The sequence below is a fragment of the Pseudomonas sp. B21-041 genome (genome assembly GCF_024748675.1).
Taxonomy (GTDB): Bacteria; Pseudomonadota; Gammaproteobacteria; order Pseudomonadales; family Pseudomonadaceae; genus Aquipseudomonas; species Aquipseudomonas neuropathica.
The window spans coordinates 4,034,058-4,091,468 of the sequence record NZ_CP087175.1; the positions used below are offsets into that span (position 1 = coordinate 4,034,058).

The window sequence follows — 57,411 nt, forward strand, 5'->3', positions numbered from 1 at the left end:
TGCCGATCGCCGCGCGGTGCACTTCGTCCGGGCCGTCGGCCAGGCGCAGGGTGCGTTGCATGGCGTACATGTAGGCCAGCGGGAAATCGTTCGACACCCCGGCCCCCCCATGCATCTGAATCGCTCGGTCGATCACCCGCAGTGCAACGTTCGGCGCAACGACTTTGATCTGCGCGATCTCGCTTTTCGCCACTTTGTTACCGACGGTGTCCATCATGTACGCCGCCTTCAGCGTCAGCAGACGTGCCATGTCGATTTCCATTCGCGAGTCGGCGATCTTGTCGACGTTACCGCCCAGACGCGCCAGCGGTTTGCCGAATGCAGTGCGGCTTACCGCACGTTTGCACATCAATTCCAGAGCCCGTTCAGCCATGCCGATCGAGCGCATGCAGTGGTGAATCCGGCCTGGGCCAAGGCGACCTTGCGCAATTTCAAAGCCGCGGCCTTCACCGAGCAAAACGTTTTCGAACGGCACACGCACGTTGTCGAACAGCACTTCGGCGTGGCCGTGCGGAGCGTCGTCGTAGCCAAACACCGGCAACGGACGGACGATTTTCACCCCGGGAGTGTCGACCGGTACAAGGATCATCGAGTGCTGGGCGTGGCGCGGCGCATCGGGATTGCTCAGGCCCATGAAGATCAGGATCTTGCAGCGCGGGTCGCAGGCGCCGGAGGTCCACCATTTTTTGCCGTTGATCACCCACTCGTCACCATCACGCACGGCGCGGGCAGCCATGTTGGTCGCGTCCGAAGAGGCAACGTCCGGTTCGGTCATGGCGAATGCCGAGCGGATTTCACCGCGCAACAGCGGTTCGAGCCAGCGCTGTTTCTGTTCTTCGTTGGCGTAGCGCACCAGCACTTCCATGTTGCCGGTGTCCGGTGCCGAGCAGTTGAACGGTTCCGGCCCGAGCAGCGAACGGCCCATGATTTCCGCCAATGGTGCGTATTCGAGGTTGGTCAGGCCGGCACCGAGTTCCGACTCAGGCAGAAACAAATTCCACAGACCCTCGGCCTTGGCCTTGGCTTTGAGCTCTTCCATGATCGCCGTCGGCTGCCAGCGATCGCCTTCGGCAACCTGGCGTTCGAACACCGCCTCGGCCGGGTAAACGTAAGTGTCCATGAACGCGGTCACGCGCTCACGCAGTTCTTGCACCTTGGGCGAATAAGCGAAATCCATGATCAATTACCTTCTTGGGCAGAGGTTGTTTAAGTCATGCAATCGATGCTAGAACAGCGCTGATAATTTACCTAGCCTATTCTCGGCGTGTATAAACATTCATCACCGATATATGATCGGCTGATTACCAGCCCTTAAATCACCGCCCTTAATAACAAGAGAAGCCGCGTTATGAATCTGAGTAAGGTCGACCTCAACCTTTTCATCGTCTTCGACGCGATCTATACCGAAGCCAACCTGACCCGCGCCGGGCAGATTGTCGGCATCACCCAGCCGGCGGTGTCCAACGCCTTGGCCCGGTTGCGCGAAACCTTTAATGATCCACTGTTCGTGCGCACGGCTCAGGGCATGGTGCCGACGCCAATGGCGCAGAACATCATCGGCCCGGTACGCAACGCTCTGTCGCTGCTGCGTGTGTCGGTTCAGGAAAGCCGCATTTTCAACCCGGCGCAGGCGGTCAAGACCTACCGCATCAGCATGACCGACCTCACCGAAGCGGTAATTCTGCCGCCGCTGTTCCAGCGCCTGCGCCGTCTGGCGCCGACCGTGATTATCGAAAGCTTTCTGTCCAAGCGCCGCGAGACCACCAAGGAACTGGCCGCCGGGCGTCTGGATTTCGCCGTGGATGCGCCGCTCAACACCGACCCGCAGGTGCGCCACGTCAAGCTGATGGAAGACCGCTACGTGTGTGCGATGCGCAAGGGGCATCCGATGGCAGGCAAGGAAAAGCTCTCGCTGGATGATTACCTGTCGCTGACCCATATCCATATTTCCAGCCGTCGCAGTGGTCTGGGTTATGTCGATCTGGCGCTGGGCAAAATGGGCATTCAGCGCAAAATTGCCCTGCGCTCGCAGCACTATCTGATGGCGTCGCAAGTGATGCAGCAGACCGACATGGTCATGACGGTGCCGGAGCGCTTTGCCCGTCGGCATGAGCTGCAGGCGTTTAATCTGCCGGTGAATGATGTGCCGCCAGTGGAGACGCATCTGTATTGGCATGAAAGCACTGACCAGGATCCGGCGAATCGCTGGATGCGCGAGCAGATGATCGAGTTGTGCCAGCAGGTGACGGCGCAGGAGAAGAAGCTGGATAAGGTGTAGGGCTTTTTACCGCGGCGCTGCCATCGCGAGCAGGCTCACTCCTACAATTGGTTGCATTTCTTCAGATGAAACACGGTCAACTGTAGGAGTGAGCCTGCTCGCGATGAGGCCAGCATGAACACCACAGATCATCCTTCTTGACGTAAACGTCAACCTGCCATTAGCTTAGCGCCAAGACCTTTTTTCGAGCGCTTCCATGAGCAGCCAGACTTACAGCATCTCCGACCTCGCCCGCGAGCTGGACATCACCACCCGGGCGATCCGCTTTTACGAAGAGCAAGGCCTGCTCAGCCCTGAGCGCCGTGGCCAAGAACGTATCTATTCGCCACGCGACAAGGTCAGCCTGAAGCTGATCCTGCGCGGCAAGCGCATCGGTTTCTCGCTGGCCGAATGCCGTGAACTGATAGAGCTTTACGACCCTTCCAGCGGTAACACCAAACAACTCAACAGCATGCTGGCGAAAATCAGCGAGCGCCGGGAACAATTGGAGCAGCAGTTGCTCGACATTGAGCAGATGAAGCTGGAGCTCGATACCGCCGAAGAGCGCTGCGTGCAGGCACTGGAGCAGACGCTGAAGAGCCAGCAGGCCATTCAGTAACAACCCCATTCCCTGTGGGAGCGAGCCTGCTCGCGAATGCAATTTGTCATTCGACATCTATGGTGATTGACCCGGCGCATTCGCGAGCAGGCTCGCTCCCACAGGGGGATATCCGCAGACTTCAGATAACTACAACAGGTCAACCGTCATGTCCCTCCCCTCCCAAGTACGCCTGATCGAAGTCGGCCCGCGCGATGGCCTACAGAATGAAGCCCAACCGATCAGCGTGGCCGACAAGGTGCAACTAGTCGATGCACTCAGCGCTGCCGGCCTTGGCTATATAGAAGTCGGAAGTTTCGTTTCACCGAAATGGGTCCCGCAGATGGCGGGTTCGGCCGAAGTGTTTGCACAGATCCAGCGCAAGCCGGGCGTGACCTACGGCGCACTGGCGCCGAACCTGCGTGGCTTCGAAGATGCCATCGCCGCAGGGGTCAAGGAAGTCGCCGTGTTCGCGGCCGCGTCTGAGGCGTTCTCGCAGCGCAACATCAACTGCTCGATCAGCGAAAGCCTGGCGCGCTTCGCACCGATCATGGAAGCGGCGCAACAGCACGGCGTTACCGTGCGCGGTTACGTGTCCTGTGTGCTCGGTTGCCCATATGAAGGCACGGTCGCGCCGGAACAAGTGGCGATGGTCGCGCGCGAGCTGTATGCGATGGGCTGCTACGAAGTTTCGCTGGGCGACACTATTGGCACCGGCACCGCTGGCGCGACTCGCCGCTTGTTCGAAGTGGTGTCGGCGCAGGTTCCGCGCGACAAGCTCGCCGGGCACTTCCATGACACCTATGGTCAGGCCATGGCCAATATCTACGCCAGCCTGCTCGAGGGCATCTCGGTGTTCGACAGCTCTATCGCGGGCCTCGGCGGCTGCCCGTACGCCAAAGGCGCGAGCGGTAACGTTGCTACCGAAGACGTGGTGTACCTGCTCAACGGCTTGGGTATCGAGACCGGTATCGACCTGGACGCCTTGATTGCTGCGGGTCAGCAGATCAGCGCGGTGCTCGGCCGCCCGAGCGGTTCGCGCGTGGCCAAGGCTCGTAGCGCGCAGTGAGGGGGGAAGGTGTTACCGCTGTGTCCGGAATGTGGGTTCAAGCGAGTAACACGGAAACAAATTGTCTGGTTTCGTCGGAGTGAAAAATCTATGAAATTTTCAAACTATTGATTTATAAGGATTTTTAAAAGTTGGCACGGCTTCTGCTATCTCTATGGCATAACAAGAATAAAAAGCAGCAAACCAATAAAAATAAGACGTACCGACTCTGACATAACAAAAACAACACGGCAGAGACGCAGCTAACAGATTTTTTTGGAGAAGGTGTGCTTTTCAGGGTGCTCTCAGGAGTGACCCGCAACCGGGCAGAGAACAATAAAACTACCTTCAGGTAGCTCCCGAATCGGTTGGATCGCTTAGCGAGAAAGTAGATCAGCGCTCAAAAAAATACGTTTGCTCTTGACCCCGGATGGGGGTCGCCAAAAACAGCGGTAAAGGGCCACGGTTGCCAAAAACAACAACAGACCGACCCTCAATAATAAAAAAGAGCACGCGACGACAAAATTAAAGGGGAGCTTCGGCTCCCCTTTGTGCTTTCTATAATTCCTCAATCCCCCCAAATCCCTGTGGGAGCTGGCTTGCCAGCGATTGCGGTAGATCATTCAACATTGATGCTGGCTGATCCGACGCCATCGCTGGCAAGCCAGCTCCCACAGTGTTTGTGTTCACCGCTCGATTGTTTTCAGTTCTTCGATACTGATCTCACGCATCCTGAATTTCTGGATCTTGCCCGTCACCGTCATCGGAAACTCTTCAACGAACTTGAAATGCCGTGGCGTCTTGAAATGCGCGATACGCTCCTTGCACCAGGTTTGCAGCTCCAGCTCCGAGGCGCTGTGGCCGGGGTGGAATTTGATCCAGGCAACAATCTCCTCACCGTAACGCGAGCACGGAATGCCGATCACCTGCACATCCGCCACGGCCGGATGGGTGAAGAAAAACTCCTCAAGCTCACGCGGGTAAATATTCTCGCCGCCACGAATGATCATGTCCTTGTTGCGCCCGGCAATGTTGACGTAGCCCTCCTCGTTCATGCTCGCCAGGTCGCCGGTGTGCATCCAGCCCGCGTCATCGATGGCTTCGGCGGTGGCTTGCGGATTGTTCCAGTAACCGAGCATCACGCTGTAGCCACGGGTGCACAGTTCGCCGATGGTGCCGCGCGTCACGAGGTTGCCGGCTTCGTCGATGATCTTGCTCTCCAGCTGTGGCTGGGTGCGGCCGACGGTGGTCACGCGCAATTCCAGCTCATCGGTCGGGCCGGTTTGCAGCGACACCGGGCTGGTTTCGGTCATGCCGTAAGCGATCTGCACTTCGCTCATGTGCATCTCGCTGATCACCCGACGCATCACTTCGATCGGGCACGTCGCGCCCGCCATGATTCCGGTGCGCAGGCTCGACAGATCGAATTCGCCGCGTTGCGGCTGGTCGAGCATGGCGATGAACATGGTCGGTACGCCATAAAGACCGGTGGCTTTTTCTTCGGCGACGGTTTGCAGGGTCAGCAACGGATCGAAGGCATCGCTGGGGTAAATCATCGTGCTGCCGTGGGTGATGCAACCGAGGTTGCCCATGACCATGCCGAAGCAGTGGTAGAGCGGCACCGGGATCACCAGACGATCGCGCGGGGTCAAGCCGATGCTTTCACCGACCATGTAGCCGTTATTGAGGATGTTGTAGTGGCTGAGGGTTGCGCCTTTGGGGAAACCGGTAGTGCCGGAGGTGTACTGGATGTTCACCGGTTGATCAAAGTGCAGGCTGTCGCTGCGTTCGCGCAGTTGATCGGGAGAGATGCTGGTGGCCAGATCGGCCAGTTGCGACCACGGCAGAAAACCTGACGGTGGTTGCGCGTCAAGGCTGATTACCCCACGCAGTGCGGGGAGGCGTTCGCTGCGCCATTGGCCGATGGGTTGCTCGGCCAGTTCCGGCACCAACCCTTGCAACATGGCGTGGTAGTTGGAGGACTTGAACGCCCCGGCGCAGACCAGCCATTGGCAGCCGGATTGCTTGAGCACGTATTCGAGTTCGGAGCTGCGATAGGCCGGGTTGATGTTGACCAGGATCACGCCGATTTTTGCCGTAGCAACTTGGGTGACGCACCACTGCGCGCAGTTCGGCGCCCAGATACCGAGGCGATCGCCGGCCTGCAAACCCAGGGCGAGCAGCGCTCTGGCGTGCAGGTCCACCGCATCGGCCAGTTGTCGCCAGGAGTAACGCAGCTGCTGATGGCGCACGACGAGCGCTTCGCCGTCAGGGTATTGCGCGGCGGTGTGATCGAACTTCTGCCCGATGGTCATCGCCAGCAAGGCTTTGTCCTGAGATCCACGGGTATAGCTGCGCTGCGGGTTTGCACTGGGTTGATCCATGACGACCCCTATTGTCTTTATTTATGGGTTGCCGACGGTCACTTGTAGGAGTGAGCCTGCTCGCGATCTCGATCCAACTGTCAACATTTACGTCGACTGACACGACGCCATCGCGAGCAGGCTCACTCCTACAAAAACCAATCAGCTTTCAATCTTGAACTGCCCTTACTCTCGCTCAAGTTGACGTTAACGTAAAGGGTGATTGACAGCCATCCATCGCAGGCTTACGTTAACGTAAAGGTGAGAGCTGAGTGACCGCCCTCCCCACCCTACAAAAAAGCCAAAAGGTGACCCATGAGCTATCCATCCCTGAACTTCGCCCTCGGTGAAACCATCGACATGTTGCGCGATCAGGTTCAGTCCTTTGTCGCCAAGGAGATCGCCCCGCGCGCGGCGCAGATCGACAGCGACAACCTGTTCCCCGCCGATATGTGGCGCAAATTCGGCGACATGGGCCTGCTCGGCATCACCGTGCCGGAAGAGTACGGCGGCGCTGGCCTGGGTTACCTGGCGCACGTGGTGGCGATGGAAGAAATCAGCCGTGGCTCGGCTTCGGTCGCACTGTCCTATGGCGCGCATTCCAACCTTTGCGTCAACCAGATCAACCGCAACGGCAACCACGAACAGAAAAGCAAATACCTGCCGAAGCTGATCAGTGGCGAACACGTCGGCGCGCTGGCGATGAGCGAACCGAATGCCGGTTCCGACGTGGTCTCGATGAAACTGCGCGCCGACAAACGCGGTGACCGCTTCGTCCTCAACGGCAGCAAGACCTGGATCACCAACGGCCCCGACGCCAACACTTACGTGATCTACGCCAAGACCGATCTGGAAAAAGGCCCACACGGCATCACCGCATTCATCGTCGAACGCGACTGGAAAGGCTTCACCCGCAGCAATAAATTCGACAAGCTCGGCATGCGCGGCTCCAACACCTGCGAGCTGTTTTTCGATGACGTCGAAGTGCCGGAAGAAAACATCCTCGGCGTGCTCAACGGCGGCGTCAAAGTGTTGATGAGCGGCCTCGATTACGAACGCGTCGTGCTCTCCGGCGGCCCGACCGGGATCATGCAGTCGTGCATGGACCTGATCGTTCCATACATCCACGACCGCAAACAGTTCGGCCAGAGCATCGGCGAGTTCCAGCTGATCCAGGGCAAAGTGGCCGACATGTACACCCAGCTCAACGCCAGTCGCGCCTACCTCTACGCCGTGGCCCAGGCCTGCGAGCGCGGCGAAACCACCCGCAAGGATGCCGCCGGGGTGATCCTCTACACCGCCGAGCGCGCCACGCAAATGGCCCTCGACGCGATCCAGATTCTCGGCGGTAACGGTTACATCAACGAATTCCCGGCGGGCCGCTTGCTGCGTGACGCCAAGCTGTACGAAATCGGCGCCGGCACCAGTGAGATCCGTCGCATGCTGATCGGCCGCGAACTGTTCAACGAAACCCGCTAACGGAGCTGACCATGGCTACCCTGCACACTCAGCTCAACCCCCGCTCGCCGGAGTTCGCCGCCAACAGCGCGGCGATGCTCAAACAGGTCGACGCCCTGCACACCCTGCTCGCCCAAGTGGCGCAGGGCGGCGGCGCGAAAGCCCAGGAACGCCACACCTCACGCGGCAAACTGTTGCCTCGTGAACGCATCAACCGCTTGCTTGATCCGGGTTCGCCATTTCTGGAGATCAGCCAACTGGCCGCCCACGCTGTGTATGGCGAAGACGTGCCGGCCGCTGGTGTGATTGCCGGGATCGGCCGGGTTGAAGGCGTCGAATGCATGATCGTCGCCAACGATGCGACGGTGAAGGGCGGTTCGTACTACCCGCTGACCGTGAAAAAACATCTACGCGCACAAACCATCGCGCAACAGAATCGTCTGCCGTGTATCTATCTGGTCGATTCGGGCGGCGCCAATCTGCCGCGTCAGGACGAAGTGTTTCCGGATCGTGAGCACTTCGGGCGGATCTTCTTCAACCAGGCCAACATGAGCGCGATGGGCATTCCGCAGATCGCCGTGGTCATGGGCTCGTGCACTGCCGGCGGCGCCTATGTGCCGGCGATGGCGGACGAAGCGATCATGGTGCGCAATCAGGCGACGATTTTCCTCGCCGGCCCGCCACTGGTGAAGGCCGCGACCGGTGAAGTGGTCAGCGCCGAAGACTTGGGCGGTGCCGATGTGCACTGCAAGATTTCCGGGGTCGCCGACCATTACGCCGAGAGCGACGAACACGCCCTCGCCCTCGCCCGCCGCAGCGTTGCCAACCTTAACTGGCGCAAACTCGGTGACGTGCAGCAACGCGCGCCGATTGCGCCGCTGTACGCCAGCAATGAGTTGTACGGCGTGGTCTCGGCTGACGCCAAGCAGCCGTTCGACGTGCGCGAAGTGATTGCGCGACTGGTCGACGGTTCGGTGTTCGATGAATTCAAGGCTTTGTTCGGCACCACGCTGGTGTGTGGCTTTGCGCATCTGCACGGCTACCCGATCGCGATTCTGGCGAACAACGGCATCCTTTTCGCCGAGGCCGCGCAGAAAGGCGCGCACTTCATCGAACTGGCCTGCCAACGCGGCATTCCGCTGCTGTTTTTGCAGAACATCACCGGTTTCATGGTCGGTCAGAAATACGAGGCCGGCGGCATCGCCAAACATGGCGCGAAACTGGTAACGGCCGTGGCTTGCGCGAAAGTGCCGAAATTCACCGTGATCATCGGCGGCAGCTTCGGCGCCGGTAACTACGGCATGTGCGGGCGCGCTTACGATCCGCGCTTCCTGTGGATGTGGCCGAACGCGCGGATCGGCGTGATGGGCGCCGAGCAGGCGGCGGGCGTGTTGGTGCAGGTCAAGCGTGAACAGGCTGAACGCAGTGGCCAGGCCTTCAGTGCCGAGCAGGAAGCCGAGATCAAGCAACCGATCCTCGACCAGTATGAAGAGCAGGGTCACCCCTACTATTCCAGCGCACGGCTGTGGGACGACGGCGTCATCGACCCGGCGCAGACCCGCGATGTGCTGGCCCTGGCCTTGTCCGCGTCGCTGAACGCGCCAATCGAACCGAGCCGCTTCGGCGTGTTCCGGATGTGATTTTTTGTGGGAGCGAGCCTGCTCGCGAATACGGTTTGTCAGGTAGCGGAAATGTCGACTGATACAACGCGTTCGCGAGCAAGCTCGCTCCCACAGGAACCGTGGAGACGGATGAATATGAGTGACTTCAACACCCTCGAACTGCACAGCGACCCACGTGGCTTCGCGACGCTGTGGCTCAATCGCGCGGAAAAGAACAACGCCTTCAACGCCGAGATGATCCGCGAGCTGATCCTCGCGCTGGACAAAGTCGCCAGCGACGCCAGCCTGCGTTTCCTGCTGGTGCGTGGTCGTGGCAAGCACTTCAGTGCCGGCGCTGATCTGGCGTGGATGCAGCAATCGGCCGAGCTCGATTACCACACCAATCTCGACGACGCTCGCGAATTGGCGGAGCTGATGTACAACCTCGCCAAGCTGAAGATCCCCACAGTGGCCGTGGTGCAAGGCGCGGCGTTCGGTGGCGCGCTGGGGCTGATCAGTTGCTGTGACATGGCGATTGGCGCCGATGACGCGCAGTTCTGCCTGTCGGAAGTGCGCATCGGTCTGGCGCCGGCGGTGATCAGTCCGTTCGTGGTGCAGGCCATCGGCGAACGCGCTGCGCGTCGATATGCCCTGACCGCCGAGCGTTTCGGCGGACAACGTGCACGGGAAATCGGTTTGTTGTCCGAGAGCTATCCTGCTGCCGAACTTGATCAGCAAGTCGAACAGTGGATCAACAATTTACTGCTCAACAGCCCCGCCGCCATGCGCGCCAGCAAGGATCTGTTGCGTGAAGTCGGTAACGGCGCGCTGACCCCGGCGCTGCGCCGCTACACCGAAAATGCCATCGCCCGTATCCGCGTCAGCCCTGAAGGTCAGGAAGGCTTGCGCGCCTTTCTGCAAAAACGTCCGCCGAGCTGGCAAGCCGCAACCACCACCAAGGAGCCGCGTTGATGAGCGTACCTGTTCTCACCACCCTGCTGGTGGCCAACCGTGGCGAAATCGCCTGCCGCGTGATGCGCACTGCCAAAGCCTTGGGCCTGACCACGGTTGCCGTGCACAGCGCCACCGACCGTGAGGCGAGGCACAGCCGGGAAGCGGATATTCGCGTGGACCTGGGCGGCAGCAAAGCCGCCGACAGTTATCTGCAGATCGACAAGCTGATCGCAGCGGCCAAGGCCAGTGGCGCGCAGGCGATTCATCCGGGTTACGGGTTTCTCTCGGAAAACGCCGGGTTCGCTCGTGCCATCGAAGCGGCCGGGCTGATTTTCCTCGGCCCGCCCGCCTCGGCCATCGATGCCATGGGCAGCAAATCCGCCGCCAAAGCACTGATGGAAACTGCCGGTGTGCCACTGGTGCCGGGTTATCACGGCGAAGCGCAGGATCTCGACACCTTCCGCGATGCCTGCGAACGCATCGGTTATCCAGTGCTGCTCAAAGCCACGGCCGGCGGTGGTGGCAAAGGCATGAAAGTGGTCGAGGACGTCAGCCAGTTGGCCGAAGCCCTCGCCTCGGCTCAGCGTGAAGCGCAGTCGTCGTTCGGCGATTCGCGCATGCTGGTGGAGAAATACCTGCTCAAGCCACGTCACGTGGAAATCCAGGTGTTCGCCGATCAGCATGGCAACTGCCTGTACCTCAATGAACGGGATTGCTCGATTCAACGCCGCCATCAGAAAGTCGTCGAAGAAGCGCCGGCACCCGGTCTGTCCACGCAACTGCGGCGGGCGATGGGTGAAGCAGCGGTGCGTTCGGCACAGGCGATCGGTTACGTCGGCGCCGGTACGGTGGAGTTCCTGCTGGATGCGCGCGGTGAATTCTTCTTTATGGAGATGAACACGCGGTTGCAGGTCGAGCACCCGGTGACGGAAGCGATTACCGGTCTTGATCTGGTCGCCTGGCAAATCCGCGTTGCCCGTGGTGAAGCACTGCCGATCACTCAGGAACAAGTGCCGTTGAACGGCCATGCGATTGAAGTTCGCTTGTACGCCGAGGATCCTGCAAATGACTTCCTGCCGGCGACCGGACGTCTGGCGTTGTATCGCGAATCGGCCGAAGGGCCAGGGCGCCGGGTGGATAGCGGGGTTGAAGTAGGCGATGAAATTTCGCCGTTCTACGACCCGATGCTCGGCAAGCTGATTGCCTGGGGCGAGGATCGCGAACAGGCTCGGTTGCGCTTGTTGAGCATGCTCGACGAGTTTGCGATTGGCGGTTTGAAAACCAACATCAACTTCTTGCGGCGGATCATTGCGCACCCGGCGTTCGCGGCGGCGGAACTGGATACCGGGTTTATTCCGCGTTACCAGGAGCAATTGCTGCCTGCACCGGGCACGCTGAGCGATGCGTTCTGGGCGGCGGCGGCTCAAGCGGTGGCGCAGAGCCTGCCACAACTCGCACGCCAGGATGACCCTGCTTCGCCTTGGTCACTCAATAGCGGTTTGCGTGCGGGGCTGCCGCCGGAAATCACCCTGCATTTGAGTTGCGAGGGGCAGGATCGCGCCTTGACGCTGAATGCTGCCGACCACGCCAGACTGTCCGGCGAAGCACTTATCGTCGAGCACGAGGGCGTTCGTCGTACGTTGCGTGCGATTCGCCAGGACGATGCGTTGTACCTGCAATGGGAAGGCGAGTTGCGCCGTATCGAGACGTACGATCCGATCAGCGCCGTCGAAGCCCGCCACAGCCATCAGGGCGGCCTGACCGCGCCGATGAACGGCAGCATTGTCCGTGTGCTGGTCGAGGCCGGGCAATCGGTTGAGGCCGGTGCGCAACTGGTGGTGCTGGAAGCGATGAAGATGGAACACAGCATCCGTGCGCCGCATGCCGGGGTGATCAAAGCGCTGTATTGCCAGGAAGGTGAAATGGTTGGCGAAGGCAGCGCTTTGGTTGAGCTGGAAGAAGTGTGAACGGGAGGATCGATCCTACGCCTGGCGAGGATCGATCTGACTAGTAACGCGCCGTTGCCTGCACCACAACACCGATGATTCGACACTCATCGGTCAGCAGGGCTTTCGGCCACGTCGGATTGAGCGGCACCAGGTAACGCTGGCCGCCCTCTTCGTCGAGTTTGCGAAAAATCGCCTCCGTACTGTCGGGCCACTGGGCGATCACCAGTTTACCGGGCAGCGCTTCGGCGGCCGGGTCGACCAGAATCAGCATGCCTTCGGCAATGCTCTGGCCACTCGGTGCGGTCATTGAATCTCCCGTCACCGTCAACCAGAACGCCGGGCCGCGCGCGTGGTAATCCGTCAGCTCGAAGCGCTGTTTGCCGGACGCCTTGCCGTAGGACGCCGGATCGCTTTCACGCACTTCGCACGTCGTCTGCCAATCGCTGACCGGGTAACGGAAGTACGGGTTGTACTTCTGCGCCAGCGGCATCTCGTCTTCGGACGTGGGTTGCGGTTCACGGATCACCAGCACCACTTCGAGGAAATCCATGCCCAGCGCTTGCAGCACCCGGTTCATTTCAGTGATACCGGGTTCGCGACGCTTGTTCAGCCAATGGCCGATCCCGCCCTGGGACATGCCGACGCGCTCTCCGAGCTCTGTTTGAGTGATTTTGAGTTCACTCATCTTGGCCTTGACCAACTCAATCCATTTATCCATGTGCAGCACCTTACGTGGACGCCTTCGGCCAGCAAAACACATATTGTAGTATTTAAATTCTCGTCACAACTACACAGAGTACTATTCTGAAGGCACGGATTTTCAATCGACCAAGGAGTGCCCCCTCATCATGAATATCAGCAGCAAAGACTTGCCCGATCTGCAAATGGACACCACCTTCACCTCGCCCCAAGGCAATGCGGCGGCGCAACGCGCGCTGGACTATTACTTGAAACCAGCTGTGTCAGAACCTGAGGTCGACGAGCGTTTTTTCGATGTCAGGCGCCATCTCAGTGGCGAGGAAGCCCTGGTGCATGCCTCGGACCTGTTGCGCTGCGCAGCAGCCACGGCGTTCAAGGCAGCCGAAAACCTGCAAGGCGCGAGTCGCGATCTGGCATTTTCAGTGGTGCATATGGTGGATATGGCGCGGGCGATGGTCGACCATTCACTCGATGGCGATGAAGCCTGAGAAACGGAAGTGCAGGCGGACGGGAAAGAATTTTCCAATCGCGCAGGTAAAAACATTTGACTTGCAAATGATAATGATTATTATTGCAAGCAGCTGGTCGCGAGATCAGTCGATGGACCAGAGACCTTAGGTCGGTCTTCTGGACTATCTCCTCATCAGGCTAATCACGGTTTTTGACCCGGCTTTTTGCCGGGTCTTTTTTTGCCCGTTTTTCAGGCTTATGGCTTCAGGCTAATGAAGTCTTTAGGTGCTGCAAATTCGATGGCGCGGATAATATCAAAAGAATATTGGTTGGCAAGCGAAGCCCGGCCACATTGGGGCAAACTAATGCCAATTAGCACTTGAGAATCAATCGCACAGTCTCTAAGCTGCTTGCGCGTCATGGAGGACGCCCCCCGCCACACACCGCAATTCCCCTCGGTTTCAGCCCTGCCTGCGTGTACAGTAACGGCCATAAAAATCATATTCAGGAATCGATTATGACCGTGGCCAAATCTTCGTTCGACATCAGTGCCAACTTCGACAGCGGCAACATCCAAGTCATCGACATCAGCAATCCGCTCAATCCGGTTCTGGCCATTCGTCCGGATACTCGCAGCGCGCATTTCCAGTGGTTTCACTTCAAGGCCAGCGGCCTGCATGTCGGTCAGGAACACTGGTTCCGCCTGAACAACGCCAGCCAATCCACGTACAGCAAGGGCTGGCCCGGTTATCAAGCCGTAGCGTCCTACGATCACGTCAACTGGTTCCGCGTGCCGACTATTTACGAGGGCGACTGCCTGCGCTTTTGCCTCGAGGCCACGCAGACCCACGCCTGGTTCGCCTACTTCGAACCCTATAGCCGTGGCCGTCACGACTGGCTGATCGAGCAGGCGCTGAGCAAGGCCGGCACCGAATTACTGGCGACCGGTAAAAGTGTCGAAGGTCGCGACATTCAATTGCTGCGCAAAGGCACTGGCGCCGAAGGCCAGCGCAAAATCTGGATCATCGCTCAGCAACATCCCGGCGAGCACATGGCCGAATGGTTCATGGAAGGCGTGATCGAGCGCCTGGAAAGGCACGATGATCCGGTGCTGAACAAGCTGCTCGCCAGTGCCGATCTGTACCTGGTACCGAACATGAATCCGGACGGCGCGTTCCATGGCCATCTGCGCACCAACGCCATGGGCCAGGATTTGAACCGGGCCTGGCAGAACGCCAGCCAGGAGATCAGTCCCGAGGTGCTCTTCGTCCAGCAGCAAATGGAAAAGTACGGCGTCGATCTGTTCCTGGACGCCCATGGCGATGAAACCATTCCTCACGTATTCACCGCCGGCTGCGAAGGCAATCCGGGCTACACGCCGCGTATCGAGAAGCTCGAAGAGCATTTCCGCAATCACCTGAAACACACCACCAAAGATTTCCAGACCAAGTACGGCTACACCCGCGACGAACCGGGTCAGGCCAACATGACCCTGGCGTGCAACAGCGTCGGCCAGAAATACGACTGCCTGTCGCTGACGCTGGAAATGCCGTTCAAGGATCACGACGACCATCCCGACAAGGTCACCGGCTGGTCGGGTAAACGCTCCAAACAGTTGGGTAAAGACGTGCTGACGACCATCGCTGACATGGTTGATACCTTGCGCTGATCCCCTCCTCCGTTCTGTAAAAGATCGCAGCTTGTCTGCGATCTTTTGCTTTCCGCCATTCACCATCTCGCGCAAACAGGTTGCAAAATAAAACCCGAATCAATACCGTACTAAAGGTTTTATTTTGAAACCTAAAAGGATGCGGGAAATGAAACCTCTCAAGAGCGATGCCGTTTTGCTTTTCTCCGTGGCCTGCGGTCTGGCCGTGGGCAATGTGTATTACGCCCAGCCATTGCTGGACGCGATGGCCGAGGCGTTTGCGATGTCGCCGGCAACCATCGGCATCGTCATCACCCTGACGCAAATCGGCTACGGCATCGGACTGGTGCTATTAGTCCCTCTCGGTGATCTGCTCAATCGGCGCCGATTGATCGTTACTCAAACCCTGCTGTCGGCAGCGGCGCTGTTGATGATCGCGCTGGCGCCCGACAGTACGTGGCTGCTGCTTGGCATGACCTTGACAGGGCTGCTCGCGGTAGTGACGCAGGTCTTGGTAGCTTATGCCGCGACGCTGGCAATCCCGGCACAACGCGGGCGCGTGGTCGGGGTGGTCACCAGCGGCATCGTCGTCGGCATCTTGCTGGCACGCACGGTTGCCGGCGGTATGGCCGATTTGGCCGGGTGGCGAGCGATTTACTTGCTGTCAGCCGGGCTGACACTGTTGATGGCGTTGCTGCTGTTGCGTGTTCTGCCGAAGGATGAGGTCTCGCAACCGACTACGACTTACGCCGCCCTGATCGCCTCAGTATTCAGCCTGTTCAAAGAAGAACCGGTACTGCGCCAACGCGCGATCCTCGCATTGCTGACTTTCGCCAGTGCGATGGTGCTGTGGACGCCGATGGTGCTGCCACTAGCCGCGCCGCCACTGTCCCTGTCGCACAGTGAAATCGGGCTGTTCGGACTCGCCGGTGCTGCGGGTGCACTGGCAGCCGCACGGGCCGGGCATCTGGCTGATCGCGGACTCGGACAATGGGTCAGCGGTCTTTCGCTGTTGCTGATGCTCGCCTCATGGTTGCCGATCGCCCTGACTCAATCCTCGCTGTGGGCATTGCTGCTCGGCGTAATCACCCTGGACTTGGGTCTGCAAGCCGTGCACGTCACCAGCCAGAGCATGATCTACAGCGTGCGCCCCGAAGCGCAAAGCCGTCTCACTGCCGGTTACATGCTGTTCTACTCGATCGGCAGCGCGCTCGGTTCCATCGGCTCGACCGCGATGTACGCGTGGGCCGGCTGGATCGGCGTGTGCCTGCTCGGCGCCGGCATCAACGCCGTGGCGCTGGCGTACTGGTGGCTGACCCTGAAACGTGGCGCATCGCTACGATGCGCCACACAAACGGGTTAGCTGCGATCGCGACCACGCAACATGCTGTCGAGCACCTCGTCGCGGCGGACCCAGCCATGAAACAGCGCCGCCGCCAGGTGCAGCAGCACCGTCAGGAACAGCAGATAGGCCAGATACCCGTGAGCCTTGCGCAGAAACGCGAACAACTGCGCGTCGGCCGGAACGATCGCTGGCAACTGCAACGTTGTGCTGAGCATCACCGGTTCACCAGAAGCGCTGATCATCGCCCAACCGAGCAGCGGCAACACCAGCATCAACGCGTAAAGCAGCAGATGGGACGCCTTGGCCGCCAGTACTTGCCAGCCCGGCAGATCGGCGGGCAACGGTGGCTGGCGCGTGGTGAGCCGCACCAGCAAACGCACGATCACCAGCGCCAGAATCGCAATGCCCAACGGTTTGTGCAGATGGATCAGCCATTCATGCCGCTCGGACACCGAGGTGACCATGCCGGCGCCGATAAACAGCATGGCGATGATCATCAGCGCCATCAGCCAGTGCAGCAGCCGCGCCAACAGGGCGAAATGCGTCGGTTGAGTGCTCATGGACGAGCCTCCTGTTTGGCGGCGGGCAACTGACTGACTTCGCTGGTGCGACGCAAGTAGGAATTGGCGTAACCGGCGGAACGGGCGGCGAGCAACGGGTCGCCGGAACCTTGAATACCGGCGGGCAGCACCAGCGGGTCATAGTTGATGTCCCGGCATTCGCCGCTCAATTGCGGCTGGGTCCTTTCCAGCACCAGCGTACCGGCGTTCAACACTTTGCGCCCCTCGGGCCAGGTCTTGCTGGCGTCGTTCACCGGATCCTCGGGATTGGCCAGAGTGATATTCAATTGAAAACGCAGCGGTGCAGACGACAACCGTTGCACCAGATCTTTCTCGAGAAAATCGCCGCCCTCAGGCGCACTGGCGCCCGCAGCATCGCGCGCCAACGGTGTCATGCTCCAGCGCACGGCCTGTTTTTTACCGCTGGCGTCGACCAGATAAAACGCGTTGACGCTGTTATAGGTTTCGGTGGCATAACTGGCCGACGGTTTGGCCGTCTTCACCCAGGTCAAAAACGGCACGGTTTCCGGGTGCGCGGCGAAGAACGCCGGAACCTTCGCCGGATCAGGTTTACCGGTGGCCGGATCTGGCGATTGCGCCTGTTGCAATTGATAAAACGCCTCAGGCGTACCGACCGGGAACACCGGCATGCTGTTCATCCCGGTGCGCCACTGCTGCCCGTTAGCCTGGGTGAACCGCAACGCCAGACTGCGAATCGGCACGCTGCTGTCCGGTGCATAGGGATTGCCCGCCGGCAGCGCAAAACGCCCGACCACTGGAGTCTGCGGCTCGTTGAACACCTGCGCGGTGGAGAATACCCGTGCCTCACCACTGCTTTCGAAATGCCCGATCACGCACACGCCTTTGGCGTGATTACGACGAAACCCAGGATGCACGCCATTGTTCTTCTCCAGCACATCGACCAGCGCCTTTGGCGTCAGGCGTTGTGGGTCGAAGTTACCGTGAACGTAGGCAAACACCCCGGCCACCGCGGCGACTACCACGGCAATGCCGCCCAGACGCAATATCAGGCTCGCGGGACTCAGTGGCGGGCGCTGCGGCCCGCCGGGCGGTGAAGCGTTGGGTGAGGTGCGATCAACCATGAAGGACTCCAGGGCCAATGGCCACAAGTAGGAAGAATCAGCAAGACGCGCCTCGTCCGGGTTTATTCCACACAACGGTATTTATTTTTCCGAACGTGGAATAACCTCCAACGGCGGGCGTCTCCCTAGTCCACAGCGTAGTGACTAGCAGAATTTCATGAGCGAATTCGACGAACAGTTGAGAGAAATCATTCCCAGATTGCGCCGCTTTGCCGTGTCGTTGACGCGCAACAGCAGTAGTGCTGACGATCTGGTGCAGGCCTGTCTGGAGCGTGCCCTGTCGAGTTGGGGCGACAAACGCGCCGACGGCGACTTGCGTGCCTGGCTGTTCGCGATCCTCTATCGGCAGTTTCTCGACGCCCACCGGCGCTCCCGGCGTTATGCGCGAATGCTCGAATTCTTCACCGGTCGCGACGATGCCGAACCGTCGGTGGAGCGTACCGTTATTGCTCAGTCGACCCTGCAAGCCTTCGACCGACTGCCCAGCGAACAGCGCGCGCTGTTGCTCATGGTTTCAGTGGAAGGCCTTTCCTATAAAGAGGTCGCCGAGATTCTCGGCGCCCCGATCGGCACCGTGATGTCGCGCCTGTCCCGCGCCCGCCAGGCCTTGCGCCAACTCAGCGACGGCGAAATCAGCAGCCCTTCTTTGCGGATACTTAAATGATCAGCCTGCCTCCCAACGAGCGTGACCTGCACGCCTATGTCGACCACCAACTCAGCGACACCGACCGGCGTGTGCTGGAAACCTGGCTGGCCAGTCACCCGGACGAAGCGGCGCAGGTTCGCGCCTGGCAACAGGATGCCCAGCAACTACGCGCGGCACTCAGCGGCGCGTTGCAGCAACCGGCTAACCCGGCGCTTGACCCGGCGATGATTCGCCAGCGCCGTCAGCGCCAGTCGCGTCGTCATCTGGCCAGTGCTGCGGTGTTGCTGATCGCGGTCAGCCTCGGCGGATTCAGTGGCTGGCAGGCGCGGGAAATGACCCTCGTGCGCCCGGCCATGTTGCCGATGACCGACGCCTTGCAGGCCTATCGCTTGATTGCCCAGCAAGGCATGTTGCCCGCCGATTACCAGGTCGAGAGTGCCGACGACATGCAGCGCTGGCTCGACCGCTATTTCACCCGGGCCAGTCGCTTGCCCGACCTGAAGGCGGCCGGGTTTGAACCGGTCAGCGGACGCTTGCTCAGCACTGATGAAGGTCCGGCGGCGATGGTGGTGTATGAGGATGGCAGCGGCCACAAAGTGAGTTTCTACGTGCGCCCGCCGGGGCCGAAGAACACCTTTTTGCCCCGTGGCAGCCGCAGTGATGGCGACTTGCAGGCCGAGTACTGGTCGGGCGGCGGGTACAACTACGCGATGGTCAGCCCGGTCGATACACCGGCGGCGCAACAGCTCAAGCAATCACTGCAATTCTGAAAACACCGCTGTTCTATGTAGGAGCTGCGGCACGCTGCGATCTTTTGACCTTGTTCTTAAGGGCAAGATCAAAAGATCGCAGCCTCGTTTCACTCGACAGCTCCTACAAAGGATCGTGTCAGCTCAGAAACCTACGTCCAAAACCACATTGTCCAGATAAGTACCCGCAGGCGGCGTGGTCTGGTCGGTGTAGATCTTCGCGTTGTAGTTGAAGATCTGGCTGCCCGTGCCCAAGCCGTTACCCGGATTGACCTCGGCATCGGTACTCGCCCGCCGCGCCGCGCCGACGCTGCCCCAGCGCGTGGTGCCGGCACTTTTGAAAATGTCGTAGGCCAGATAATTGCTCCCGGAAATCATCCGTCGCCGGCCGCCGACACTCACCGCGTTCTGCCCGTCGCTCAGCCCCACGGTATAGGCACTGCCCTTGGTGCAGGCCAGATTGATGGTTTGCCCGGTCACCGGGGTGAACGCGCTGATCACCGGAGCGCTGCCGAACGCAATGTTCGGCGCAGTAATCGTGCAGTCGTTGGACACCGTCATATTCACCGTCAACGAGGTCGTGCCACTGGCGATGTCGCGCCCAAGACAGATAGAACCAATACCAATCCCCGAGCAGTAATTCCAGTTCCAGAAAATACTCAGGGTCTCGGTGTACACCCCGGCGGCGACGTTGCTGCCAATGGTTGTGCCGAGATACAGCGGCACGGTTTTCGGCGTTGTACCGTTGAGCAGGCCCAAGGCATCGATGATGCCGTTGCGCGCAAAGTCGTAGGCCGTGCCACGAGTCAGCGGGTAGCTGGTGCTGTTGTTGGCGTAGACCGTGTAGTTGATGACATCGCCGGTCGGCCCGACCAGACCACTTTGAGTCGAAGAAACGGTGCCCCAGAAGTGGTCGTTGCTGGTCAGCAGGGACAGCAGCGAACCGGTACAGCTCAAACCTGCATTCAGTGTTGAACTGGGTTGTGAAGTGGTGCGCACGGCGATCGAACTGAGCGTACCGAACGCTGCCGGCGTGGTGCTGACCACCGAGCACGCGGCCTGCGCCGCGCCCGGCAGCATCAGCGCCAGCAACAAAAGCAAGCGTGCGTAGATCATTGGCACACCAACGGGCCAATCAGCGGCACCTGGTCCTGATTCATATCGACGCTGAACTGCGCCTGACAGGTCTTGCCGTCGGCCAGCGTGACCTGCAGCGAGTTCTGCGCCTGCAGGTTTTCCAGATAGACCAGCCCGTCCCAACCGACCACCGTCCGTGTGCCGCTCTGCTCATGCAACACACCCGCGCCCAGCGGCAGTTCGCGCTGTTGCGCGTCGACCAGCACGATGCTCGCGGCAATCACTCGGGCCAGCGGAAACTCCAGCAGATAACCGCTGCCGCGCCTTACAGCGATGCGTTGTTCGACATTGGGACTGCGCACATTGGCCGGCAGATTCAGTGGGTCGATTTCGTACTTGCCCCGGTAATAGGCGCTGCTCCACGGCACCAGCAGATGACCGTTCTTGTCGGTCTGACCAACCTGCTGGTTTTCGTAGCGCACCGGAATGTCGGCGAAACCATCGGTGCTGACCACTACAAACGCGTCGTCGATGCGGTTGGCGGCGAACACCTGACGGTCCATCCACACCAACGAACCACTGGCATCGGCCCAACGGGTTTCAGCCTCGGAAGTGCCGTAGACACCAGCCTGCAACTGCACCGATTGCAGCCGCCAGGTGACGTCGGCCTGGCGATAATCGGCGCCATCACCCTTGGCGTAGCCGAGGTTGAAACCCACGCCGCCCTCAGTCGGCACCGCACGACTGTAGTTGACCCGTTGCTGGCTCTGCCCGGTTTTACTGCGATCGCTGCTGATCGCCAGGCTGCCACGCAGATCGAACGGAATCACCAGTTGCGCCTGCACTGCCCAGTTGCTGTCACCGATTTCGCGGTTGGCCGACAGGTAAAAACTGCTGTTGCGCCACAGCGGTTTGCTCCAGCTGAGGTTGAGCAGCCGCGTGCGCGAGTCGTCCGCCGCGCGCACATCGAAATAACCGGCGCCGAGGCTGCCCCAACGCTCAAGGTTAAGGCTTAAGGTCGCCTGTTCGCTGCGTCGACTCAGGCTGATGTAGGAGCTGTCGACCACGGTCAGGTCGGCATATTGATCGTGACGTTGCAGGCGCTGGTAGGAAAAGCTGAAGCGCTGATTGCTGTACTGGTAGCCCAGGCTCAATTGCTGACCGCCCTCGCCGTCGAAGCGGCTTTGACTCAGGGCACTATTGAGTACACCGAAATTACCCAGCCGCAGGTTGCCGCCGAGGCCGCCCAGTGTCAGCGAATCGGCCGCTTCGGCATGGCTTTCCAGGGTAAAACTGTCGCTGACGCCGTAACGCAGGCTGCCGGAGGTGACACCCGAGCCGTAACTGAAGTCCTTCAAGCCGTAGTCGCGGCGCAACGTACCGGCCGCCACGGAAAAATCGCTTAAGCCTTTTTGCAACAACGTGCTGGTGACATAGAACGGCACCGTGGTCGACACCTGCCGACCCAGTGCATCGGTGGTCACCACCACCGCTTCGCCAGCGCCGTTGATGAATGGAATATTGGTCAGCGTATAAGGCCCAGGTTGCAAATCTGCGCTGCTCGACTTGTAGCCATTGATGAACAGGTCCACCGAGGACGGCACTGCTGCTTCACCGGCAAATTGCGGCAACGGATAAGTCACCAGATCCGGGCGTACGGCAAAGTCCCGCGAGAACTGCACGCCGCCCAGACGCACCGAACTGCTCCACGGCAACGCACCGCTAATCACGTCACCGGCCTCGTAGGTGAGCATTCGCTCGTCATCGGAGTAACGCCACGTGGTGTCGTAACGCAGGTAACCGTTGTCCAGCGTGTTAAGCGAGTCACCAGACAACGTACGCCGGTATTGCCCGGTGTTGGACAGCGTGCCCCAGCTGTCGAACAGCCGCACTTCGTTCCACGCCGCCAGGTAAGTGCCGGCATCGTCGGTGTCGTTGAGGTACAGATCGTAGTTGAACAGTGCGCCGAAACTGCTCAGCGCCGGGGTGCGCGGGTAAGCCTGGCGATTGCCGATGAACTGTTCCGGCAACCAGTCCGGCGGCACGTCCAGCAGCAGGCGCTGACCGACACTGTCGTAATCGCTGTGCAGCCCCGCCAGGCTGTCGAGATCGACCTCGGCGCCAAGGCTGTCGGGCAGTTTCATGCCGGTCTCACGCAACGCCTTCACTGGCACGAACAGGCGCCCGTCGCGCTGCTGCACCGCCACCACGCGACCGGTATTCATCTGGTTGACCACCAGTTCCAGAAACAACTGTGCATCACTCACGGCCTCCATGCCGCTCGGTGGCGGCGGCAGATCGCCGGCCCCGGATGGTTGAACAAACATCAGGCAACACGCGCCAGTGATGAGCCACAACGGACGCTGAATACGACGAACCCGTCCTGGGCTCATACCCGTTTTACGTCCGTCAATGGACTGAATCCTCCCTGATACCGCTTTAGCCGACGTCAGATAACTGCGCTACGACTCACTCACTTGGCAGGTGTAATGCTCTGCACCTGCGGCGCGCCGTTCACCCGCACCTGCAACGCCGAATCACCGGCCAACGGCCCCGGTGCCGGCCACCGCATTACCGCCCCCGGCAGCACGTACCCCAGCAGCCCTTCGGCAAGCGGTCTGCTCTGCCCCGCCTGTTTGATTGCCACGTCAGTCAGTCGCGCATGCACCGCGCCCTGATTACGCACTTCCACATAGGGCCGGCCGTCCACGGCCACCGTGCGCCAGCTCAATTGCGGCAGGCCGACACCCTTGGGATCACGCGCGCGGCTGCTGTCTTCCTTGCTCCACAGCCCGGCGCCATAGGCAAACAGCGGCACCGAATAACGCATCTGGAAGCGGATCGCTGCGGCGGTTTTGCCTCCGTCAGCGGTCGCGGGTTGTGCGGAAGGAATTTCGTCAATGATGATCCGATAGGCCAGTTCCTGCCCCGGTGGCACTTCCTTGGTTCGGGTCAGACGCACCAATTGTTTCTGTCCCGGCTCGATTTTCGCCACCGGCGGGCTGCCGATCACGTCGCGCTGGTTCTGGTATTGCTCGGCGAAACCACTCTGGCTCCAGCCAAACACGCGGATCTGCAGATTGGCGGTTTCACTGCCGCGATTCTCCAGCCACAGCGCACTGGCCTGCTGATCAGCCTCCAGCACCGGATCGATCGGCCAGATCAGCACCGAACTCGCCGCGTGTGCCTGACTTGCCCCAAGCATGACCAGCGTCCACATCGCACAGCGCACGAACGAATGCCGTGACGTAACTGACCCCATAAACCTGCTCCTTGTCGGCCATTCAACTTCGCCTTACCACGACAGTTGCACCTGCAACACGTCGCTGTACGTCCCCCCAGGCTGATTGCCCGGCAATTGCACCTGACCGTAAATCGGCAGGCTGATGTTGTTCGCATCGCTGTAGGCCACCGCCACACTCTGGCCGATGCCCAGGCTCTGGCTGTATGCCGCATCGCTAAACAGCGCATACGCCACCCGCGCACTGCCGCTGTTGACCTGCATGTGCCGGCCGCTGTTGTTGTACTGGCCGCCATCAACGCTCATGTTCAGCGTCACGCCCGGCGTGCATTGCAATTGCACCCCACCCGTCAGCGCGACCTGCAAGGTGCCGGTGGCCAGTGCCGAACGCGAACCGAAATTCAGCCCGCCATAGTTCGACACCCCGCCCACCACCAGACACCCGGCAGTGACCGTGGCACTGACCTGAAAGCTTTGGCTCGTTGCTGCGGTCAGCGGCAGCGGCGCACTGCCTGCGCAGAGCAGGAGCAGCGCGGCACAGCCATGGCGGCGCATGGCATCAGAACGTCAGTTCTACGGCGACAGTGTCGGTGTACGTCCCCGCCGGCAAACCGGCCTTGCCGACCGCCTGACCGTAGATGTTCACTGTCTGCGCGACACCAGTACTGGCCGCGAGGTTGATCGTCCCGTCAATCGCCAGCAGTTGCGAGTGCCCGGCATCGGTGTACAAGTCGTACGGCACATAATTGGCAACGCCGTCATACAGCGCCCGTGTGCCGCCCGGTGACATGCCGTCATGGGAACCGGCGCGCACCTTGACCGTCGGCGTGGTGCCGCTGGAGCAGAGAATCGACAACGCCCCGCCGCCCCCGCCCAACACCTGCCCGGTGGCGGTAGTGAACAGGCTGTTGGCAGTGCCGAAGTTCAACGCACCGAAGTTCAGCCCGGTGGAACCGCCAGCGCCGTTGACCTGACAGCTGCTGATCAGAATCAGGCTGGAGGTGATCTGGCCAGTGACCGTGGTGGCGGCGTTGGCACCGGAAGCCAGCGCCAGGCCAAGCAACGACAAACCTATCCTTGATGCAAACATACGCATGGTGTCCGTCCTCTACGGGGTTACCAGTCGAGCGTCACCGTCAGGGTGTCGGTATAGACTCCTGCCGGTACCGCACGGGTATTCGCCACCACCGAGCCAAATACCGGAATGGGTATCTGCGCACCGCTGGTGACAGCGAAATTGTGTTGCTGGCCGATGCTGTAACTCCGGGCACCGGAGGGATCGACAAACAGCTGATAAGGAAGAGTCTGGCGGCCGTTGCTCAGGCGCCGGGTATTGCCGTCACCGTGGGTGCCGCCGTCGATGGTGACGGTGAAACCAGTGACCGAGGGATTGCAGGCGACGTTGAGTTTGCCGCTGCTGTCGCCGTCCAGACTGGCCTTGATCGGTGCATTCCAGGTGGGCCCCTGAAGGCCGAAGTCGAGGGTGCCGAGGGCGCTGAGCGGACTGTCGGGTGTGCTGGTATTGGTGACTTCGCAGCCGGCAATCAGGATCAGCCGCGCATTGATCTGCCCGCTGACCGCCGCTTGCGCCTCGTCTGCGAGCAATGCCAGCGTACCTGCCGCCACCACCATCCAGTGTTTGCCTGTCATTGCGCCCGTCCCTGCTCCTTTACGCTGACTCGATCACCGCGCTCATCATCGAACGCCTTCCTTGCGCACCCACGTCCAGCGGCTGCCTTGAAACCACGCTCACCAGGTGACCGTCACCTTGACCAAATCCGAATAACGGCTGACCTGCGGCACTTCAGCCAGGCGCTCGATCCGCGCGTACAGTGGCAACTCCACCGTGCCGCTGTCCGGCACCCGCCCACTGACCGGAACATCCACCACCAGCGGCACCCGGCGCGCCGCGTCCTGATACAAGCGGTACGGAATCGGTTTGCTGCCGACCGAACCGGCCATGTAACGGACTTCGCCGACACCGCCATGCAAACCGCCGTCGACGCGCATCTGGTACGGCGTGTCCGGATTACACTCCAGCCGTGGCAGGCGTTGATTGGTCAGCGCCGCTGCCAAAGGCCCGGCCGGGTCATCGAGGCGCGCGGTGCTGCCGAAATCAAGCACACCCAATTGCTCGATGCCAGCCTGCCGCTGCTGGCCGATCAACTGGCAGCCGCGTTGCACATCGACGCGCACTTCGACCTGAAGATCCGCCGAATAGGCAGGCGCAGTGAGCACACCCAACAGCCCCATGACCCCATATACATTCACTGCGCCATTCCTTGTCAGTGATCGCTTGCGACGTCGTTTCTGTGATTGAGGTTAGCAACGGTCGACGATTCCGCCAGTCGATTGGATCCATGGATCGGCCGGGATATGTTTCGAAAGATTGGCAACGGGGCGAGCCATGTCGCTAAAAATTGCTGTACGTGCCGCACAAATTTGTTCAATAACCGCCCATTGTCGACACGTCGCGGTGGCTGGTCATCTCGGCGTCTGGTTACACTACATCGCCGCGCTCCCGGGAGCCGGTTTTGACGAATACGGAGACGCCGACAGTGCCTGCCCACCCGCCGAAACGATCGCGACTGATCCAGCGCTGGCCGGCGTTGCACCGCTGGTTCGGCAAGGGTTTGCCGGCCGGCGCCGGGCATGACGCCAGTGCCCAGTCGATCCGCGATTACTTCCGACACAAGGCCAGCGGTCAGGGCTACACCCTCAGCCACAGCCAGCAGCGCGTCATCGAGTGCATGGCGCAGCAGGCCAGTCTGCTGTTGGCCGCCAGTGGCCGAACCGCGCCAAGCCTGTATCTGTTCGGCGCCGTCGGACGTGGCAAGAGCTGGCTGCTCGACGGCTTCTTTCAGGCGCTGCCGATCACCCAGAAACGACGCCTGCATTTCCATCAGTTTTTCGCGCAATTGCATCAGGGCATGTTCAGCCATCGCCTGCAGGACGATGCCCTCGAAGTGACTCTCGACGAACTGCTGCAAGATTGTCGGGTGCTGTGTTTCGACGAGTTTCATGTGCATGACATCGGCGATGCCATGCTTATCACCCGGCTGTTCAAGGCGTTGTTCAAACGACGGATTCTGCTGCTGGTGACCTCCAACTATGCGCCTGAAGGTTTGCTGCCCAATCCGCTTTATCACGCCCGCTTCAAACCGGTGATCGAACTGATCAATACGCACATGCAGGTGATGGAAGTCGGCGGCCCGCACGATTACCGCAGCCAGACGCGTCACTCTGCACACCAGATATTCACCCAGGGACATTACGTGTGGCCGGCCACGCCAGCACAACGCACGGCCCTGGATCTGCCCCCTGCAGAGGCACCGGCCGTTGCGCTAACGGTCGGCACCCGGCAGTTTCAGGCGCGGTTTTTTGAGAAGCGGCGGGTCGGTTTTACCTTCAACGATCTGTGCGAACAGCCAACGGCGGTGATGGATTACCTGGAACTGTGTCGCCGTTTCGACCGCTGGATCATCGATGGTCTGCCGGAACTGGCGGAGTGCTCGATCGCCGCGCAACAACGCTTCATCAACCTGATCGACGTGCTGTACGACCAGGACAAGCACCTGACGCTACTCGGTCGTTTGCCCTTGTGCGCTAGCCTGGATGGCAATGCCATTGACCTGGCGCGCACGCGCAGTCGGTTGGGGCAGTTGCAGGAAGTGCACGGGACGATCTGAGCACGCCACTCCCCTGTGGGAGCGAGCCTGCTCGCGAAAGCGCCCTATCAGTCAAAACATCAGCTTCTGACACTCCGCCTTCGCGAGCAGGCTCGCTCCCACCAAGGGCATCTGAAGTTTCGCCACCTAGCCAATTTCAAATCAGGGTATTGCCGTTATCATGTCGGCCATTCCCGGCGCCCCAGCGGCGCGCCCCTGATCAATAGCGAACACCAAACATGCACACCCTTGCTCAATTGCGCGCCGGCGAGTTGTCGGGCATCACTCGACTGGATCTGTCTTGTGGCCTGACCGAATTCCCGCGCGAGATTTTCGATCTGGCCGACACCCTGGAAATCCTCAACCTCAGCGGCAACCAATTGAGCAGCCTGCCGGACGACTTGCATCGCCTGACTCGCCTGCGCGTGTTGTTCTGCTCCGATAACACCTTCACCGAACTGCCCGCCTGCCTCGGCCAGTGCGCGGCCCTGACGATGGTCGGCTTCAGGGCCAATCGCATCGTCAACGTACCCGGTGCCGCCCTGCCGCCTCAGCTGCGCTGGCTGATCCTGACCGACAACTGCATCGAAAGCCTGCCGAGCGAACTTGGCGAGCGCCCTGCCCTGCAAAAACTCATGCTCTCGGGCAACCGTCTGCAAACGCTGCCCCCCTCGCTGAGCAACTGCCATCGACTGGAGTTGCTGCGCGTCTCCGCCAACCGCCTGACCGAGCTGCCGCAGTGGCTGCTCGCGCTGCCGAGTCTGACCTGGCTGGCCTACGCCGGTAACCCGCTGGAGACCGAGGCAGACGCTGCCGCGCTCGAGGCGACGGCACAGATCCCCTGGTCTGCGCTAAGTCTGGAGCAACGCTTGGGTGAAGGCGCCTCGGGGGTGATTTCCCGGGCGAACTGGCAACGCGACGATGGTTCGGTGATACCGGTTGCGGTGAAGTTGTACAAAGGTGAAATGACCAGCGACGGTTCGCCACTGCACGAAATGAATGCCTGCATCACTGCTGGCCTGCATCCCAATCTGATCCGCGTCGAGGGTCGCATCAGCGGCCATCCCGACGACCAGCAAGGATTGGTGATGCAGTTGATCGATCCGTCTTTCCGCAACCTCGCTGATCTGCCGAGCCTGGCGTCCTGCTCGCGAGATGTTTATGCCGACGACTGTCGGTTCAGTGCCGAGGTCGCGCTGAACATTGCCAAAGGCATCGCTTCGGCAGCCAAACACTTGCACCGGCAAGGCATCACCCACGGCGATCTGTACGGGCACAACATTCTGTTGAACGAGCGCGGCGATTGCCTGCTCGGGGATTTTGGCGGGGCGTCGTTCCATGCTATTGCCGATACGGCGGAAACGCGCGCGTTGCAACGCATCGAAGTGCGTGCGTTCGGGGTTTTGCTGGGGGAATTGCTGGCGCGCATCGACTCGGGGTTGAGTGATGAGCAGCGTGCGGTGCTTGAAGAGCTGGAGCGGCGTTGCTGTCAGGCGGATGTGCTGGCGCGGCCGGGGTTTGCTGAAGTTATTGCGGTGTTGCAGGAAAGCTGACTGCTGCGCAGTCAATCGCGGGCAAGCCCGCTCCCACAGTGTCCGGGTCGTTCACAAAATGTGTGGACACCTCTGAACCTGTGGGAGCGGGCTTGCCCGCGATGAGGCCATCACTGACGAAACAGATCAGCCCGCCAGGCCAACAAACATGTCCTGCACGTCATCATGGTTGTCGAGGCCTTCGAGGAACGCTTCAACTTCAGCCATCTGCTCGTCACTCAAGCCGCTGACCGGGTTCTTCGGCTGGTAGCCGAGCTTGGCCGACAGCACGGTGAAACCCTGCTCTGGCAACGCTTTCTGCACCGAATCCAGGTCGGTAGGGTCGGTCAGGAACAGCGTTGCGCCGTCTTCGCCCGGCTCGAAATCCTGAGCACCGGCTTCGATCGCGGCCATTTCCGGATCGGCGTCCGGGGTGTCCGGCGAGGCTTCGATCATGCCGACGTGGTTGAAGTCCCAGGCCACGGAGCCGGAAGCCCCCAGTTGGCCTTTACGGAACGCCACGCGGATTTCGGCGACGGTACGGTTGATGTTGTCGGTCACGCACTCGACGATCAGCGGCACCTGGTGCGGGGCGAACCCTTCGTAGGTCACACGATGGTATTGCACGGTTTCACCCAGCAGACCGGCGCCTTTCTTGATCGCGCGATCGAGGGTTTCTTTTGGCATCGAGGCTTTCTTGGCCTGTTCGACCACCAGACGCAGGTGTGCGTTGGTGGCGGTATCGGCACCGTTGCGGGCAGCGATGGTGATTTCCTTCACCAGTTTGCCGAAGATCTTGCCCTTGGCGTTGGATGCCGCTTCTTTGTGTTTAACCTTCCACTGTGCGCCCATTACTCACTCTCTTGATCTGTGGCGCCGAGACATCTATTGGCCGACGCGTGGCGCCAAGTTTATACGGCCTAAAGTCGGCAATCGACCAAAAAAACGCAATGTGGAATCGACATCTTCACCAGAGCTTGTAGGGGAATTCTGAAAAACGCCTTTGACATGACCATTCAACGCTGCGGTTTCGTACCCTCTCAGGCCCGTATTGCCTGACAGAGCCCGTTCGAATGCTCAATGACAAGGAAAGTCCTTTTACCCTGACCCTGAACGACAGCGGTCTGTGCCTGCCAGTGGTGCGCTTTCACGGCGAGGAAGCGCTCAACCAGCCCTACCGTTTCGATATCGAACTGATCGGTTTGGCCCCCGCCGTGGCGCCGGGCACATTCCTGCACCAACGGGCCTTTCTGCGTCTGGACGACCATCATGGAATCCACGGCGTGATCGACAGTGCCAGTTGCGAACATCGCGGTACGCACCGGATCGGCTATCGCGTGACGGTCGTGCCGCGCTTGCACAGGCTGGCTCAGCCGAGCAAACGGAGAGTGTTCGTGCAACAGAGTGTGCCGCAGATTCTCCAGCAGTTGCTCACGGAAAACGCCCTGCCCGCTGACGGCTACCGGATTGAAATGACTGTCGGCCGCTACCCGATCCGGCCTTTTTGCATCCAGTACGAAGAAAGCGATCTGGCGCTGCTGCACAGGCTTTGCGAGGAGGAAGGCATTCACTACCACTTCGAACACCGGATGGACGGACACGTTGTCGTGTTTGCCGATGACAGCCTCAGTCTGCCGCAAACGCCGGTACTGGTTCCGTTCAAGGCCTGTGAGCAAACGCCTTCACCCTGCATCGCTTCGCTGTACCAGCATCATCACGCCGCGCCCGTCGCCACGCTGCATGCCGTGCGTAACCGAGGGCAGCGGGCGATCAGCGACGAGGCCGCCAACCACATCACGGCAAATCCCTTGCCGCAGGCATCTTCCCTCGAACAACGACACCACGAACAACGCAGCCGTCGACATCTGGAACGGCAACGCTGCCAGCATCGCACGATCAACGGCCGCAGCGACCGGATCGGCTTGCTCAGTGGACAACTGCTGCAAGTGTCGGCGCATCCGATCAGCCACTTCAACGAACAATGGCGGCTCACCTCGATACGTCATCACGGGCAACATCCGTCGATTCTTGACTCGACCCCACCCCTGTACCGCTACGAAAACGATTTTACCGCCCAGCCCTGGTCAAGCGATTTTCGCCCGGCGCTCAACCAACCGCGTCCAGGCATTGCCGGTTATCACCTGGCGCTGGTGCTGGGACCTGCCGGGCAACCGGCGCAGCTCGATGAACAGGGTCGGGTCGCCGTCAGGCTGTGGCCCTCGGAACATCTGCAAACCCTTGATGACGAGGCGATCTGGCTGCCCATCGCCATGACTCGCGCCAATGGCCGAGTGGCACGGGAGGAACTGCCCTGCGCCGGCAGCGAAGTGTGGGTGAGTTTCCTTGACAGCGACCCCGACCGGCCGATTCTGTGTCTGGGCAACTCACGTAAGCCCACACCTCGCGAACCACCCGCACGTGACAGCCTATTACTCGACTGGCTACTCGACAGCGGCGCACGCTGATCCCTTTGTAAGAGTTGCCGCAGGCTGCGATCTTTTGATTTTGATCTTAAAAACAAGATCGAAAGATCGCAGCCTGCGGCAGCTCCTACATCAACACGCCGTGCTTCAGGCTTTGTCAGCCTTGCCCGCCGCCGCAGCGAATTTCGCCAGGCGCACATCCAGATGCCGAGGACGCCGCCCGTGATCCTCGGCGCGTTCCTTGCGGCGGATGGCGTTGCGCACCATCAACGAACCGAGGTAGCGGATTGGCTCCGGCGGGAAATAACCCAGCGGCCCGTTGACCAGCGGCGAACGGGTCCACGGGTTGTCCAGGCCCTGCACCAACGAAGCAAGAATCTGCCCGCCCATGTGGCACGGGCCGACGCCGCTGCCGGAATAGCCGAAGCCGTAAAACACATTGCCGGCGCTGCTCATCTGGCCGAAGAACGGCAAACCGGTGACCGAGCGATCCGACGGGCCGTTCCAGGTGGCATCGACTTTGACATCGGCAAACGCCGGGAAGAAGTCGGCGAGGCTATTTTTCAGCAGGCCGGCATAAGGCGATGGCTGATCGAAGACCGGCAGCATTCGTCCGCCAAACGCGAAGGTGTTACCGCCCTTGCCGAGCATGATTCGGCCGTCCGGGGTGTTGTGGTAGTAGTGCACGAAAATCCGCGAATCGAGCACAGTGACCCCGCTGGTCAGGCCGATCTGCTGTAACAGATCCGGGCGCGGCTCGGTGATCAGCATGTCGCTGGAAACAATCGCCACGCTGCGTTCGAACTGTGGAAAGGCACGGGCCATCCACGCATTCATCGCCAGCACTACGCGATCGGCAACAATACTGCCGTTCGGTGTTTGCAGGCGCGCCGGGCGCCCTTCTTCCAGCCCGGTCATCGCCGTGCTTTCGTAAATATTCACACCCAACTGCAACGCCACGCGACGCAAGCCACGCACCAGTTTGCCCGGTTGCACACTGGCCGCCGCCGGCGAGAACCAGCCTTCCAGATGCTTGCTCGAACCGGCCATGCGCTGCACATCGGCCAGCGGACGCTGGGTGAACGAGTTGATACCGTTGCGCTCGAGTGCGGCAATCACTGCATCGGTCGAACCGACCTGCGCGCGGTTGGTCGCGGTATATAGCGTGCCGTCGAGCCGATAATCGGCATCGACGCCGTACTGCTCACAGAACTCGCCGATCGCGTGGATACTGCGCTCCGATTCCTTGACCAGGCGCACCGCTTCCTCTACGCCAAACAAGCGTTCAAGGGTGAAATACTTCGCCGACCACGACAGTGCACATCCGCCATTGCGCCCACTGGCACCGGCGCCGCAGATGTCCGCTTCGATCAGCAAGACATCGAGTTCGGGGTTTTGTTGCTTGAGCATGATCGCCGTCCACAACCCGGTATACCCGCCGCCGACGATGCACACATCGGCGCGGACTTCGCCTTGCAACGGCGGGCAGGTTTGCGAGGTGTCGGCCTGCAAGGCCTGCTCCAGCCAAAACGGTCTCATGGGGTTTCTCCAAGTCAGATGGCCACGACCCAGCCTGCCGCGAGCGTCGCAGCAGGCCACGAGGCAAGGGTTTCAGGAACGCAGGGGTTTGATCGTCAGCGGGCAATTGGGGATAGAGGCGCGCGGTTCCATCACGCCAACCGGGCGGCTGTTCCAGTGCGGAATCAGCACCAGCGCCGAGAACAGCGCGCAACCGGCGAAGACGATAAACACCGTCACCGAGTCGAAGTAACCCGGCAGCAAACCGCCGAGCACCGCGCCAACCGAGCCGCAGCCGTTGACGAAACCGGCCGCCGTGGCGCCGGCCTTGGCTTTGCCGAAGTCGATCGCGGCGGCACCGCTGATCATCGAGTCCGGCCCATACAAAGTCAGGCCCATGACGAACAGCAGCGCGACCACCAGCAACACACTGCCGGTGTGCAACGCGGCCATAAACAGCGCCAGCGTCACGGTCAACGCCAACAGGCTCAACACGCAGGCCGGCATCCGACGGGCGCCGAAGAGTTTGTCCGAAGCCAGACCGATGAGGATCGGCCCGAGCAACCCGGCCAGTTCGAATGAGGTGGGAATGATCGCCGCGCCGACCTTGCCGACACTGGGCATCTGTTCAAAGACAATCACCGGGCCCCACAACAGAATCGCGTAACGCGCCGGTTTCAACATGAAATACGCCAGGCCCAATACCAGCACCGTGCGGTTACGCAGGATTTCCTTCAAGGGCTCCCAGACGCTGAGTTTGCTGTTGGCTTCGGTTTCTTCCGCCGTCAGTTCAGGCTCCGGCTCGACCGCCGGCAAGCCGACGTCTTCCGGCTTGTTGCGCTGGAAGATAAAGAACAACACCGCCACAACGGCAACCACCACCGCACTGGAAATGAACGCCGCGTGCCAGGTGCCCATCAACGTATACGCCCACCAGCCGGCGAACGGCGACGCTACCAGACCACCAAACGCGTAGCAGGAACTCCATAATCCGAGCACTCGCCCGCGTTGTTGGGAAGGGAAAAAACTGCCGAGGTTTTTGCACAGCCCCGACCATCCAGTGGACTGCGCCAACCCCTGTATCAACATGCAGGTGGCGAAGATCGGCAACGTCGCGTAACTGCCCATCACCAGCGCCGCTGCGGCGGAAATCAGCAAGCCGCCGAGCACCACGACCCGTGGGCCAAAGCGGTCAGCGAGCATGCCCCAAGTGAACTGGCCGAGGGCATAAGCCGCCAGATAAATCGCATCGAGGTTGGCCATGGCCATCTTGTCGAGCATGAAGGTAGGGTCTTCGGCGATGCCCAGTTTGGCCACCGAAAACGCTTTGCGGGTGAAATAGAAAGCGGCGTACGCAAGCCAGGTAATCGCGAAAATCTGCACGCGCCAACGCGCAATGGTGCCGATGTGCTTGTTCATGGTGGTTCTGACCTCAGGGTGTGAGTGTGCCGGCAGAATCGTTAAGAAAAACGCCTGTGTTTTTATTGTTGAGCACTGCGATATCACCCCGTCCCTGTGGCGATATCGGTCAGATGAGTCCTGTTGTTGCACGCACAGGCTCATGGCTACCGTGCGGCCCGAGCGGGCAGTCAGCGATGGCGTGAGCCGATCAAAGCAATTACTGTTTAATAAATAAAATCGATTTATCGTATTTCACACATAAGCTCAGCTTGTTACTGACTAAGCGATCAGGTGACTTCATGTCGGTGTCCCACGCCCAACTCAAAGCCTTCCACGCCGTGGCCGTGCATGGAAGCTTCACCAAAGCCGCCGAGCGCCTTTTTCTCACGCAACCGGCGATATCCGACCAAGTGCGCAAACTCGAAGAGCGTTTCGGCGTTTTGCTGTTTCACCGCAATAAACGTTCCGTACGCCTGACTGACTTGGGCGAACGCTTGCTGGCGATCACCCAGCGCCTGTTTGTGATTGAAGCCGAAGCACAGGAACTGTTGCAGGAATCCCAGGCCCTGCAGACCGGCAGCCTGATTCTGGCAGTGGATGCGCCGGTCCACGTGCTGCCGCAGATCGCGCGCTTCTGTGAGCGCTATCCGGGAATCAGCGTGAAGATCGAGACCGGCAACACCGATGAATCGTTATTTCGCCTGTTCAACTATCAGGCCGATCTGGCGTTGCTTGGCCGCGATGTCAGTGATGAACGCTTGCTGTGTGTGCCGCTGCGCAATGATCCGATGGTCGCGTTCGTGTCGCGCCATCATCCGTGGGCCGAGCGTGAATCGATCTGCCTGGCAGACCTGGATGACACGCCGCTGGTGTTGCGTGAACACGGTTCGGTAACGCGGCAGACGCTGGAAGAGGAAATGGCCCGGGCCGGATTTCGCATTCGTCCGGCGATTCAGGTCGAGGGCCGGGAAGCGGCGCGTGAGGCGGTGGTGGTCGGGATTGGCGTTGGCGTGGTGTCGGCCGCGGAGTTTGGTGCGGACTCGCGGGTGTGTGCGTTGCCGATTGTCGACTGCACCCGACGGTTGACGGAGACGCTGGTGTGTTTGCGCGAGCAAAGCAATCGACGGGTGGTGGCGACCTTCCTCGATATGGTCCGCGACAGCCTCCCCGGTTCCTGATCGTTCCCACGCTCTGCGTGGAAACGCCTCAACGGACGCTCCGCGTTCGGCTTTGGATGGGACGCAGAGCGTCCCGGGCTGCATTCCCACGCAGAGCGTGGGAACGATCACGGGGCGGTTGGCGCCAGGCCAAAGAACGCCTGAATCAAGCGCAACTCCCGCCGCCGCTCCATGCAGCCGATCATGTGCCGATTGACCAGCCCGTCCCCGACAATCGGAATCGCCACCACCCGCGGATCATGGCTGACCTCCACCGATGACACCACGCCAACGCCCAACTCGGCCGCCACCGCTTCGGTCACCGCCTCACGGCTGTCCAGTTCCAGCAACACGCGAGGATGGATCGACGCCTGCGCACAGGCCTCATCAAATGTACGCCGGGTGATCGAACTCGGTTCGCGCAGCACCATGATCACCTGATCCAGATCCTTGAGTTTCACTTCCCCGGCGCGCATCGCCCACGGGTGCCCTGCCGGCACCAACGCGCAAATCCGTGATTCGCTCAATGCCTGCAGGTGCAGGCCTTTGCGCGGCTCCACTTCGGTCAACACCGCCACATCGGCGTGTTCCGACAACAATGCAGCGAGGGTTTCCTGGGCATTGCCCAAGCGCAGGTTCACCGTAATTCCCGGATACCGCGCGCGCAGGCTCGCCAACATTGGCATGACCATGTGCGGCCCGTCCGCCGCCACTTCCAGTCGCCCGGTGAGTAATTGCCGGTTGGCCTCGAGCATCGTCTGCGCCTCTTCCGCCAGGCCGAACATCGCGCGGGTGATCGCCGCGAGTTTGGTGCCCTCCTCGGTCAGTTCCACCCGTCGCGCGGTGCGCCGCAACAGGGTGATCTGGTAGTGCTCTTCCAGCGCCTTGATGTGCCCGGTAACCGCCGGCTGACTGATGAACAAGCGCGCGGCGGCACGGGTGAAGCTGCCTTCACGGGCCACGGCGTCGAAGGCGCGGAGCTGGAACAGGTTCATGGATAACTCTCACTGATGGCTGGCATAACAACAAACAATTTGATTGATGCAACGGCGAATTGCAACGTATGCCCCGTAGCTTCATCCCACAGCGCTATCCGAGGACACACGAATGAGTATTGCCGAACCCATCCTGCTCACTCCCGGCCCGTTGACCACTTCGGCCCGCACCCGCCAGGCGATGATGGTCGACTGGGGGTCATGGGATGACCGCTTCAATCAACTGACTGCCAGCCTTTGCGAACAACTGCTGGCGATCCTCAACGGCGCCGCCACTCACCACTGTGTGCCATTGCAGGGCAGCGGCACCTTCGCTGTTGAAGCGGCAATCGGCACATTGGTGCCGCGTGACGGCAAAGTCCTGGTGCTGATCAACGGCGCCTACGGCAAGCGTCTGGCGAAGATTTGCGAAGTGCTCGGCCGCTCGTTCAGCACCTTCGAAACCGCTGAAGATGAACCGACCACCGCCGCCGACGTCGACCGCTTGCTGCGCGCCGACAGCAATATTACCCACGTCGCCCTGATCCACTGCGAAACCAGCACCGGGATTCTCAATCCGCTGCCGGAGATTGCCCAGGTCGTTGAGCAACACGGCAAACGCCTGATCATCGACGCCATGAGTTCCTTTGGCGCTCTGCCGGTGGACGCGCAGAAAGTGCCGTTCGACGCGCTGATCGCCGCTTCCGGCAAATGCCTGGAAGGCGTGCCGGGGATGGGTTTTGTCTTCGCTCGCAAAGAGTCTTTGGCCGCAGCCGCTGGCAATTCGCACTCGCTGGCGATGGACCTGTACGACCAGCACGCTTACATGATGAAAACCGGTCAATGGCGCTTCACCCCGCCGACCCACGTGGTCGCGGCGCTGCATGAAGCGCTGCTGCAATACAACGAAGAAGGTGGCCTGCCGGCACGCCATGCGCGTTATGCCGCCAACTGCCAGGCGCTGATGGACGAGATGGGCAAACTCGGTTTGCGCAGCTTCCTGCCGGCGGCAATTCAGGCGCCGATCATTGCTACGTTCCATGCGCCGCAAGATCCGCGCTACCAGTTCAAGGATTTCTACGAACGCGTGAAAGCCAAGGGTTACATCCTTTATCCGGGCAAATTGACTCAGGTCGAGACCTTCCGCGTCGGCTGCATCGGTCACGTCAGTCCGGGCGAAATGCGCCAGGCCGTTGCCGCGATCGGCGAAGTGCTGCGCGAGATGGAAGTGTTAGAAATCTAAGCCACACCAAAAATCCCCCTGTAGGAGTGAGCCTGCTCGCGATGAGGCCGTGCCAGTCGACGAAGATGTTGAATGATCAACCGCTATCGCGAGCAGGCTCACTCCTACATTTGAATTGCATTGCCAACTCAGGAATTTGATTGCCATGAACTACGTCAACCCAAACAAGCTGCAAGCCGCGATCCTCGACTGGGCCGGCACCGTGGTCGATTTCGGCTCGTTCGCGCCGACGCAGATCTTCGTCGAAGCCTTCGCCGAGTTCGACGTGCAGGTCTCCATCGAAGAAGCGCGTGGCCCGATGGGCATGGGCAAGTGGGACCACATCCGCACCCTCTGCGATCAGCCGCAAGTGGCCGAGCGTTATCGCAAGGCGTTCGGCCGCACGCCGACCGACGATGACGTCACCGCCATCTACAACCGCTTCATGCCGCTGCAGATCGAGAAGATCGCCGAACACTCGGCGCTGATTCCCGGCGCACTGGAAACCATCGCCAATCTGCGTCAGCAAGGCATCAAGATCGGCTCCTGTTCCGGCTACCCGAAGCAGGTGATGGACAAGGTCGTCGAGCTGGCCGCCACCAACGGCTACGTCGCCGACCACGTGGTTGCCACCGACGAAGTGCCAAATGGCCGTCCGTGGCCGGCTCAGGCGCTGGCCAACGTGATCGCGCTGGGCATCGACGATGTCGCAGCGTGCGTGAAGATCGACGACACCGTGCCGGGCATTCTCGAAGGCCGCCGCGCCGGAATGTGGACCGTGGCGCTGATCTGCTCAGGCAACGCGTTGGGTCTGGACTACGAAGGGTTCCGTGCCTTGGGCAGCGATGAACTGGCCAGCGAGCGCAAACGCATTCACGCGCTGTTCGAAGGCTCGCGCCCGCATTACATGATCGACACCATTACCGATTTGCCGGAAGTCATCGCCGACATCAACAAGCGTCTGGCCAACGGTGAAATGCCGCAATCGAGCTGATCCCTGCCGCTTGCTGCAAAGAAAAACGCCAGTGTCTGCACGACGCTGGCGTTTTTTATTGGCAAGCCCTGACTCAGAGCATTGAAAGTCCGATCAGCCTCAGGCAAATCCGCCAAAGCGGATTACAGTTAAAGCATGCCGTCGGCCAAGAACGGCAGGTTTGAACCCTGATCTGTGAGGAAACACCGTATGCCGTGGACAAGTTCCGAATCCCGCTACAGCACCGTCTCGGTCCTGTTGCACTGGCTGATGCTGGTCCTGTTGGTGCTGGTGTACGCCAGCATGGAGTTGCGCGGTCTGTTTCCCAAAGGCAGTGGCGGGCGCACGCTGATCCGCGAAGTGCATTACATGCTCGGCCTGACCGTGTTTGTGCTGGTGTGGTTTCGCCTGCTCGCGCGCAGCATTGGTCCGGCGCCAAAAATCTTCCCCGCCTCACCGCAATGGCAAACCGTGCTGGCGCGGCTGATGCACTGGGCGTTGTACCTGTTCATGATCAGCATGCCGATCCTGGGCTGGCTGATCACCAGCGCCGAAGGACATCAGGTGATGTTCTATGGTTTTGACCTGCCGCTGTTGGTCGCGGAAAATAAAGATTTCGCCAAGCAGGTTGAGGGCTGGCATGTGCTGATTGCCACGATCGGCTACTGGTTGATCGGCCTGCATGCACTGGCGGGGATTTATCACCACTATGTGGTGGGCGATAACACGCTGCTGCGGATGATGCCCAAGCGCGGCTGAATATCAGCGGCTGGCGCTAAACCCACGCCGGCCCTGCAAGCCTCCGGTGTGGATGAAGATCAGCCGCGTGCCGGGCGCGAACCTGCCTGCCTCGACCTGTTGCTTGAGTGCCAGCAACGCCTTGCCGGTGTACAACGGCTCCAGTGGGACGCCGCTGGCCTGCTGAGTCTGGTCAATGAACGCGAGCAGCAGCGGATCAACCTTGGCAAAACCGCCACGGCTGGCATCGATCAACTCATAGTCGGCAGTGGCCAGTCCAGCTGACCGCATAATCGACTCGACCTGCGGCGCCACGCCGTGATCCTCAGGGACTGCCAACGCGCCATAGACTCGGTGCGCACCCGCCTCGGCGAGGATCAGTCCGGCGAGTGTCGTCCCGGTGCCGCAGGCCAGCCACCAACCGTGATAGTCGCTCCAGCCCAGCGTAGGCAATTGCGCTTGCGCCTGTTCCTTGATGGCTGCACAACCGAGCGCCCCTGCAAGTCCACCTCCACCCTCGGGAACCGCTTGCAGATTGGGGTATTGCTCGTGCCAGGGTTGCCAGAATCCCGGCTCGTTGCGCGCGCGATAACCGTCATAACCCAACCAATGCAATTGCATGCCGCACGCCTGCAGATCCAGCACCGTGGGAGTTTCCTGCGCATGCCCGCGCAACAGCCCCACGGTTTTGAACCCGAGCCGTTGCCCCGCCGCTGCCAACGCGTGCAGATGATTGGAATGCGCACCACCGAGACTGATGATGCCCTCGGCACCCATACGGTCGGCGGCTTTGAGGTGTTCGACGAGTTTGAACCATTTGTTGCCGCTGATCAGCGGGTCGATCTGGTCGAGGCGCAGGATGGCCATTTCAATGCCGGCGGTTGCGAGCCAGTCGAGGTGAAGGTGTTCGAGAGGGGCTTGGGGTAGCCAATCGGTGGGAGGCAAAAGCATGGGCGACGATTCGATCTGGACAGAGCCAGCATTCTAGTCGCTCACAAGCCGCCATCGCGAGCAGGCTCACTGTATGTGTAAATGACACAAAACCTGTGGGAGCGAGCCTGCTCGCGAAGGCGTCGTATCAATCGACATTTGCATCGGTTGACACACCGTTTTCGCGAGCAGGCTCGCTCCCACAGGTTCAGCGGTGGAGCTTAAAGTTCAGCAGCGAGGCGCGAGCCTTGGTTGATCGCGCGTTTGGCATCCAGCTCAGCCGCGACATCCGCACCGCCGATCAGGTGCACGTTCTGCCCCGCTTCCACCAGACCGTCATGCAATTCACGCAGCGGATCCTGCCCCGCGCAAATCACGATGTTGTCCACCGCCAGCACTTGCGGCTCGCCGGTTTCACCGATGCGGATATGCAGGCCTTGGTCATCGATGCTCAGGTATTCAACGCTGTTGAGCATTTGCACCTGCTTGTTCTTCAGACCGGTACGGTGAATCCAGCCAGTGGTTTTACCCAGACCATCACCGACCTTGGTTTTCTTGCGCTGCAACAGAAACACTTCGCGGGCCGGCGCGTGCGGTGCGGCTTTGATCCCGGCCACACCCCCACGGGCCTCCAGTTGCGTATCGATGCCCCACTCTTTCCAGAACGCGGCGCGATCCTGGCTGGTGGCCACGCCTTGGTGAACGAGGAATTCCGAGACGTCGAAACCGATACCACCGGCGCCAATCACCGCTACGCGTTTACCGACCGGCTTGCGCTCAAGGATCACGTCCAGGTAGCTCAGCACCTTGGCATTCTCGACACCCGGAATTGCCGGCACGCGCGGTGCAATGCCAGTGGCGAGGATGATCTCGTCGTAACCGCCTTCCACCAGTTTCGCGACATCGACGCGGGTGTTCAGGCACACCTCGACATTCGTGGTCTGCAACTTGCGTTTGAAGTAGCGCAGGGTTTCGAAGAATTCTTCCTTGCCCGGCACGCGTTTGGCGATGTTGAACTGACCGCCGATTTCGCTGGCCGAATCGAACAACGTCACCTGATGGCCACGCTCAGCCGCCACGGTCGCGGCGGACAAACCGGCAGGGCCGGCGCCAACCACAGCGATTTTCTTGATCTGCTGCACCGGCAGATAATTGAGTTCGGTTTCGTGGCAGGCACGCGGGTTGACCAGGCAACTGGTCAGCTTGCCGCCGAAGGTGTGATCGAGGCACGCCTGATTGCAACCGATGCAGGTGTTGATTTCGTCAGCGCGGCCTTCAGCGGCCTTGTTGACGAAGTCCGGATCGGCGAGGAACGGCCGCGCCATCGAGACCATATCGGCATCGCCTTCAGCCAGAATCTGCTCGGCGATTTCCGGGGTGTTGATGCGGTTGGTGGTGATCAGCGGAATCTTCACCGAACCGCGCAGCTTGGCCGTGACCTTGCTGAATGCCGCACGCGGCACTTTGGTGGCGATGGTCGGGATCCGCGCTTCGTGCCAGCCGATGCCGGTGTTGATGATGGTTGCGCCGGCCTGCTCGATGGCTTTGGCCAGGGTGACGATCTCGTCCCAGGTGCTGCCGCCCTCGACCAGGTCGAGCATCGACAGACGGAAAATGATGATGAAGTTCGGGCCGACCGCTTCACGCACGCGACGAACGATTTCCACCGGCAGGCGCATACGGTTTTCGTAGCTGCCGCCCCAGCGGTCGGTGCGGTGGTTGGTGTGCGCGGCGAGGAACTGGTTAATGAAATAACCTTCCGAGCCCATGATCTCGACGCCGTCGTATTCGGCGGTCTGCGCCAATACCGAACAGGTGACGAAATCGCTGATCTGCTTCTCGATGCCTTCCTCGTCCAGCTCTTTGGGCTTGAACGGGTTGATTGGTGCCTGAATCGCGCTCGGCGCGACTTGTTTCGGGCTGTAGGCATAACGCCCGGCGTGGAGGATCTGCATGCAGATCTTGCCGCCCGCGTCGTGCACCGCGCGGGTGACGATGCGGTGCTTGAGCGCTTCTTCCTCGGTGGTCAGCTTGGCCGCCCCGGAGTACACGCCGCCCTCGTCGTTCGGGCCGATACCGCCAGTGACCATCAGGCCAACGCCGCCACGGGCACGTTCGGCGAAGTACGCCGCCATGCGCTCGAAACCGCCCGGTTTTTCTTCCAAACCGGTGTGCATCGAACCCATCAAGGTGCGGTTGCGCAGCGTGGTGAATCCCAGGTCCAGCGGGGCCAACAGGTGCGGGTAATGAGCGGCGGTCATCGGTAACTCCACAACGAGCGATCACGGAAAAGTTGCGGGCGCTCTGCGGCTCCCGTCAGTCATGTTCGACAGACTAAGAGGCGCATCGCTGTCACTCAATGACCGTAACTGACAACTTATTGATCCAAATGCGCAGCACCCCTTGGCAATCAGGTCCATGGGCCCTACCCTAGTCGCCATACCCTGTACCCGGTAGCTGTTGGTTTTCATGCGCAAACTTTTGTACCTGTTCTTCTCCATGGCCCTCGTCGCCGCCCTGACCACCTACGCCATGTGGGCGGCGGACCGGCCGGCGGGCCATTACCTGTCGGACTTACGCATTAAAGTGGCGGTCGATCAGGGCATCCCCGCCGATCGTGGCAATCTGCTAGGCATCCAGCCCGAGCTGTTTCCCACCGATTATCAAAACCCCGAGCGCTTGCACCGCAAACTCGCAGCCTATCTGCAGCAAGCCCAGGATCAAGGCCTGCTGAACGACAAAACCGTCGTGGTGTTGCCGGAGAACGTCGGCACCTGGCTGCTGCTCAGCGGCGAGAAAGACGAGCTGTATCAGGCCCCGACCCTCGCCGAGGCGATGAACTGGCTGGCGGCGAGCAATCCCTTGCTGTTCGCCCGCGCCTGGCTCAGCGCCAACGGCAGCGACCGCCTCAACGACGCGTACCTGCGGATGAAAGCCAAGGCGATGGCCAAGGATTACCAGGCGCTGTTCGGTGGTCTGGCCAAAGAATTTCACGTGACCCTGGTGGCCGGCTCGATCGTATTACCGGAACCCAGCGTTCGCGATGGCCAGCTCAAACCCGGTAGCGGTGCCCTGTTCAACAGCAGCGTGGTGTTCGGCCGCGATGGCGTGCCGCTGGGCCAGCCGCAACGGCAGATGCACCCGGTATTCGATCAGCGCGAAGTGCTCGAAAGCGCAGACAAACACGCGCTCAACGTGGTCGACACCCCGGCCGGACGCCTTGGCGTATTGATTGGCAGCGACAGTTGGTACCCCGACAATTACCGCAAACTCGACGAGCAAAACGCACAATTGATCGCGGTACCGGCGCAGGTATTCGGTCAAGGTGCGTGGAATCAGCCATGGCGCGGTTACAAAGGTTCAAGCACACCGGGGTCGGTCAGCCTCAAACCCGGTGAAGTCACCGAAGGACAAGCCTGGCATCGGCTGACACTGACCGCGCAACCACCGAGCAGTCGAGCGATTGCCGGCATCAGTGTGTTCCTGCGCGGGCAGTTCTGGGACAAGGCCAGTGCCGGTCAGAGTTTCCTCAGCAGCAACGGTCAGCAGTTCGCCGATGGCGATGCCCGTGGCGCGCGTTTGTTGAACATCTGGTTGTAAGCCATGAAGCCCCTGCCGATGCGCCTCGGGGACCTGTCGGTGGGCTTCGTTCACAGCCTCGCCGACGCCGTGCGCAGTCATGGGGCGGATCCGCAGCCGTTGCTGGAGCAATATGGTCTGGACGCCGCGCGACTGGCCGAGGCCGGGGCGCGTTTGTCGATTCCGCGCTATATGCGCCTGGGCCACGCGGCGATTCAGTTGACCGGTGACCCGGCGCTGGGCTTGCGCATGGGTCAGCTCAGTCGCCTGAGCCAGGCCGGACTGGCCGGCGTTACCGCCGCACAAGCGCCGACCGTGCGAGAAGCCGCGCGCTGTCTGATCCGTTTCGAGGCGTTGTACGGTTCCAACTATCGCGGTCAGTCCAGTTTCCACGAAGATGCCCATGGCGCGTGGCTGCGTTTCTATTCGATCAGCCCGTACAACGCCTATAACCGTTTTGTCGTGGACTCGATCATTGCCGGATGGCTGCATCAGCTCTCCAGTGTCAGCCGCGAACCGCTGCGCGCCGAACGCATTGAAATCGAATTCGATGAGCCGGATTACCGCGAGGCGTACGACTTGCTGGGGGATTGCCCGATCCAGTTCGGTGCCGAGGGCAATCAACTGCGCCTGAGCCTGAACAGCCTCGCACAGCGCAATCCCGAGCATTGCCCGAGTACCTGGCGGCATCTGCTGCAATTGTGTGAACGTGAGCTGGAGCAATTGACTCGCACCCGCAGCCTGCGCGAACGCATCACTCAACTGTTGGGGCCGTTGCTCAATGGTGGCCGGGAACCCGACCTGGAAGAAGTGGCGGCACGCCTGAAGCTGCCGACCTGGACGTTGCGGCGCAAACTGGCCGAGGAAGGCACGCAGTTTCGCGCAATCCTCAATGACACTCGCCGGGACCTGGCGATGACTTACATCCGCGATACCGAACTGGCATTCGGTGAAATCGCCTACCTGCTGGGTTTTGCTTCAGCCGAGGCGTTCCAGCGCGCCTTCAAACGCTGGAGCAGTCAGACGCCCGGCGAATTCCGCCGCAGTCACCGCAAGACGGCATAAACGCAGCTGCAAGCTGCAAGTTAAAGCTCGGTGGCGTCTTCGGCTGGCTCGGGTGGGTCCAGTTCAAAGGCCTGGTATTCGAGCAGCTCTTCTTGATATTCATCCATCGTGTAATCCCCTGCTGCTCTCTTGAATGGGCCTGAGCAAATGCCCAGTGCCTCGAGCTTAACGTGCTCGTATGAAGGAAAAGTGAAACCCGGCCTTCATGAATAAAACGTAGCAGGTGGTCAGGAATTTATCGCAGGATTTTTGTCAGGGGAATGTAACTAGATTTTAAGTGCACCAAAAACCACTGTGGGAGCGAGCCTGCTCGCGAAGGCCTCGGCCCCTTCAGCACATAGGTGACTGAAGGTCCGTCTTCGCGAGCAGGCTCGCTCCCACAGGGTGTGCGGTGAGGTTGGATTATTGGCCGGACGCAGGCATCGCCGGAATCGGCTCGGATGGCGGCGGGATATCCGGGTTGGCCGGTGGCGTGATGGTTTCGGTCGCCGGTGCCGGTTCTGCACTCGGCGCCGGAGTGATCGGCGCGGCCTCTGCCGGTGGCGCAACCGGTTCAGACGTCACGGGTGCGGTCTCGGCAGGTGCGGGAGCGGGCTCCGCTGCAGGCGCAGGGGTTGCGGCGGGCGCAGGCGTTGGAGTCGGCGCTGGCGTTGGCGCCAGCGCTGCCGGAGCAGCCTTCGCCTCAGGTACACCCAGGTCAGCCTTCGGCTTCTCTTCAATGTGCGCAGCTTTCTTTGCTTCCGCCGGCAGGAACAATTCCACCAACGTAAAGAATCGCTCGTAAAACTTCTGCGACGTCACCGTCTCGCTGGCGACTTTGACCATCGAATCGTCGGACGAGCCGATCGGCATCGACACCGAGCCCAACACCCCCACGCCGAGGCTGGCCGAGTTGTTGGTCTTCTTCAGCGCGTAGCGATCCTGCAGGGCGTTGGCGAACATCGTCGCATGGTGCCCGGCACTGCCGTCATCGGCACAGACCACGTTGAAGCTGATCTCCATGTGGGTGTCGCCGGTTTGCTGGAAGCTCTTGTGGCCACTGACCAGTTTCGGGTCACTGCTGGTGATGATGTAGCCCTGGCTGAGCAATGCACGGCGCGCCGCTTCGCAGCTGACCGCGTCGGTCACCGGGTAATTGCGCGAAAACGTACCGGAGTCATCGAAGTTCTCATGCTCATACATCGGCTTGTCTTTCGAACAGCCGGCAACAGCGGTCAACAACAGCGCCAACCCGACAACACGCATGGGAGTGGAAATCAACATTGAACATCCTGAGAGAAAACAGTCCGGGGCGTATTGTGCAACAGATCACGCCCCGGCGGCGCATGGATTAGTGTCTTAAAGCAGTTACAACTCTATCGACCTTCAGTTGCGGGAAAAAGTCGCAATGCCAGATGATCGATGAACACGCGCAACTTTGCCGTGGCGTGGCGACTGGATGGCCATAGGACCCAGAACTGTCCGGTGTGTTCCAGATGCGTATCAAGCACGCGACGCAAACGGCCTTGAGCCTCGGCCTCCCGGGTCATGAAATCCGGCAGACAGGCAATGCCCATGCCGGCCAGCGCCGCGTGGCTCACCGCCTCAATCGACGTGCTGACCAACCGTGTCGGCAACGTCGCCTCTGCGGCGCCTTCCACGCGGATCAGCGGCCAGGTTTCCAGTTTGCCAGTGGCATGAAACGTATGCCGAAGGCACGCGTGAGCCGCTAGATCGCCGGGCTTTTGCGGCTCCCCGCGCTGCTCCAGATACGCCGGACTGGCCACTAGCACCATATGAAACTCGCCCAACGCTCGCGCCATCAGTCGGGAGTCTCGTGGTTTGCCGGTGCGGATCACCGCGTCGAAGCCTTCTTCAACCACATCGACCATGCGATCAGTCAAGTCCAGATCCAGTTCAATCTGCGGGTACAACGCCATGAACTCGTTCATCACCGGCATCACTAGGCCATGCACCTGCGGCAGGCTGATGCGTAACTTGCCGTGGGGTTTGGCAGCGGCGTCACACAACTCAAACTCCGCCGCCTCGACTTCCGCGAGAATCTTGCGACACCGCTCAAGAAACAGCGCACCTTCACTGGTCAGCGTGACGCTGCGGGTGGTGCGTTGAAACAGCCGCACACCCAGTCGCGCTTCCAGTCGCGCAATACTTTTGCCCACCGCCGACGATGACACCCCTTGCAGCCGACCAGCTTCGGTAAAACTGCGGGTCTCGGCGACCTGAACAAACACCGAAATACCGCCCAGGCTATCCATACCAATCTCCCATTGCTGACATCCGTGTCCGATATGTTCGGAACCTTAACCCGTTTTTCGCCGATGTGCAGCGCCCTACCCTGTGCTCCTCGTCAACTCTGCACATGGATGCCGGCTCATGAACGACACACAACTCGATTGCCCCACACTTGAACGCCCCGTCGACCGCCGCGAGCGACTCCCCCTCGGCGCGCTACTGGCACTGGCCACCGCCGGATTCATCACGGTCATGACTGAAGCCATGCCTGCCGGCCTGTTGCCGCAGATGAGCAGCAGCCTGAACGTTTCCCAGGCGCTGATCGGCCAATTGGTCACGCTCTACGCGATCGGTTCGATACTCGCTGCAATTCCCCTGACGATCGCCACCCGCGGCTGGCGCCGCAGACCACTTTTGCTGTCCGCTATCGGCGGCTTTGCCATCGCCAACAGCATCACCGCCCTGTCGGAGTGGTACTGGCTGACCCTGATCGCACGCTTTATCGCCGGGGTATTTGCCGGTTTGCTTTGGGCACTGCTGGCGGGATACGCGAGCCGCATGGTCGCCCCACACCTGCAAGGTCGCGCCATTACCGTGGCCATGCTCGGCGCGCCGCTTGCGCTGTCGCTGGGAATACCCGCAGGCACCCTGCTCGGCACCCTGGTCGGCTGGCGTCTGAGCTTCGCCATCATGACCGCGCTGACCGTTGTGCTGGTGATCTGGGTACGCTGGCAAGTACCGGATTTCGCCGGCGAACGCGTGGGAAACCGCCTGCCACTGCGTCAGGTATTGACCTTGCCTGGCGTGCGATCCGTGTTATTGGTCACCCTCACCTACGTCGTCGCGCACAACTTGTTGTACACCTACATCGCGCCGTTCCTGCAACCGTCCGGGCTGGACGCCAATGTCGACCGCGTGCTGCTGGCATTCGGCCTCGCTTCAGTGTTGAGCTTATGGATCGTCGGCAGCCTGATTGACCGCTGGCTGCGCGAACTGGTGTTGATCAGTGCCGGGTTGTTCATGCTGTCCGCGATAGCACTGGGCCTGTGGCGCGACTCGCCCAACGTCATTTACATAGCCACCGCCATCTGGGGACTGGCGTTTGGCGCCATGCCATCGCTGCTGCAAACCGCCTCGGCGAAAACGGCGAAAGAGGCTGCCGATACGGCGCAATCGATGCTGGTTACCCTGTGGAATGTCGGGATAGCTGGAGGGGGCTTGGTGGGTGGTTTGTTGCTGGGAAACCCCGGGGTGGGGGTATTCCCGTGGATTGTTGCTGGATTGTTGGTGTTGACTTTGTATGTGGCGGTCAAAGCTCGGGATCATGGTTTTCCAAGAGCCGGATGAGATCGGATGCCCGGCTGAATTAGCTCCGGTCTGCGGGAAATGGGTCGATTGGCAGGTCGCCTTCGCGAGCAGGCTCGCTCCTACAATTGGAATGAGTACATCCGCAAAAAACAGGTCGGCTGTCAGGCCGCCTTCGCGAGCAGGCTCGCTCCTACAATTGGAATGAGTACATCCGCAAAAAACAGGTCGGCTGTCAGGCCACCTTCGCGAGCAGGCTCGCTCCTACAATTGGAATGAGTACATCCGCAAAAAACAGGTCGGCTGTCAGGCCGCCTTCGCGAGCAGGCTCGCTCCTACAATTGGAATGAGTACATCCGCAAAAAACAGGTCGGCTGTCAGGCCACCTTCGCGAGCAGGCTCGCTCCTACAATTGGAATGAGTACATCCGCAAAAAACAGGTCGGCTGTCAGGCCGCCTTCGCGAGCAGGCTCGCTCCTACAATTGGAATGAGTACATCCGCAAAAAACAGGTCGGCTGTCAGGCCGCCTTCGCGAGCAGGCTCGCACACAGAAGAGCAACAGCAGAACGCATGCGGCTTTTGCTCCTCACCACTCACAGGATGAGCGTTAGCTCGGCTGCAGCTTTTGATCCTGATCTGAAGGCCCGTCGGCAGGCTGAGTGGAGGGCTTGATCCGGGCGTGGGAGCGCAGCGACCGTTTGGCGAAGCCAAACACAGCGGGAGTAGGTGCAGCGAAGCAAACCGGAGACGCTGCGCCCGGATCAATCCCGCAGCGAAGGAACCCCGAGCTTTAGCGAGTGGGCCGAACGTCAGGGCAAAGACCTTTGGTTCCTTTGGGGCGTTTGCCAAAGGGACTCGCTGTAAGAGCGAAACCGCCAACGGCAGCACCCGCAGCAACGGATATTCACCCAAAACCCCAAGAACATGGCCGGCCCAAAGGCCGCCACTACCCAAAGCCCAAAAAAAAACCCCGACCTATTCAGGCCGGGGCTCTCATCACATCTCAGTCAACCATCAAAACCGCTTGATGTCAGCCTGAGCTTCCAACTGCTTGCGATAAGCAGCAAAGTCCTGCTGCCCCTCACGCGAAGCAAGGAAACGACGGTACTGAACCTTCTCTTCATCCGTCGGCGCAGCCGCTTCGTTAACACCATTCAGACGCACGATCATCAGACTGCCATCCGGCAACGTCACGCTGGTGAACGTCGGCTTGTCCTTCGCAGCCGGCTTCGGCATACGGAACAACGCTTGCAGCACCGCCGGATCAACACCTTCCTGACCACGGGTGGCCGCTTCAGTGGCTTTCCAGTTCTGACCATCAACCGCCTTGTCCAACGGCGCCTTGCCATCGCGCAGATCCGCGATCAGCTTCTCGGCCTTGGTCTTGGCAGCCGCGCTGGCGTGCTCTTTGGTCAACTGGGTGCGGATCGCCGCACTCACGTTTTCCAGCGGCAGTTGCGCAGGCTTGAGGTGTTCCTTGGAACGCAGCACGATCACGGTTTCCGGATCCAGCTCGATAGCGGTGCTATTGGCACCTTCGTCGATCACTTCGGTGCTGAACGCAGCAGTAACCACGGCGCGGTTCGCCGCAACACCTTCGCCACCTTCACGGCCGAATGGCTTGGAGGTGTGCACGGTCAGCTTCAGATCTGCCGCTGGCTGAGCCAGGTCAGACGCTTCGAATGCGGAGTCTTCCAGTTGCTTGGTCGCCTCGACAAAACGCTGCTCGACCTGAGCGGCTTTCAGCTCGCGGGTGAGCTTGTCTTTCAGGCTGGCCAGGGTCGGCACTTCAGGCGCTTCCACACCCAACAGCTTGATCAAGTGATAACCGAAGTCGGTACGAATCGGCTCGGACACCTGGTCTTTCGACAAGGAGTACAAGGCTTTTTCGAACGCCGGATCGTAAACGCCAGGGCCTGCATAACCGAGGTCGCCGCCATTGTTGGCCGAACCCGGATCCTGCGAGAACTCTTTGGCCAGCGCTTCAAACTTCTCGCCCTTGGCCAGACGCGCCTGGACGTCTTCGATCTTCGCTTTGGCCTGAGCCTCGGTGGTCTTGTCGTTCACTTCGATCAGAATGTGCGCGGCACGACGCTGTTCCGACAGGTTGGCGATCTCTTTCTGATACGCCGCCTGCAGGTCTTCGTCCTTGACCGCAACCTGATCGAAGAACGAAGACTTCTTCAGTTCTACGTAATCGATGATCACTTGATCCGGAGTCATGAACTCCTTGGCGTGCTCGTCGTAGTAAGCCTTGACCTCGTCGTCGGTCAGTTTGACCGCCGCCGGGTCAGCCTTGACGTTCAGGGTCGCGAAATCGCGGGTCTGTTTTTCCAGACGGGCGAATGCCAGCACTTCGGCGTCAGTGACGAAACCACTGCCCGCCACACCGGCGCGCAGTTGGCCGATCAGCATTTCCTGAGCCAGCATCTGGCGGAATTGCATACGGCTGTAACCCAGTTGACGGATCACCTGGTCGAAACGCTCGGAGCTGAACTTGCCGTCCACCTGGAATTCAGGTGTCTGCAGGATCACTTGGTCCAGTGCGCCTTCGGAGAAAGCGAATTTCGCTTGCTCTGCACCTTGCAGCAGCAGCTTGCGATCGATCAGACCCTTGAGGGCCGATTCGCGCAGCATTTTTTCGTCGAGCAAGGAAGCATCGAAGTCCTTGCCCAGCTGTTGCATCAGCTGACGGCGTTGCATATCAACGGCCTGGCTCAGCTCGTTCTGGCTGATTTCATCACCGTTGACCTTGGCCGCCTCATTCTTGTGAGTCGTGGCCTGGAAAATGGCGTCGAAACCGGTCAGAGCCATCAGTGCAACGATGACCCCGATAATGGTCTTGGCAATCCAGCCTTGTGAATTGTCCCTGATATTCTGCAGCATGCGTCCCCCAGAAACGGTTGAACTTCAAAATTAGGCAACCGTGGAGCGTGGGTAGAATCCGGATAGAAGAAAGGCGCATCCGAGGATGCGCCTTCTCGTAACTGGCGGAGCGGACAGGGCTCGAACCCTCGATCCCGGCGTTACAGACAACTGTTTCAGCTACCTGTTCTACCGCTCCGCTGCCAAGTCAGGCATGACCCCGACCCGGATGGGTAAAAACCTGAAAACTTAGTTAACAGCTTCTTTCAGTGCTTTACCGGCTTTGAAACCTGGCTTCTTGGCAGCCGGGATTTCCAGAGTCTTGCCGGTTTGAGGGTTACGACCGGTACGAGCCGGACGGTCCGTCACGGAGAAAGTACCGAAACCAACCAGAACAACGGAGTCGCCAGCCTTCAGAGCGCCAGTGACGGATTCGATTACAGCGTCCAGCGCACGGCCAGCAGCAGCTTTCGGGATATCAGCGGATGCAGCGATAGCATCAATCAGTTCCGACTTGTTCACTCTAAGTCCCCTTATATCTATTTTGAGATGATTCTAAGTTTTTTGGTGAAAGCAAAAACGAGTGCTGAATGGCCTACAGACACTTAAGAGCCGCTTTATAACAAGGGCTCTAAAAAACTGTCAAGGAAGCCCCCCAGGCAAAAGCGTATTAATGCGTGCTAATTCTTTCCTTAGAGTCAGACTCACGTTTTTCGTCCTTGGCAACTATCTCGGGAGCCACATCCGGCAAGGGCTCCGGCGCGTATTGCAGCGCAATTTGCAGGACCTCGTCAATCCATTTAACCGGTTTAATCTGCAGATCCTGCTTGATATTGTCAGGAATCTCCTTCAGATCACGTACGTTCTCTTCCGGAATAATCACGATCTTGATTCCGCCGCGGTGAGCCGCCAGCAGTTTTTCCTTCAGACCGCCAATCGCCAGCACTTGGCCACGCAGCGTGATTTCACCGGTCATAGCGACATCAGCGCGCACCGGAATGCCGGTCAATGCCGACACCAGCGCCGTACACATGCCTACACCGGCGCTAGGACCGTCTTTCGGCGTCGCCCCTTCCGGCATGTGGATGTGCGTGTCGCGCTTCTCGTGGAAGTCCAGAGGAATGCCCAGGCTCTTGGCCCGGCTACGCACTACAGTGAGCGCGGCAGTGATCGATTCGACCATCACATCGCCCAGCGAACCGGTTTTGATCAACTGACCCTTACCCGGCACAACCGCGGCTTCGATGGTCAGCAATTCACCGCCAACCTGAGTCCAGGCAAGGCCGGTGACCTGACCGATCTGATCCTGTTGCTCGGCCAGACCGTAGCGGAATTTGCGTACACCTAGGAAGTGTTCCAGCAAGTCAGCTGTCACTTTCACCGAGAAGCGTTTTTCCAGTGCGTGCTCTTTAACGGCCTTGCGGCAGACCTTGGCGATCTGACGTTCGAGGCCACGCACACCGGCTTCACGGGTGTAGTAACGGATGATGTCGCGGATCGCTTCAGCGTCGAATTCCAGCTCGCCCTTTTTCAGACCGTTAGCGGCGATCTGCTTTGGCGAGAGGTATTTGACGGCGATGTTGATCTTTTCGTCTTCGGTGTAGCCCGGCAGACGGATCACTTCCATCCGGTCGAGCAGCGCCGGCGGGATGTTCATCGAGTTCGAGGTGCACAGGAACATCACATCCGAGAGGTCGTAATCGACTTCCAGATAATGGTCGTTGAAGTTGTGGTTCTGCTCCGGATCGAGCACTTCCAGCAACGCCGACGCCGGGTCGCCACGCATGTCGCTGCCCATTTTGTCGATTTCATCGAGCAAGAACAGCGGGTTGCGCACACCCACTTTTGTCATCTTTTGAATCAATCTTCCTGGCATCGAACCGATGTAAGTCCGACGGTGACCACGGATTTCCGCTTCATCACGCACGCCACCGAGGGCCATGCGCACGAATTTGCGGTTGGTGGCATGGGCAATCGACTCCGCCAGCGAGGTTTTACCCACGCCCGGAGGACCGACCAGGCACAACACCGGGCCACGGATTTTCTTCACGCGCTTTTGCACGGCGAGGTATTCAAGGATACGTTCCTTGACCTCTTCGAGGCCGTAGTGATCGGCGTCGAGAATGTCTTCTGCGCGCGCCAGGTCCAGACGTACCTTGCTCTGCGCCTTCCACGGCACTTGCACCAGCCAGTCGATGTACGAGCGCACCACGGTGGCCTCAGCGGACATCGGCGACATTTGCTTGAGCTTGTTGAGCTCGGCAGTGGCTTTGGCTAACGCGTCTTTCGGCAGACCGGCAGCGTCGATACGCTTCTTGAGGTCTTCGATTTCGTTGTGGCCTTCGTCGCTGTCGCCGAGCTCTTTCTGAATGGCCTTCATCTGCTCATTCAGGTAGTACTCGCGCTGACTGCGCTCCATTTGCTTTTTGACGCGGCCACGAATGCGTTTTTCGACTTGCAGCAGATCGATCTCGGCATCCAGCAACGCCAGAACGTGCTCGACCCGGGCCGACAAATCGATGATTTCGAGGATTTCCTGCTTCTGCTCGATTTTCAGCGCCATGTGCGCCGCCATGGTGTCGACCAGGCGACCCGGCTCATCGATGCTGTTGAGCGACGACAGGACTTCAGCCGGGACCTTCTTGCCCAACTGTACATATTGTTCGAACTGCGACAGCAGTGTGCGCACGAACACTTCGGATTCGCGCTCGGCAGCGTCGACTTCTTCGATCAGCGAGACTTCGGCACGGCAATGGCCGTCGACTTCGCTGAAGCGTTCGACGGTGCCACGCTGCTCACCCTCGACCAGAACCTTGACGGTGCCGTCAGGCAGCTTGAGAAGCTGTAGAACAGTGGCGATGGTACCTACGCGATAGAGAGCGTCTTCACCGGGATCGTCGTCAGCCGGGTTTCTCTGGGCCAGCAGCAGGATCTGCTTGTCGCCCGTCATCGCGGCCTCGAGGGCTTCGATGGATTTCTCGCGCCCCACGAACAGCGGGATAACCATGTGCGGATAAACCACGACATCACGCAATGGCAGGAGAGGCAATTCGATGGTTGTCTTCATGATTTCGCCTCTACGGCGGCCATATGGCCGTAATCAGATGGAATTGAGCTTGAAACCAAGATGGGGGCTGCCTTGAAAAAAAACAAGCACAAAGCGGATGTAAAAAATGACATAAAAAAAAAGAGGCCCGAAGGCCCCTTCTTTATTCCAGCAGACTGGACGCTTAAGCGTCCGGCGCTGCCTTGGCCGTCGGCTCACTGTTTTCGTAGATATACAGTGGCTTGGACTTGCCTTCGATCACGCTTTCATCGATCACGACTTTGCTCACCTCGGACTGCGAGGGGATTTCATACATCGTGTCGAGCAATACACCTTCGAGAATCGAGCGCAGACCACGAGCACCGGTTTTACGTTCCAGGGCACGCTTGGCGACCGATTTCAGTGCGTCGGTCCGGAATTCCAGATCCACGCCTTCCATCTCGAACAGCTTGGCATACTGTTTGGTCAGAGCATTTTTCGGCTCGGTGAGGATCTGCATCAGCGCAGCCTCATCCAGCTCGTCCAGCGTCGCGAGGACCGGCAGACGACCGACGAATTCCGGGATCAGACCGAACTTGACCAGATCGTCAGGCTCGACTTCACGCAGGGATTCACCGACTTTCTTGCCTTCTTCCTTGCTGCGTACTTCTGCGTTGAAGCCGATGCCGCCCTTGGTGGAACGGTTTTGAATAACCTTCTCCAGACCAGAGAACGCACCACCGCAGATGAACAGGATGTTACGGGTGTCGACCTGCAGGAATTCCTGCTGCGGGTGCTTGCGGCCACCTTGCGGCGGTACGGAAGCAACCGTGCCTTCGATCAACTTCAGCAAGGCCTGTTGCACGCCTTCACCGGAAACGTCCCGGGTGATCGACGGGTTGTCGGACTTACGGGAAATCTTGTCGATTTCGTCGATGTAGACAATACCCATCTGGGCTTTCTCTACGTCGTAATCGCACTTCTGCAGCAGCTTCTGAATGATGTTCTCGACATCTTCACCCACGTAACCCGCCTCGGTGAGGGTGGTTGCGTCGGCAATGGTGAACGGAACGTTCAGCAAGCGGGCCAGTGTTTCGGCCAGCAGGGTTTTACCGGAGCCTGTCGGGCCGATCAGCAGGATGTTGCTCTTGCCGAGTTCGACGTCGTCAGCTTTCTTGTCACGCTGGTTCAGGCGCTTGTAGTGGTTGTACACCGCTACGGCCAAAACCTTTTTCGCACGCTCCTGACCAATGACGTACTGATCAAGGATGCCGCTGATTTCTTTAGGCGAAGGCAATTTATGCGCGCTGCTCTCGGCCTGGGCTTCCTGCACCTCCTCGCGGATGATGTCATTGCACAGGTCGACGCACTCGTCGCAGATAAAGACCGAGGGGCCGGCAATCAATTTGCGCACTTCATGCTGGCTTTTGCCACAGAAGGAGCAATAGAGCAGCTTGCCGTTGTCCTCGCCGTTGCGGGTGTCAGTCATTCGTTCGATCCAAATCCGATAGGCTTGCAACACAAGATGAAGGCTATTGCGGGCTTTTTCAAGCCCGCCGCTGATCAGACAAGCCGACCAAGCCTATTTTGAGCTGCTTATTTTAAGCTGGGCGCTGGTTGATCACTTCGTCGATCAGGCCATATTCCTTCGCAGCTTCTGCACTCATGAAGTTGTCGCGATTGGTATCGCGCTCGATTTCTTCCAGAGTACGCCCGCTGTGTTTGGCCATCAGCGTGTTCAGACGCTCGCGAATGAAGAGGATTTCCTTGGCGTGGATTTCGATGTCCGACGCCTGGCCCTGGAAACCGCCCAGTGGCTGGTGAATCATCACGCGCGAGTTCGGCAGGCAGAAACGCTTGCCCGGGGCACCTGCGGTCAGCAGGAATGCGCCCATGCTGCAGGCCTGGCCGATGCAGGTGGTCGACACGTTCGGTTTGATGAACTGCATGGTGTCGTAGATCGACATGCCTGCAGTCACCGAACCGCCCGGGGAGTTGATGTAGAGATGGATGTCCTTGTCCGGGTTTTCCGCTTCAAGGAACAGCAGTTGCGCACAGATCAGGTTGGCCATGTAGTCCTCTACCGGACCAACCAGAAAGATCACTCGCTCCTTGAGCAGGCGCGAATAGATGTCATAGGCGCGTTCGCCACGAGCAGATTGCTCGACAACCATCGGGACCAGGCCGCCGGCGGCCTGGATATCAGAGTTCTGCTGAATATAAGAATTACGGAACATGCTCTGCAGTCGCTCCCAAATAGTTATGTCTTGAATACGCATAAGCCAGCTCGAGAGCTGGCTTATGGTGTGTACTTCTTAACGCGGAATCAATCAGTCGGCTTTTGGAGCTTCTACCGGCTTGACTGCTTCTTCGTAAGAGACCGCTTTGTCGGTCACACTAGCTTTCTGCAGAACAGTATCCACAACTTGCTCTTCCAGCACAACCGAACGCACTTCGTTCAGCTGCTGCTCGTTTTTGTAGTACCACGACACAACCTGCTCAGGCTCCTGGTAAGCGGAAGCCATTTCCTGAATCATTTCGCGAACGCGAGCTTCGTCAGGCTTCAGGTCGAATTGCTTGACCACTTCAGCAACGATCAGACCCAGCACGACGCGGCGCTTGGCTTGCTCTTCGAACAGCTCGGCCGGCAGTTGATCAGGCTTGATGTTGCCACCGAACTGCTGAACAGCCTGCACACGCAGACGGTCAACTTCGTTGGACAGCAGCGCCTTAGGCACTTCGATCGGGTTGGTGGCCAGCAGACCGTCCATTACCTGATTCTTGACCTTGGATTTGATCGCCTGACGCAGCTCACGCTCCATGTTCTTGCGAACTTCGGTGCGGAAACCGTCGATGCCGCTTTCCTTGATGCCGAATTGAGCGAAGAACTCTTCGTTCAGCTCTGGCAGCTTAGGCTCGGAAACAGTGTTGACAGTGACGGTGAACTCGGCGGTTTTGCCAGCCAGGTCCAGGTTCTGATAGTCCTCTGGGAAGGTCAGGTTCAGAACGCGCTCTTCGCCAGCTTTAGCGCCAACCAGACCTTCTTCGAAGCCCGGG

The 57,411-nt window shown here is 60.0% G+C and carries 49 protein-coding genes (2 of these 49 running past the window's edge); 22 read left to right on the forward strand and 27 right to left on the reverse strand.

Features of this window, described 5'->3' with window-relative positions; genetic code table 11:
- Positions 1–1,177: the 5' portion of an acyl-CoA dehydrogenase gene (locus tag LOY43_RS17740; protein ID WP_095050781.1), read on the reverse strand. The gene continues 53 nt to the left of window position 1, outside the view; only the first 1,177 of its 1,230 coding nucleotides appear in the window; the start codon lies at positions 1,175–1,177; its stop codon lies beyond the left edge, outside the window.
- 171 nt (positions 1,178–1,348) lie between these two features.
- Between LOY43_RS17740 and LOY43_RS17745 the strand changes: the two genes are divergently transcribed.
- The 3 genes from LOY43_RS17745 (at position 1,349) to LOY43_RS17755 (ending at position 3,924) form a co-directional block, all read left to right on the forward strand.
- Positions 1,349–2,278, forward strand: a complete 930-nt coding sequence (locus LOY43_RS17745; protein WP_016986544.1) for a LysR family transcriptional regulator — start codon at positions 1,349–1,351, stop codon at positions 2,276–2,278.
- A 196-nt stretch (positions 2,279–2,474) separates the two neighbouring features.
- Positions 2,475–2,876 (forward strand): MerR family DNA-binding transcriptional regulator, encoded by a 402-nt coding sequence (locus LOY43_RS17750; RefSeq protein WP_038362702.1) that lies wholly within the window; start codon positions 2,475–2,477, stop codon positions 2,874–2,876.
- A gap of 148 nt (positions 2,877–3,024) precedes the next feature.
- The gene (locus tag LOY43_RS17755) at positions 3,025–3,924 is read left to right on the forward strand and encodes a hydroxymethylglutaryl-CoA lyase (RefSeq protein ID WP_095124471.1); all 900 of its coding nucleotides are present in this window, start codon (positions 3,025–3,027) and stop codon (positions 3,922–3,924) included.
- A 665-nt stretch (positions 3,925–4,589) separates the two neighbouring features.
- Here the strand turns inward: LOY43_RS17755 and LOY43_RS17760 are convergent.
- Positions 4,590–6,287 carry an AMP-binding protein gene (locus LOY43_RS17760; protein WP_220556504.1) on the reverse strand — a complete coding sequence of 566 codons (1,698 nt, stop codon included), beginning with the start codon at positions 6,285–6,287 and terminating at the stop codon, positions 4,590–4,592.
- Between the two features lie 294 nt (positions 6,288–6,581).
- Here LOY43_RS17760 and LOY43_RS17765 point away from each other — a divergent pair, with 294 nt between their 5' ends.
- From LOY43_RS17765 to LOY43_RS17780, 4 genes are all read left to right on the forward strand, one after another.
- Positions 6,582–7,745, forward strand: a complete 1,164-nt coding sequence (locus LOY43_RS17765; RefSeq protein ID WP_258708485.1) for an isovaleryl-CoA dehydrogenase — start codon at positions 6,582–6,584, stop codon at positions 7,743–7,745.
- A gap of 11 nt (positions 7,746–7,756) precedes the next feature.
- A complete protein-coding gene (locus LOY43_RS17770; protein WP_095124468.1) occupies positions 7,757–9,364 on the forward strand; it encodes a carboxyl transferase domain-containing protein in 1,608 nt (535 codons plus the stop codon).
- 117 nt (positions 9,365–9,481) lie between these two features.
- The gene (locus LOY43_RS17775) at positions 9,482–10,297 is read left to right on the forward strand and encodes a gamma-carboxygeranoyl-CoA hydratase (RefSeq protein WP_093434145.1); all 816 of its coding nucleotides are present in this window, start codon (positions 9,482–9,484) and stop codon (positions 10,295–10,297) included.
- Positions 10,297–12,246 (forward strand): acetyl/propionyl/methylcrotonyl-CoA carboxylase subunit alpha, encoded by a 1,950-nt coding sequence (locus LOY43_RS17780; protein ID WP_258708486.1) that lies wholly within the window; start codon positions 10,297–10,299, stop codon positions 12,244–12,246. The genes LOY43_RS17775 and LOY43_RS17780 overlap by 1 nt, the downstream gene beginning before the upstream one ends.
- Positions 12,247–12,286: 40 nt before the next feature.
- Here the strand turns inward: LOY43_RS17780 and LOY43_RS17785 are convergent, their stop codons facing one another.
- Entirely contained in the window at positions 12,287–12,946 is a 660-nt protein-coding gene (locus LOY43_RS17785) for a LexA family transcriptional regulator (RefSeq protein ID WP_095050787.1), read from the reverse strand.
- A gap of 130 nt (positions 12,947–13,076) precedes the next feature.
- Between LOY43_RS17785 and LOY43_RS17790 the strand changes: the two genes are divergently transcribed.
- On the forward strand, positions 13,077–13,415 hold the full coding sequence (locus LOY43_RS17790; protein ID WP_093434137.1) for a DUF6124 family protein: 339 nt from the start codon (positions 13,077–13,079) through the stop codon (positions 13,413–13,415).
- Positions 13,416–13,633: 218 nt separating this feature from the next.
- On the opposite strand, the gene LOY43_RS17795 is transcribed toward LOY43_RS17790, so the two are convergent.
- Positions 13,634–13,798: a hypothetical protein gene (locus LOY43_RS17795; protein ID WP_156685516.1), complete on the reverse strand. Its 165-nt coding sequence runs from the start codon at positions 13,796–13,798 to the stop codon at positions 13,634–13,636.
- Between the two features lie 96 nt (positions 13,799–13,894).
- On the opposite strand from LOY43_RS17795, the gene LOY43_RS17800 reads away from it, so the two are divergent.
- Together LOY43_RS17800 and LOY43_RS17805 are read left to right on the forward strand one after the other, a co-directional pair.
- Positions 13,895–15,046 (forward strand): M14-type cytosolic carboxypeptidase, encoded by a 1,152-nt coding sequence (locus LOY43_RS17800; RefSeq protein WP_095050788.1) that lies wholly within the window; start codon positions 13,895–13,897, stop codon positions 15,044–15,046.
- A gap of 148 nt (positions 15,047–15,194) precedes the next feature.
- Positions 15,195–16,388: an MFS transporter gene (locus LOY43_RS17805; protein ID WP_095050789.1), complete on the forward strand. Its 1,194-nt coding sequence runs from the start codon at positions 15,195–15,197 to the stop codon at positions 16,386–16,388.
- Here the strand turns inward: LOY43_RS17805 and LOY43_RS17810 are convergent.
- The gene (locus LOY43_RS17810) at positions 16,385–16,930 is read right to left on the reverse strand and encodes a cytochrome b (protein ID WP_093434126.1); all 546 of its coding nucleotides are present in this window, start codon (positions 16,928–16,930) and stop codon (positions 16,385–16,387) included. The genes LOY43_RS17805 and LOY43_RS17810 overlap by 4 nt on opposite strands.
- A complete protein-coding gene (locus LOY43_RS17815; protein ID WP_258708487.1) occupies positions 16,927–18,033 on the reverse strand; it encodes a catalase family peroxidase in 1,107 nt (368 codons plus the stop codon). Before LOY43_RS17815 ends, LOY43_RS17810 begins: the two co-directional genes overlap by 4 nt.
- Before the next feature lie 157 nt (positions 18,034–18,190).
- Between LOY43_RS17815 and LOY43_RS17820 the strand changes: the two genes are divergently transcribed.
- Positions 18,191–18,697 carry a sigma-70 family RNA polymerase sigma factor gene (locus tag LOY43_RS17820; protein WP_007917263.1) on the forward strand — a complete coding sequence of 169 codons (507 nt, stop codon included), beginning with the start codon at positions 18,191–18,193 and terminating at the stop codon, positions 18,695–18,697.
- Positions 18,694–19,449 (forward strand): anti-sigma factor, encoded by a 756-nt coding sequence (locus LOY43_RS17825; protein WP_095050791.1) that lies wholly within the window; start codon positions 18,694–18,696, stop codon positions 19,447–19,449. Before LOY43_RS17820 ends, LOY43_RS17825 begins: the two co-directional genes overlap by 4 nt.
- A 123-nt stretch (positions 19,450–19,572) precedes the next feature.
- Here LOY43_RS17825 and LOY43_RS17830 read toward each other — a convergent pair whose 3' ends face one another.
- The 7 genes from LOY43_RS17830 to LOY43_RS17860 all read right to left on the reverse strand — a co-directional run bounded on the left by LOY43_RS17830 (position 19,573) and on the right by LOY43_RS17860 (position 25,999).
- Complete coding sequence (locus LOY43_RS17830) at positions 19,573–20,544, reverse strand: spore coat U domain-containing protein (protein ID WP_095050792.1); 972 nt, start codon at positions 20,542–20,544, stop codon at positions 19,573–19,575.
- On the reverse strand, positions 20,541–22,898 hold the full coding sequence (locus LOY43_RS17835; RefSeq protein WP_095050793.1) for a fimbria/pilus outer membrane usher protein: 2,358 nt from the start codon (positions 22,896–22,898) through the stop codon (positions 20,541–20,543). Before LOY43_RS17835 ends, LOY43_RS17830 begins: the two co-directional genes overlap by 4 nt.
- Positions 22,899–22,978: 80 nt before the next feature.
- On the reverse strand, positions 22,979–23,767 hold the full coding sequence (locus LOY43_RS17840; protein ID WP_095124459.1) for a molecular chaperone: 789 nt from the start codon (positions 23,765–23,767) through the stop codon (positions 22,979–22,981).
- Positions 23,768–23,800: 33 nt separating this feature from the next.
- Complete coding sequence (locus LOY43_RS17845; protein WP_258708488.1) at positions 23,801–24,301, reverse strand: spore coat U domain-containing protein; 501 nt, start codon at positions 24,299–24,301, stop codon at positions 23,801–23,803.
- 4 nt (positions 24,302–24,305) lie between these two features.
- The gene (locus LOY43_RS17850) at positions 24,306–24,842 is read right to left on the reverse strand and encodes a spore coat U domain-containing protein (RefSeq protein ID WP_095124457.1); all 537 of its coding nucleotides are present in this window, start codon (positions 24,840–24,842) and stop codon (positions 24,306–24,308) included.
- Between the two features lie 20 nt (positions 24,843–24,862).
- Positions 24,863–25,396: a spore coat U domain-containing protein gene (locus LOY43_RS17855; RefSeq protein WP_095050797.1), complete on the reverse strand. Its 534-nt coding sequence runs from the start codon at positions 25,394–25,396 to the stop codon at positions 24,863–24,865.
- 99 nt (positions 25,397–25,495) lie between these two features.
- On the reverse strand, positions 25,496–25,999 hold the full coding sequence (locus LOY43_RS17860) for a spore coat U domain-containing protein (protein ID WP_176471249.1): 504 nt from the start codon (positions 25,997–25,999) through the stop codon (positions 25,496–25,498).
- Between the two features lie 305 nt (positions 26,000–26,304).
- Between LOY43_RS17860 and zapE the strand changes: the two genes are divergently transcribed.
- Positions 26,305–27,435, forward strand: a complete 1,131-nt coding sequence (zapE, locus tag LOY43_RS17865; RefSeq protein WP_095050799.1) for a cell division protein ZapE — start codon at positions 26,305–26,307, stop codon at positions 27,433–27,435.
- A gap of 218 nt (positions 27,436–27,653) precedes the next feature.
- A complete protein-coding gene (locus LOY43_RS17870) occupies positions 27,654–28,967 on the forward strand; it encodes a leucine-rich repeat-containing protein kinase family protein (protein WP_095050800.1) in 1,314 nt (437 codons plus the stop codon).
- A gap of 126 nt (positions 28,968–29,093) precedes the next feature.
- Here the strand turns inward: LOY43_RS17870 and LOY43_RS17875 are convergent, their stop codons facing one another.
- On the reverse strand, positions 29,094–29,798 hold the full coding sequence (locus tag LOY43_RS17875) for a YebC/PmpR family DNA-binding transcriptional regulator (protein WP_016983911.1): 705 nt from the start codon (positions 29,796–29,798) through the stop codon (positions 29,094–29,096).
- A gap of 221 nt (positions 29,799–30,019) precedes the next feature.
- On the opposite strand from LOY43_RS17875, the gene LOY43_RS17880 reads away from it, so the two are divergent.
- The gene (locus tag LOY43_RS17880) at positions 30,020–31,411 is read left to right on the forward strand and encodes a type VI secretion system Vgr family protein (RefSeq protein WP_258708489.1); all 1,392 of its coding nucleotides are present in this window, start codon (positions 30,020–30,022) and stop codon (positions 31,409–31,411) included.
- Positions 31,412–31,516: 105 nt separating this feature from the next.
- Here the strand turns inward: LOY43_RS17880 and LOY43_RS17885 are convergent, their stop codons facing one another.
- Complete coding sequence (locus LOY43_RS17885) at positions 31,517–32,908, reverse strand: FAD-dependent oxidoreductase (protein ID WP_095050802.1); 1,392 nt, start codon at positions 32,906–32,908, stop codon at positions 31,517–31,519.
- A 72-nt stretch (positions 32,909–32,980) separates the two neighbouring features.
- Positions 32,981–34,306, reverse strand: a complete 1,326-nt coding sequence (locus LOY43_RS17890; protein WP_095050803.1) for an MFS transporter — start codon at positions 34,304–34,306, stop codon at positions 32,981–32,983.
- A gap of 281 nt (positions 34,307–34,587) precedes the next feature.
- Here LOY43_RS17890 and LOY43_RS17895 point away from each other — a divergent pair, with 281 nt between their 5' ends.
- Entirely contained in the window at positions 34,588–35,466 is an 879-nt protein-coding gene (locus LOY43_RS17895) for a LysR family transcriptional regulator (RefSeq protein ID WP_095050804.1), read from the forward strand.
- A gap of 107 nt (positions 35,467–35,573) precedes the next feature.
- Here the strand turns inward: LOY43_RS17895 and LOY43_RS17900 are convergent, their stop codons facing one another.
- Positions 35,574–36,440 (reverse strand): LysR substrate-binding domain-containing protein, encoded by an 867-nt coding sequence (locus LOY43_RS17900; protein ID WP_095050805.1) that lies wholly within the window; start codon positions 36,438–36,440, stop codon positions 35,574–35,576.
- Between the two features lie 112 nt (positions 36,441–36,552).
- On the opposite strand from LOY43_RS17900, the gene LOY43_RS17905 reads away from it, so the two are divergent.
- From LOY43_RS17905 to LOY43_RS17915, 3 genes are all read left to right on the forward strand, one after another.
- Entirely contained in the window at positions 36,553–37,662 is a 1,110-nt protein-coding gene (locus LOY43_RS17905; protein ID WP_095050806.1) for a 2-aminoethylphosphonate--pyruvate transaminase, read from the forward strand.
- 145 nt (positions 37,663–37,807) lie between these two features.
- A complete protein-coding gene (phnX, locus tag LOY43_RS17910) occupies positions 37,808–38,635 on the forward strand; it encodes a phosphonoacetaldehyde hydrolase (RefSeq protein WP_095050807.1) in 828 nt (275 codons plus the stop codon).
- 189 nt (positions 38,636–38,824) lie between these two features.
- The gene (locus LOY43_RS17915) at positions 38,825–39,373 is read left to right on the forward strand and encodes a cytochrome b (protein WP_095050808.1); all 549 of its coding nucleotides are present in this window, start codon (positions 38,825–38,827) and stop codon (positions 39,371–39,373) included.
- Positions 39,374–39,376: 3 nt separating this feature from the next.
- Here LOY43_RS17915 and LOY43_RS17920 read toward each other — a convergent pair whose 3' ends face one another.
- Positions 39,377–40,303, reverse strand: coding sequence for a 1-aminocyclopropane-1-carboxylate deaminase/D-cysteine desulfhydrase (locus LOY43_RS17920; RefSeq protein WP_258708490.1), 927 nt, complete (start codon positions 40,301–40,303; stop codon positions 39,377–39,379).
- 200 nt (positions 40,304–40,503) lie between these two features.
- On the reverse strand, positions 40,504–42,543 hold the full coding sequence (locus tag LOY43_RS17925) for an NADPH-dependent 2,4-dienoyl-CoA reductase (protein ID WP_093434064.1): 2,040 nt from the start codon (positions 42,541–42,543) through the stop codon (positions 40,504–40,506).
- A 208-nt stretch (positions 42,544–42,751) separates the two neighbouring features.
- On the opposite strand from LOY43_RS17925, the gene LOY43_RS17930 reads away from it, so the two are divergent.
- A complete protein-coding gene (locus tag LOY43_RS17930) occupies positions 42,752–43,882 on the forward strand; it encodes a carbon-nitrogen hydrolase family protein (RefSeq protein ID WP_095124452.1) in 1,131 nt (376 codons plus the stop codon).
- Positions 43,883–43,885: 3 nt separating this feature from the next.
- Positions 43,886–44,926, forward strand: a complete 1,041-nt coding sequence (locus LOY43_RS17935; protein WP_095050811.1) for an AraC family transcriptional regulator — start codon at positions 43,886–43,888, stop codon at positions 44,924–44,926.
- 402 nt (positions 44,927–45,328) lie between these two features.
- On the opposite strand, the gene LOY43_RS17940 is transcribed toward LOY43_RS17935, so the two are convergent.
- Together LOY43_RS17940 and LOY43_RS17945 are read right to left on the reverse strand one after the other, a co-directional pair.
- Positions 45,329–46,189 carry a DUF2242 domain-containing protein gene (locus LOY43_RS17940; RefSeq protein ID WP_095050812.1) on the reverse strand — a complete coding sequence of 287 codons (861 nt, stop codon included), beginning with the start codon at positions 46,187–46,189 and terminating at the stop codon, positions 45,329–45,331.
- Positions 46,190–46,281: 92 nt separating this feature from the next.
- Positions 46,282–47,181, reverse strand: a complete 900-nt coding sequence (locus LOY43_RS17945; RefSeq protein WP_095050813.1) for a LysR family transcriptional regulator — start codon at positions 47,179–47,181, stop codon at positions 46,282–46,284.
- Positions 47,182–47,299: 118 nt separating this feature from the next.
- On the opposite strand from LOY43_RS17945, the gene LOY43_RS17950 reads away from it, so the two are divergent.
- On the forward strand, positions 47,300–48,505 hold the full coding sequence (locus LOY43_RS17950; RefSeq protein WP_220556522.1) for an MFS transporter: 1,206 nt from the start codon (positions 47,300–47,302) through the stop codon (positions 48,503–48,505).
- 973 nt (positions 48,506–49,478) lie between these two features.
- Here LOY43_RS17950 and LOY43_RS17955 read toward each other — a convergent pair.
- The 6 genes from LOY43_RS17955 to tig form a co-directional block, all read right to left on the reverse strand.
- Entirely contained in the window at positions 49,479–51,350 is a 1,872-nt protein-coding gene (locus LOY43_RS17955; protein ID WP_095050815.1) for a SurA N-terminal domain-containing protein, read from the reverse strand.
- A gap of 228 nt (positions 51,351–51,578) precedes the next feature.
- Complete coding sequence (locus LOY43_RS17960; RefSeq protein ID WP_003183171.1) at positions 51,579–51,851, reverse strand: HU family DNA-binding protein; 273 nt, start codon at positions 51,849–51,851, stop codon at positions 51,579–51,581.
- Positions 51,852–51,999: 148 nt separating this feature from the next.
- The gene (gene lon, locus LOY43_RS17965) at positions 52,000–54,396 is read right to left on the reverse strand and encodes an endopeptidase La (RefSeq protein WP_007917325.1); all 2,397 of its coding nucleotides are present in this window, start codon (positions 54,394–54,396) and stop codon (positions 52,000–52,002) included.
- 163 nt (positions 54,397–54,559) lie between these two features.
- Entirely contained in the window at positions 54,560–55,843 is a 1,284-nt protein-coding gene (clpX, locus tag LOY43_RS17970; protein ID WP_003223632.1) for an ATP-dependent Clp protease ATP-binding subunit ClpX, read from the reverse strand.
- 112 nt (positions 55,844–55,955) lie between these two features.
- The gene (gene clpP, locus LOY43_RS17975; RefSeq protein WP_007951559.1) at positions 55,956–56,591 is read right to left on the reverse strand and encodes an ATP-dependent Clp endopeptidase proteolytic subunit ClpP; all 636 of its coding nucleotides are present in this window, start codon (positions 56,589–56,591) and stop codon (positions 55,956–55,958) included.
- 93 nt (positions 56,592–56,684) lie between these two features.
- Positions 56,685–57,411, reverse strand: partial view of a trigger factor gene (gene tig, locus LOY43_RS17980; RefSeq protein ID WP_095050817.1) — the 3' portion only. Its footprint extends 584 nt past the window's final position; only the last 727 of its 1,311 coding nucleotides appear in the window; its start codon lies off the right edge, out of view; it ends in the stop codon at positions 56,685–56,687.

What these genes read in the sequence shown, in the direction of transcription:
- LOY43_RS17765 (WP_258708485.1), top strand. Translation starts at nt 6,582, where the DNA reads ATGAGCTATCCATCCCTGAACTTCGCCCTCGGTGAAACCATCGACATG.
- LOY43_RS17880 (WP_258708489.1), top strand. Translation starts at nt 30,020, where the DNA reads ATGCTCAATGACAAGGAAAGTCCTTTTACCCTGACCCTGAACGACAGC.
- LOY43_RS17770 (WP_095124468.1), top strand. Translation starts at nt 7,757, where the DNA reads ATGGCTACCCTGCACACTCAGCTCAACCCCCGCTCGCCGGAGTTCGCC.
- LOY43_RS17890 (WP_095050803.1), bottom strand. Translation starts at nt 34,306, where the DNA reads ATGAACAAGCACATCGGCACCATTGCGCGTTGGCGCGTGCAGATTTTC.
- lon (WP_007917325.1), bottom strand. Translation starts at nt 54,396, where the DNA reads ATGAAGACAACCATCGAATTGCCTCTCCTGCCATTGCGTGATGTCGTG.
- LOY43_RS17940 (WP_095050812.1), bottom strand. Translation starts at nt 46,189, where the DNA reads ATGTTGATTTCCACTCCCATGCGTGTTGTCGGGTTGGCGCTGTTGTTG.
- LOY43_RS17775 (WP_093434145.1), top strand. Translation starts at nt 9,482, where the DNA reads ATGAGTGACTTCAACACCCTCGAACTGCACAGCGACCCACGTGGCTTC.
- LOY43_RS17905 (WP_095050806.1), top strand. Translation starts at nt 36,553, where the DNA reads ATGAGTATTGCCGAACCCATCCTGCTCACTCCCGGCCCGTTGACCACT.
- LOY43_RS17915 (WP_095050808.1), top strand. Translation starts at nt 38,825, where the DNA reads ATGCCGTGGACAAGTTCCGAATCCCGCTACAGCACCGTCTCGGTCCTG.
- LOY43_RS17945 (WP_095050813.1), bottom strand. Translation starts at nt 47,181, where the DNA reads ATGGATAGCCTGGGCGGTATTTCGGTGTTTGTTCAGGTCGCCGAGACC.
- phnX (WP_095050807.1), top strand. Translation starts at nt 37,808, where the DNA reads ATGAACTACGTCAACCCAAACAAGCTGCAAGCCGCGATCCTCGACTGG.
- LOY43_RS17810 (WP_093434126.1), bottom strand. Translation starts at nt 16,930, where the DNA reads ATGAGCACTCAACCGACGCATTTCGCCCTGTTGGCGCGGCTGCTGCAC.
- clpP (WP_007951559.1), bottom strand. Translation starts at nt 56,591, where the DNA reads ATGTTCCGTAATTCTTATATTCAGCAGAACTCTGATATCCAGGCCGCC.
- LOY43_RS17950 (WP_220556522.1), top strand. Translation starts at nt 47,300, where the DNA reads ATGAACGACACACAACTCGATTGCCCCACACTTGAACGCCCCGTCGAC.
- LOY43_RS17900 (WP_095050805.1), bottom strand. Translation starts at nt 36,440, where the DNA reads ATGAACCTGTTCCAGCTCCGCGCCTTCGACGCCGTGGCCCGTGAAGGC.
- LOY43_RS17930 (WP_095124452.1), top strand. Translation starts at nt 42,752, where the DNA reads ATGCGCAAACTTTTGTACCTGTTCTTCTCCATGGCCCTCGTCGCCGCC.
- LOY43_RS17870 (WP_095050800.1), top strand. Translation starts at nt 27,654, where the DNA reads ATGCACACCCTTGCTCAATTGCGCGCCGGCGAGTTGTCGGGCATCACT.
- LOY43_RS17750 (WP_038362702.1), top strand. Translation starts at nt 2,475, where the DNA reads ATGAGCAGCCAGACTTACAGCATCTCCGACCTCGCCCGCGAGCTGGAC.
- LOY43_RS17860 (WP_176471249.1), bottom strand. Translation starts at nt 25,999, where the DNA reads ATGGGGCTGTTGGGTGTGCTCACTGCGCCTGCCTATTCGGCGGATCTT.
- LOY43_RS17805 (WP_095050789.1), top strand. Translation starts at nt 15,195, where the DNA reads ATGAAACCTCTCAAGAGCGATGCCGTTTTGCTTTTCTCCGTGGCCTGC.
- LOY43_RS17840 (WP_095124459.1), bottom strand. Translation starts at nt 23,767, where the DNA reads ATGGGGTCAGTTACGTCACGGCATTCGTTCGTGCGCTGTGCGATGTGG.
- LOY43_RS17885 (WP_095050802.1), bottom strand. Translation starts at nt 32,908, where the DNA reads ATGAGACCGTTTTGGCTGGAGCAGGCCTTGCAGGCCGACACCTCGCAA.
- LOY43_RS17745 (WP_016986544.1), top strand. Translation starts at nt 1,349, where the DNA reads ATGAATCTGAGTAAGGTCGACCTCAACCTTTTCATCGTCTTCGACGCG.
- LOY43_RS17845 (WP_258708488.1), bottom strand. Translation starts at nt 24,301, where the DNA reads ATGCGCCGCCATGGCTGTGCCGCGCTGCTCCTGCTCTGCGCAGGCAGT.
- LOY43_RS17855 (WP_095050797.1), bottom strand. Translation starts at nt 25,396, where the DNA reads ATGACAGGCAAACACTGGATGGTGGTGGCGGCAGGTACGCTGGCATTG.
- LOY43_RS17935 (WP_095050811.1), top strand. Translation starts at nt 43,886, where the DNA reads ATGAAGCCCCTGCCGATGCGCCTCGGGGACCTGTCGGTGGGCTTCGTT.
- LOY43_RS17955 (WP_095050815.1), bottom strand. Translation starts at nt 51,350, where the DNA reads ATGCTGCAGAATATCAGGGACAATTCACAAGGCTGGATTGCCAAGACC.
- LOY43_RS17835 (WP_095050793.1), bottom strand. Translation starts at nt 22,898, where the DNA reads ATGAGCCCAGGACGGGTTCGTCGTATTCAGCGTCCGTTGTGGCTCATC.
- LOY43_RS17790 (WP_093434137.1), top strand. Translation starts at nt 13,077, where the DNA reads ATGAATATCAGCAGCAAAGACTTGCCCGATCTGCAAATGGACACCACC.
- LOY43_RS17815 (WP_258708487.1), bottom strand. Translation starts at nt 18,033, where the DNA reads ATGGTTGATCGCACCTCACCCAACGCTTCACCGCCCGGCGGGCCGCAG.
- clpX (WP_003223632.1), bottom strand. Translation starts at nt 55,843, where the DNA reads ATGACTGACACCCGCAACGGCGAGGACAACGGCAAGCTGCTCTATTGC.
- LOY43_RS17875 (WP_016983911.1), bottom strand. Translation starts at nt 29,798, where the DNA reads ATGGGCGCACAGTGGAAGGTTAAACACAAAGAAGCGGCATCCAACGCC.
- LOY43_RS17780 (WP_258708486.1), top strand. Translation starts at nt 10,297, where the DNA reads ATGAGCGTACCTGTTCTCACCACCCTGCTGGTGGCCAACCGTGGCGAA.
- LOY43_RS17850 (WP_095124457.1), bottom strand. Translation starts at nt 24,842, where the DNA reads ATGCGTATGTTTGCATCAAGGATAGGTTTGTCGTTGCTTGGCCTGGCG.
- LOY43_RS17755 (WP_095124471.1), top strand. Translation starts at nt 3,025, where the DNA reads ATGTCCCTCCCCTCCCAAGTACGCCTGATCGAAGTCGGCCCGCGCGAT.
- LOY43_RS17760 (WP_220556504.1), bottom strand. Translation starts at nt 6,287, where the DNA reads ATGGATCAACCCAGTGCAAACCCGCAGCGCAGCTATACCCGTGGATCT.
- LOY43_RS17825 (WP_095050791.1), top strand. Translation starts at nt 18,694, where the DNA reads ATGATCAGCCTGCCTCCCAACGAGCGTGACCTGCACGCCTATGTCGAC.
- LOY43_RS17920 (WP_258708490.1), bottom strand. Translation starts at nt 40,303, where the DNA reads ATGCTTTTGCCTCCCACCGATTGGCTACCCCAAGCCCCTCTCGAACAC.
- LOY43_RS17830 (WP_095050792.1), bottom strand. Translation starts at nt 20,544, where the DNA reads ATGATCTACGCACGCTTGCTTTTGTTGCTGGCGCTGATGCTGCCGGGC.
- LOY43_RS17925 (WP_093434064.1), bottom strand. Translation starts at nt 42,543, where the DNA reads ATGACCGCCGCTCATTACCCGCACCTGTTGGCCCCGCTGGACCTGGGA.
- LOY43_RS17800 (WP_095050788.1), top strand. Translation starts at nt 13,895, where the DNA reads ATGACCGTGGCCAAATCTTCGTTCGACATCAGTGCCAACTTCGACAGC.
- LOY43_RS17895 (WP_095050804.1), top strand. Translation starts at nt 34,588, where the DNA reads ATGTCGGTGTCCCACGCCCAACTCAAAGCCTTCCACGCCGTGGCCGTG.
- LOY43_RS17785 (WP_095050787.1), bottom strand. Translation starts at nt 12,946, where the DNA reads ATGGATAAATGGATTGAGTTGGTCAAGGCCAAGATGAGTGAACTCAAA.
- LOY43_RS17820 (WP_007917263.1), top strand. Translation starts at nt 18,191, where the DNA reads ATGAGCGAATTCGACGAACAGTTGAGAGAAATCATTCCCAGATTGCGC.
- LOY43_RS17795 (WP_156685516.1), bottom strand. Translation starts at nt 13,798, where the DNA reads ATGACGCGCAAGCAGCTTAGAGACTGTGCGATTGATTCTCAAGTGCTA.